General features: G+C 69.7%; 44 protein-coding genes and 1 pseudogene (1 of these 45 running past the window's edge). 27 read left to right on the forward strand and 18 right to left on the reverse strand.

The features are described from left to right. From KRR26_RS22710 to KRR26_RS22725, 4 genes and pseudogenes are all read right to left on the reverse strand, one after another. Window positions 1-752, reverse strand: a pseudogene (locus KRR26_RS22710) (hypothetical protein); the annotation flags it as partial. A 381-nt stretch (window positions 753-1,133) separates the two neighbouring features. Further along, window positions 1,134-1,586, reverse strand: a complete 453-nt coding sequence (locus KRR26_RS22715) for a PaaI family thioesterase (protein WP_120206647.1) — start codon at window positions 1,584-1,586, stop codon at window positions 1,134-1,136. 3 nt (window positions 1,587-1,589) lie between these two features. Then, complete coding sequence (locus KRR26_RS22720) at window positions 1,590-2,039, reverse strand: PaaI family thioesterase (RefSeq protein ID WP_120206648.1); 450 nt, start codon at window positions 2,037-2,039, stop codon at window positions 1,590-1,592. A gap of 90 nt (window positions 2,040-2,129) precedes the next feature. After that, entirely contained in the window at window positions 2,130-3,122 is a 993-nt protein-coding gene (locus KRR26_RS22725; protein WP_120206649.1) for a hypothetical protein, read from the reverse strand. A gap of 250 nt (window positions 3,123-3,372) precedes the next feature. On the opposite strand from KRR26_RS22725, the gene KRR26_RS22730 reads away from it, so the two are divergent. After that, window positions 3,373-6,753: an amidohydrolase family protein gene (locus KRR26_RS22730; protein WP_217080801.1), complete on the forward strand. Its 3,381-nt coding sequence runs from the start codon at window positions 3,373-3,375 to the stop codon at window positions 6,751-6,753. A 440-nt stretch (window positions 6,754-7,193) separates the two neighbouring features. Further along, window positions 7,194-8,684 carry a M20/M25/M40 family metallo-hydrolase gene (locus tag KRR26_RS22735; RefSeq protein ID WP_120206651.1) on the forward strand — a complete coding sequence of 497 codons (1,491 nt, stop codon included), beginning with the start codon at window positions 7,194-7,196 and terminating at the stop codon, window positions 8,682-8,684. Window positions 8,685-8,693: 9 nt separating this feature from the next. Here the strand turns inward: KRR26_RS22735 and KRR26_RS22740 are convergent, their stop codons facing one another. Together KRR26_RS22740 and KRR26_RS22745 are read right to left on the reverse strand one after the other, a co-directional pair. Continuing rightward, complete coding sequence (locus tag KRR26_RS22740; protein WP_217080802.1) at window positions 8,694-9,248, reverse strand: hypothetical protein; 555 nt, start codon at window positions 9,246-9,248, stop codon at window positions 8,694-8,696. A 312-nt stretch (window positions 9,249-9,560) separates the two neighbouring features. Further along, a complete protein-coding gene (locus KRR26_RS22745) occupies window positions 9,561-11,255 on the reverse strand; it encodes an MDR family MFS transporter (protein ID WP_236069046.1) in 1,695 nt (564 codons plus the stop codon). Between the two features lie 292 nt (window positions 11,256-11,547). On the opposite strand from KRR26_RS22745, the gene KRR26_RS22750 reads away from it, so the two are divergent. The 9 genes from KRR26_RS22750 (at window position 11,548) to yidD (ending at window position 21,509) form a co-directional block, all read left to right on the forward strand. Beyond that, window positions 11,548-13,515 carry a lysyl oxidase family protein gene (locus tag KRR26_RS22750; RefSeq protein ID WP_217080804.1) on the forward strand — a complete coding sequence of 656 codons (1,968 nt, stop codon included), beginning with the start codon at window positions 11,548-11,550 and terminating at the stop codon, window positions 13,513-13,515. A 201-nt stretch (window positions 13,516-13,716) separates the two neighbouring features. Next, complete coding sequence (locus KRR26_RS22755) at window positions 13,717-14,943, forward strand: ABC transporter permease (RefSeq protein ID WP_120206753.1); 1,227 nt, start codon at window positions 13,717-13,719, stop codon at window positions 14,941-14,943. 17 nt (window positions 14,944-14,960) lie between these two features. After that, window positions 14,961-16,181 (forward strand): ABC transporter permease, encoded by a 1,221-nt coding sequence (locus KRR26_RS22760; RefSeq protein ID WP_120206754.1) that lies wholly within the window; start codon window positions 14,961-14,963, stop codon window positions 16,179-16,181. 51 nt (window positions 16,182-16,232) lie between these two features. Further along, complete coding sequence (locus tag KRR26_RS22765; RefSeq protein ID WP_120206655.1) at window positions 16,233-16,919, forward strand: hypothetical protein; 687 nt, start codon at window positions 16,233-16,235, stop codon at window positions 16,917-16,919. Further along, window positions 16,912-17,970, forward strand: a complete 1,059-nt coding sequence (locus KRR26_RS22770; RefSeq protein WP_120206656.1) for a site-2 protease family protein — start codon at window positions 16,912-16,914, stop codon at window positions 17,968-17,970. Before KRR26_RS22765 ends, KRR26_RS22770 begins: the two co-directional genes overlap by 8 nt. Window positions 17,971-18,067: 97 nt before the next feature. After that, a complete protein-coding gene (locus tag KRR26_RS22775; protein ID WP_328707192.1) occupies window positions 18,068-20,029 on the forward strand; it encodes a DUF4091 domain-containing protein in 1,962 nt (653 codons plus the stop codon). A gap of 233 nt (window positions 20,030-20,262) precedes the next feature. Then, a complete protein-coding gene (locus KRR26_RS22780; RefSeq protein ID WP_120206657.1) occupies window positions 20,263-20,787 on the forward strand; it encodes a GNAT family N-acetyltransferase in 525 nt (174 codons plus the stop codon). Between the two features lie 132 nt (window positions 20,788-20,919). Then, window positions 20,920-21,153, forward strand: a complete 234-nt coding sequence (locus KRR26_RS22785; protein ID WP_158611493.1) for a DUF4177 domain-containing protein — start codon at window positions 20,920-20,922, stop codon at window positions 21,151-21,153. Between the two features lie 98 nt (window positions 21,154-21,251). After that, on the forward strand, window positions 21,252-21,509 hold the full coding sequence (yidD, locus tag KRR26_RS36975; protein ID WP_328707193.1) for a membrane protein insertion efficiency factor YidD: 258 nt from the start codon (window positions 21,252-21,254) through the stop codon (window positions 21,507-21,509). A gap of 23 nt (window positions 21,510-21,532) precedes the next feature. Here yidD and KRR26_RS22795 read toward each other — a convergent pair whose 3' ends face one another. Next, complete coding sequence (locus KRR26_RS22795; protein WP_217080807.1) at window positions 21,533-23,173, reverse strand: type VI secretion system contractile sheath domain-containing protein; 1,641 nt, start codon at window positions 23,171-23,173, stop codon at window positions 21,533-21,535. Window positions 23,174-23,364: 191 nt separating this feature from the next. On the opposite strand from KRR26_RS22795, the gene KRR26_RS22800 reads away from it, so the two are divergent. The 6 genes from KRR26_RS22800 (at window position 23,365) to KRR26_RS22825 (ending at window position 30,103) form a co-directional block, all read left to right on the forward strand. Continuing rightward, a complete protein-coding gene (locus tag KRR26_RS22800; RefSeq protein WP_120206661.1) occupies window positions 23,365-23,805 on the forward strand; it encodes a hypothetical protein in 441 nt (146 codons plus the stop codon). Between the two features lie 250 nt (window positions 23,806-24,055). Then, entirely contained in the window at window positions 24,056-25,540 is a 1,485-nt protein-coding gene (gene mmsA / locus KRR26_RS22805; protein ID WP_120206662.1) for a CoA-acylating methylmalonate-semialdehyde dehydrogenase, read from the forward strand. 67 nt (window positions 25,541-25,607) lie between these two features. Then, window positions 25,608-26,861, forward strand: a complete 1,254-nt coding sequence (locus KRR26_RS22810) for a GTP cyclohydrolase II (protein ID WP_217080808.1) — start codon at window positions 25,608-25,610, stop codon at window positions 26,859-26,861. Then, a complete protein-coding gene (locus tag KRR26_RS22815) occupies window positions 26,854-28,071 on the forward strand; it encodes a URC4/urg3 family protein (RefSeq protein ID WP_120206664.1) in 1,218 nt (405 codons plus the stop codon). Before KRR26_RS22810 ends, KRR26_RS22815 begins: the two co-directional genes overlap by 8 nt. A 20-nt stretch (window positions 28,072-28,091) precedes the next feature. Beyond that, window positions 28,092-28,727, forward strand: coding sequence for a uracil phosphoribosyltransferase (upp, locus tag KRR26_RS22820; RefSeq protein ID WP_120206665.1), 636 nt, complete (start codon window positions 28,092-28,094; stop codon window positions 28,725-28,727). Between the two features lie 47 nt (window positions 28,728-28,774). Beyond that, window positions 28,775-30,103, forward strand: coding sequence for a CapA family protein (locus KRR26_RS22825; protein ID WP_120206756.1), 1,329 nt, complete (start codon window positions 28,775-28,777; stop codon window positions 30,101-30,103). On the opposite strand, the gene yjjJ is transcribed toward KRR26_RS22825, so the two are convergent. Beyond that, the gene (gene yjjJ / locus KRR26_RS22830) at window positions 30,104-31,399 is read right to left on the reverse strand and encodes a type II toxin-antitoxin system HipA family toxin YjjJ (RefSeq protein ID WP_120206666.1); all 1,296 of its coding nucleotides are present in this window, start codon (window positions 31,397-31,399) and stop codon (window positions 30,104-30,106) included. 1,019 nt (window positions 31,400-32,418) lie between these two features. Here yjjJ and KRR26_RS22835 point away from each other — a divergent pair. The 5 genes from KRR26_RS22835 to KRR26_RS22855 all read left to right on the forward strand — a co-directional run bounded on the left by KRR26_RS22835 (window position 32,419) and on the right by KRR26_RS22855 (window position 40,525). Then, window positions 32,419-32,679, forward strand: a complete 261-nt coding sequence (locus KRR26_RS22835) for a TonB family protein (protein ID WP_217080809.1) — start codon at window positions 32,419-32,421, stop codon at window positions 32,677-32,679. 85 nt (window positions 32,680-32,764) lie between these two features. Further along, window positions 32,765-35,068 (forward strand): membrane dipeptidase, encoded by a 2,304-nt coding sequence (locus KRR26_RS22840; protein WP_217080810.1) that lies wholly within the window; start codon window positions 32,765-32,767, stop codon window positions 35,066-35,068. Window positions 35,069-35,188: 120 nt separating this feature from the next. Continuing rightward, a complete protein-coding gene (locus tag KRR26_RS22845; RefSeq protein ID WP_217080811.1) occupies window positions 35,189-37,441 on the forward strand; it encodes a putative metal-binding motif-containing protein in 2,253 nt (750 codons plus the stop codon). Between the two features lie 142 nt (window positions 37,442-37,583). Beyond that, entirely contained in the window at window positions 37,584-38,453 is an 870-nt protein-coding gene (locus KRR26_RS22850) for a hypothetical protein (RefSeq protein ID WP_217080813.1), read from the forward strand. Further along, window positions 38,450-40,525, forward strand: coding sequence for a putative metal-binding motif-containing protein (locus KRR26_RS22855; RefSeq protein WP_120206671.1), 2,076 nt, complete (start codon window positions 38,450-38,452; stop codon window positions 40,523-40,525). The genes KRR26_RS22850 and KRR26_RS22855 overlap by 4 nt, the downstream gene beginning before the upstream one ends. Window positions 40,526-40,567: 42 nt before the next feature. On the opposite strand, the gene KRR26_RS22860 is transcribed toward KRR26_RS22855, so the two are convergent. Further along, the gene (locus KRR26_RS22860) at window positions 40,568-41,860 is read right to left on the reverse strand and encodes an MFS transporter (RefSeq protein ID WP_236069048.1); all 1,293 of its coding nucleotides are present in this window, start codon (window positions 41,858-41,860) and stop codon (window positions 40,568-40,570) included. A 141-nt stretch (window positions 41,861-42,001) separates the two neighbouring features. Here KRR26_RS22860 and KRR26_RS22865 point away from each other — a divergent pair, with 141 nt between their 5' ends. After that, on the forward strand, window positions 42,002-42,433 hold the full coding sequence (locus KRR26_RS22865; RefSeq protein ID WP_233577027.1) for a winged helix-turn-helix transcriptional regulator: 432 nt from the start codon (window positions 42,002-42,004) through the stop codon (window positions 42,431-42,433). Window positions 42,434-42,462: 29 nt separating this feature from the next. Here the strand turns inward: KRR26_RS22865 and KRR26_RS22870 are convergent, their stop codons facing one another. Then, entirely contained in the window at window positions 42,463-43,752 is a 1,290-nt protein-coding gene (locus tag KRR26_RS22870; protein ID WP_217080816.1) for a chloride channel protein, read from the reverse strand. A gap of 195 nt (window positions 43,753-43,947) precedes the next feature. On the opposite strand from KRR26_RS22870, the gene KRR26_RS22875 reads away from it, so the two are divergent. Then, entirely contained in the window at window positions 43,948-45,033 is a 1,086-nt protein-coding gene (locus KRR26_RS22875; protein WP_120206675.1) for an SGNH/GDSL hydrolase family protein, read from the forward strand. Between the two features lie 67 nt (window positions 45,034-45,100). Here the strand turns inward: KRR26_RS22875 and KRR26_RS22880 are convergent, their stop codons facing one another. Beyond that, window positions 45,101-46,015, reverse strand: coding sequence for a hypothetical protein (locus KRR26_RS22880; RefSeq protein WP_236069050.1), 915 nt, complete (start codon window positions 46,013-46,015; stop codon window positions 45,101-45,103). Window positions 46,016-46,119: 104 nt separating this feature from the next. Here KRR26_RS22880 and KRR26_RS22885 point away from each other — a divergent pair, with 104 nt between their 5' ends. After that, window positions 46,120-46,761 carry a hypothetical protein gene (locus KRR26_RS22885; RefSeq protein ID WP_120206676.1) on the forward strand — a complete coding sequence of 214 codons (642 nt, stop codon included), beginning with the start codon at window positions 46,120-46,122 and terminating at the stop codon, window positions 46,759-46,761. A 53-nt stretch (window positions 46,762-46,814) separates the two neighbouring features. After that, entirely contained in the window at window positions 46,815-48,404 is a 1,590-nt protein-coding gene (lnt, locus tag KRR26_RS22890) for an apolipoprotein N-acyltransferase (protein ID WP_217080852.1), read from the forward strand. On the opposite strand, the gene KRR26_RS22895 is transcribed toward lnt, so the two are convergent. The 4 genes from KRR26_RS22895 to KRR26_RS22910 form a co-directional block, all read right to left on the reverse strand. Next, window positions 48,344-49,741 (reverse strand): serine hydrolase domain-containing protein, encoded by a 1,398-nt coding sequence (locus KRR26_RS22895; protein WP_120206677.1) that lies wholly within the window; start codon window positions 49,739-49,741, stop codon window positions 48,344-48,346. The two genes, lnt and KRR26_RS22895, sit on opposite strands and share 61 nt — an antisense overlap. 175 nt (window positions 49,742-49,916) lie before the next feature. Beyond that, window positions 49,917-50,807, reverse strand: coding sequence for a class I SAM-dependent methyltransferase (locus KRR26_RS22900; RefSeq protein WP_217080817.1), 891 nt, complete (start codon window positions 50,805-50,807; stop codon window positions 49,917-49,919). 158 nt (window positions 50,808-50,965) lie between these two features. Next, a complete protein-coding gene (locus tag KRR26_RS22905; RefSeq protein ID WP_217080818.1) occupies window positions 50,966-52,480 on the reverse strand; it encodes an ABC transporter substrate-binding protein in 1,515 nt (504 codons plus the stop codon). 189 nt (window positions 52,481-52,669) lie between these two features. Next, on the reverse strand, window positions 52,670-54,211 hold the full coding sequence (locus KRR26_RS22910; RefSeq protein ID WP_328707194.1) for a GMC family oxidoreductase: 1,542 nt from the start codon (window positions 54,209-54,211) through the stop codon (window positions 52,670-52,672). A gap of 136 nt (window positions 54,212-54,347) precedes the next feature. On the opposite strand from KRR26_RS22910, the gene KRR26_RS22915 reads away from it, so the two are divergent. Then, complete coding sequence (locus tag KRR26_RS22915; RefSeq protein ID WP_217080819.1) at window positions 54,348-55,244, forward strand: alpha/beta hydrolase; 897 nt, start codon at window positions 54,348-54,350, stop codon at window positions 55,242-55,244. A gap of 114 nt (window positions 55,245-55,358) precedes the next feature. Here KRR26_RS22915 and KRR26_RS22920 read toward each other — a convergent pair whose 3' ends face one another. From KRR26_RS22920 to KRR26_RS22930, 3 genes are all read right to left on the reverse strand, one after another. Further along, entirely contained in the window at window positions 55,359-56,564 is a 1,206-nt protein-coding gene (locus KRR26_RS22920; protein WP_217080820.1) for a multidrug effflux MFS transporter, read from the reverse strand. Further along, complete coding sequence (locus KRR26_RS22925) at window positions 56,561-57,172, reverse strand: TetR/AcrR family transcriptional regulator (protein WP_217080821.1); 612 nt, start codon at window positions 57,170-57,172, stop codon at window positions 56,561-56,563. The genes KRR26_RS22920 and KRR26_RS22925 overlap by 4 nt, the downstream gene beginning before the upstream one ends. Window positions 57,173-57,246: 74 nt before the next feature. Next, window positions 57,247-57,671, reverse strand: the 3' portion of a protein-coding gene (locus KRR26_RS22930) for a hypothetical protein (RefSeq protein ID WP_147422976.1). The gene runs 244 nt beyond the window's last position; 425 of the gene's 669 nt are visible here — the last part of the coding sequence; the start codon falls outside the window, past its right edge; it ends in the stop codon at window positions 57,247-57,249.

Raw genomic sequence — 57,671 nt, forward strand, 5'->3', positions numbered from 1 at the left:
TTGGGTGTGCGCGGTGCCGGCGTGGCGGCATGCGCGGCCGGCGAGCGACCCTGCGCGGGCACGAGCACGGGCGGCGCACCCGCGGCGCGCTGCGCCTCGCGACGGGGTGCCGCGGACTCCCCAGGCACGGCGCTCAGCGCGGGCAGGGCCCGAGGGCTCGGGAGCTGCTTGATGGGCGTGCGCACGCGCTGGGCCACGGGCGTGTTCATCGTCGCGGGGGACACGGGCGGCGTGCGGCGGATCGCCTCCAGGCTCACCGGCGCGATGGCGGGCGCCGAGGGCAGCGGGCGCGGCGCCTCGCGCGCGGCGTTCAGCACCTCCAGCGGCGGTGGGGCCGGCGGCGTCTCGACAATCTCCAGCGGCGCCAGCAGGCAGGTGAGCTGGTTGTAGCTGCCGTCGTCCTCCACCGGGTTCGCGTTCCGCCCGCCGGGGCTCAGCCGCTTGAGGTCCGACAGCAGGATGGGGTCTCGCGGATCCAACTCGAGCGCGGCCTTCAGCACCGCGCGCGCCTTGGACTCACAGCCGAGCGCCACCAGCAGCTCCGCCGCCTCGCGATACGACGCGATGGCCGGCTGACGGTCCCCCGCGCGACGGCACGCCTCCGCGTGGCGCACGCGCACCGTGGGATCCTTCGGAGCCAACTGGAGCAGATGCGCGTAGGTCTCCGCGCATTTCGAGAACCGGCCTCGCACATACAAGGCATGCGCCGCTTCCTTCAGCGCTCGCACCTTGACCAGCTCCCGCTCGCTCATTGGCTCGTCCTTTCCGGGTGGTGTGAGGACGCCGGAAAGCAGGGGACGTGCCGTGCAGGACGATTGCCGCGAAGGGTCCACCATTCAGCGCGCTCCCGGCACTCGGGGCACACGCGCATGTCGCCCGTTGATTGGGCGCCTCGCCCCCATGTCGCAAACCTCTGCGCGCGAGGGCCAGGCGCGACGCCTGCTCACCCTGTAGAAACAGTGATAGGTGCTGTAACAACGAAAGTCTTCACCCTGGCGCACGGGATGCGGAGCCGCGCCAGGGGGGCGCGGACGTTTCCAATGTCTTCCGGGAGTTCTCGTTTTGCCCCGCGAGTCCACCCGCCTCGGATTCTCAGAGGGCGGGAGGCGGTGCGTCGCGCGGGGCGGGCGGGCTCAGGGCTCGGCGAGCAGGAAGATGGCGTGCGCGCTGGCGATGGGGCGCGTGCGGTCATCCTGCCAGGCCTCCACGCGCACGTTGGCCACGCGGCGTCCCTGGCGCGTGATGAGCGCCTTGGCGAAGGTGTCCTGGGGTTTGCCCGAGCGCAGGAAGTCCACGGTGAGCGAGACGACCTTGGGGACGCGCTCGGCCTGGGCTTGGAGGAGCAGCTCGAAGATGGCGGCGGATTCCAGCAGCGCGCCGAGCGTGCCGCCGTGGAGCGCGGGCAAGAGGCTGTTGCCGATGAGGCGCGGGGCATAGGCCATGCGGCAGAGCATCTCGCCGGCCAGGTTCTCCACGCCGATGCCCATGAAGCGCGTGTAGGGGATGGCGTCGGTGAGGCGGCGGTACTCGCGCGTCTGGCGCACCTCGCGCACGAGGTCCGCGAGGGGGAGGGTGGGCGTGCTCATGGCCTATTCCTCCACCCGCATGAAGGTGCCCTGCGCGGAGGCCACCGGCTGATGGGGGTCTCCCTGGTGCACGAGCGCGCGCACGAAGGCGACCATGCGCGTGAGCTTGTAGCACTCGGCCCGAGCGGTCAGCTCGCGGCGGGGGAGGGCGGGGCGCAGGTAGTCGATGCGCAGGTCCAGCGTGACGACCGCGGAGAAGCCGCCAATGCGCGCGAGCACCGCCGCGCCGCTGGTCGCGTCGATGAGCGTCGTGACCGCGCCGCCCGCGAGCACGCCCGTTTCAGGGTTGCCCACGAGGACATCCGCGTACGGAAGCACCACGGTGGCGTGGGCGTCCCCCACGTCCACCAGCCGCAGGCCCAGGGCCAGGTTGTGGGGAACGGCGTCGCTGAAGAGCACGGACAACTGCTCGCGCCGTCCCTCTGGGTCCGAGGGAAGAGTGAAGTGAGACATGGACTCGCGATAACAGATTCGCGTCCATCCGGCGCGCGTCGATTGCCTGTGCGCGCCGTGAACGTGTGTCCGGCCCGACGGTGTGAGCGACTAAGCAGCCTTCTCCGACGCGCGCCGCAACCGCGCCCACGCGTGCGCGAGGGATTGCCCGATGGGCCCCATCACGCCGGCGTCGGACCAGTAGAACGGATGCACCAACGGGGTCCACGACACGAGCGGCCCGCCAACGCGAACGCTCACGTCCTTCACCTGCGCGCGGTAGGCGTCACTCAATGGCGCCAGCGGCCAGGCGAGGATGTCGTCGGCGTCGTGGAAGTTCACCCACTCGCCGCCGAGCCCCGGATGGTGCGTGGCGAGCGCGGTGTCCGGGACGGTGAGCGGCCGGTCCAGCGCCGCGTGCGCATAGCGCAGGCTCCACAGCGCCATGGGGTTGCCCAGGGTGAAGAGGCGGCTGAGCGTCTCGCCTCGCTCCAGCGGTGACGGGCCCTGGGCCTGGCGCACCGAGTCCTCGATGAGGTCGCGCCCCAGGCGCTGCTGCTGCAAGTCGTAGAAGTAGTTGCTCGCGATGACCGAGCCCAGGCTGTGCGCGATGACGCAGAGGGGCGCGGTGTCCCCGGCCTTCGCGCGCAGCCGGCCGAGCGCCTCGGCCACCTTCTGGTGGATGGACGTGTACACGTCGCGGTCCGCGGGGTTGAGCTGGTAGGCGATGGCGTCGCCGATGAAGTTCACGAGCAGCCAGCGCAGGCCCGGGTAGTGCGGCGTGCCCGGACCGCCCGCGGCGGGGCGCATGAGGTGGAAGGCGAGGGGGAGCAGCGCGGACTCGTGGCCTTGGTTGACGGCGTGAATGCCCTCGTGGAGGCGCCGCCAGTAGCCGTCCATGCGCTCGGGGTAGTTCGCGGCGAGGAGCCGTTGCTCGGCGCCCTCCAGACAGGCGGCCCAGTTGACGGTCTCGATGGCGAGCGCGTCCTCGGCGCGCGCGCCGGTGTGCTCCACGAACTGCTCCCGCAGGAGCCGCGTGGCGGTGTCATACAGGCCCGGGTCATCCACCTCCACGCCGTGGATGAAGAGGACGGCGAGCTTCATGGGCGAGCCCGCCCGGCGTCGTGCCGCGTCAGCATGTGTCTTCCCCCCGCCATGGAAGCAGGTGCTTCCGGAGTGGAGCGGCCCGCCACGCGTCCGTGACGGTCGCTGGCGCCCGCTTCATCGCGCGCGATACCTTACATGGCCCGGAAGAAGCCCGCCCGGGGGCCTGTTCATGCGCCCGCTTCACGGCCCCCCGCCTCCTTTCTGCTGACCTCCATCTGACACTCCGCCTTCGCGTCCAGGAGTCCCGGTGAAACGATTGACCTCCGCTTTTTGTCTGGCCTGGCTTGTCCCCGGCGCGCTGCTCGCCGCCTCGCCCCCACCCCAGGAGCAGCCGCCTCCCGCTCCCGACGTGAAGGAGTCCGCGCGAGCCGCCGCGCGCGCCACGGAGGTGGACGCGGGCGTGCCCCCGTTGGAGGCCAGCGCGAAGGGAGGTCCGGAGAAGGACGCATGGAAGGTGGATGCGCCGGGCTTCCCCGCCACCCAGGCCACCATCGACGTGCGCCAGGGCACGTGGATGAGCGTGGACGTCAGCCCCAGCGGAGACGAGCTGGTGTTCGACCTCTTGGGAGACCTCTACACGCTGCCCATGGCGGGCGGCGAGGCGCGGCCCCTGACGTCGGGCGTCGCGTGGGACATGCAGCCGCGCTACAGCCCGGACGGCAAGTCCATCGCCTTCACCAGCGACCGCGGCGGTGGCGACAACATCTGGGTGATGAACCGCGATGGCTCCAACGCGCGCGCGGTGACACACGAGACGTTCCGCCTGCTCAACAGCCCCACGTGGAGCCCGGACGGGCAGTTCATCGTGGCGCGCAAGCACTTCACCGGGCGCCGCTCGCTGGGCGCGGGTGAGATGTGGATGTACCACCGCTCCGGCGGCGACGGCGTGCAGCTCACCGAGCGCCCCACCGAGCAGAAGGACGTGGGAGAGCCCGCGTACTCGCGTCCGGACGGGCGCTACGTCTACTTCAGCCAGGACGTCACGCCGGGCAAGACCTTCGAATACAACAAGGACCCCAACGGGGAGATCTACGTCATCCAGCGGCTGGACCTGGAGACGAAGGAGATTGAACCGTTCGTCACCGGCCCGGGGGGCTCCATCCGGCCCACGCCGTCACCGGACGGCAAGCAGCTCGCGTTCGTGCGCCGCGTGCGCGGCCAGAGCGTCCTCTACGTCACCGACGTGGCCTCGGGCGCCGAGCGTCCGCTGTATGACCGGCTCGACCGCGACATGCAGGAGACGTGGGCCATCCACGGCGTCTATCCCGCCATGGCGTGGACGCCGGATGCGCGCGCCCTCGTCTTCTGGGCGGGCGGCGGACTGCACCGCATCGACGTGGCGTCGAAGCAGGTGACGGACATCCCCTTCCACGTGAAGGGCACGCGCACGCTCTTCTCCTCGCTGCGCTTCCCGCAGAAGGTGGCCCCCGAGCGCTTCTCCGTGAAGATGCTGCGCTGGGTGCAGGTGTCACCGGATGGCAAGAAGGTCGTGTACCAGGCGCTGGGCAAGCTGTACGTGAAGGACCTGCCCTCCGGCACGCCGCGCCGGCTGACGAAGCAGGAGGAGCACCTGGAGTTCTACCCGTCGTTCTCGCGCGACGGGCGCTCCATCGTCTACACGACGTGGGACGACGAGCAGCTCGGCGCCGTGCGCGTGGCGTCGGCCGCGGGCGGCGAGGGCCGCGTGGTGACGACGCACCCGGGCTACTACGTGGAGCCGGCCTTCAGCCCGGATGGCAAGGCCATCGTCTTCCGCGCCACGGGTGACGGCTACCTGATGCCGGGACAGTGGAGCCGCGAGACGGGCCTGTTCGTCCTGCCCACCACGGGCGGCCCGGCGCGCAAGCTGACCCGGGATGGCGAGCAGCCGCACTTCGGCGCGCGCTCGGACCGCGTCTACTTCCTGGAGGTGGAGGAGAAGGAGAAGGAGGACGTGCGCACGCTGAAGAGCATCGCGCTCGACGGCAGCCACGAGCGCAGCCACCTCAAGAGCGGCGGAGCGCTGGAGATGCGCGTGTCGCCGGACGAGCGCTGGGTGGCGTTCCGCGAGGACTACAACGCCTACGTCACGCCGTTCCCGCGCGGCGCGAAGGACGCGGCGGTGGGCCCGGACGCCAAGTCGCTGCCGGTGGCGAAGGTGAGCCGCGACGCGGGCGAGTACCTGCATTGGTCCGGAGACAGCCAGCGCCTGCACTGGTCGCTGGGGCCCCAGCTCTTCACGCGCGCGCTGAAGGACACCTTCTCCTTCGTGGAGGGCGCGCCGGAGAAGCTGCCGCCCGTGGCGGAGCAGGGCGTGGACATCTCCTTCCAGGCGAAGACGGACGTGCCCGAGGGCACGCTCGCGCTGGTGGGGGGCCGCGTCATCACCATGAAGGGCGACGAGGTGCTGGAGCAGGGCGTGGTGGTGGTGAAGGGCAACCGCATCGTGGCGGTGGGGCCGGTGGGGCAGGTGCAGGTGCCCGCGGACGCGAAGGTGGTGGACGTGAAGGGCAAGACGCTGATGCCCGGGCTCGTGGACGTGCACTGGCACGGCAGCATGGGCGTGTCCGGTCTGATGCCCGAGCAGAGCTGGGTGCACGCGGCCTCGCTGGCCTACGGCGTCACCACGCTGCATGACCCGTCCAACAACTCGGAGACCATCTTCTCCGCGAGCGAGATGGGCAAGGCGGGCCTGTTCACCGCGCCGCGCATCTTCTCCACTGGCACCATCCTCTATGGCGCGGCCGGCGCGGACTATCACGTGAACATCGAGACGCTGGACGACGCGCGCGCCCACCTGCGCCGCATGCAGGCCCTGGGGGCCTTCAGCGTGAAGAGCTACAACCAGCCCCGGCGCGATCAGCGGCAGAAGATTCTCCAGGCCGCGCGCGAGCTGAAGATGATGGTGGTGCCCGAGGGCGGCTCGCTGCTCCAGCACAACCTCACCATGGTGGTGGATGGCCACACGGGCGTGGAGCACTCGCTGCCCGTGGCGCGCCTCTACGACGACGTGCGCCAGCTCTGGAGCCAGAGCCAGGTGGGCTACACGCCGACGCTGGGCGTGGCCTACGGCGGCGTCATGGGTGAGAACTACTGGTACCAGAAGACGAACGTGTGGGAGGAGGAGCGGCTGTTGTCCTTCGTGCCCCGCCGCGTCGTGGACGCGCGCAGCCGCCGGCGCAACATGGTGCCGGACGATGAGTTCAACCACTTCTCCACCGCGCGGGGCGCGCGCGAGCTGAACGACGCGGGCGTGAGCGTGCAGCTCGGCGCCCACGGTCAGCGCGAGGGACTCGCGGCGCACTGGGAGCTGGCCATGTTGGGCCAAGGCGGGATGAAGCCCCTCCAGGCGCTGCGCGTGGGCACCCTCAACGGCGCGCGCTACCTGGGGTTGGATCAGGACCTCGGCTCGCTGGAGGTGGGCAAGCTGGCGGACCTCATCGTGATGGACCGCAACCCGCTGGAGGACCTGGGCAATACCAAGTCCGTGCGGCTCACCATGGTGAACGGGCGCTTGTTCGACGCGGCCACCCTGGACGAGGTGGGCACGCGCCAGCGCAAGCGCGCCCGGTTCTTCTTCGAGAAGGACGGCAACGACGGCTGGAGCCCCCGCGCCACCAGCCACGCCAACACCCACGTCTGCGATTGAGCCCCCGGGGCGCTTCGTTTCTGACGCGGCCCGCCGCGTCGGGCTCTGTCCGAGCTGGAAAGATTGAACAGTCTCGGAAGAACGGATTGCCCCAGGGTATGAATCGCACTTCACGCCTTGACGCTGGAAACGAACGCATTCAAGACTGGGTGCGCGTCTCCTGTTTCAGAAGGCGTGGGCAGAGGTGTTCGCGTCCCCCAACCGCGGCATCCCTGCTTCGAAGTCCCAGTTGAGCCCCGCGCGCCGCGTTCCCCCTCTCGGCGCGCGGTGGCCCCTGGGATTCCGGACCTCTCCGCTGCCCTCGTGACGGCTTCCACGCGCTGTCTTCGTGGACCGCTGCTCGGAGAGGAGGCGTGCGGCCCAGGGCCGGCTCGGGAATACCGCCGTGCTTGCGAGCGCGAAAACACGAGCGGAGAGTAACGGCCTCCCTGGAGGCACCTGTGTCCGCATCTCTCATTGTCCTGCCTGCTTCGCTGGCGCTTTCGCTGCTCACCTCGGCCACTCCCGCCGCGAAGCCCGAGGCGTCGGGGGTGAAGCCCGCGGCGACGTCCGTGAAGCTGACCGCCGCGCAACAGTCCGCCGCCGAGCGATTGGTGGGGGGCGCGCTCGCGGAGGGCCACGCCTACGCGCGGCTGGCCGAGCTGACGGATGGCGTGGGGCCGCGACTGTCCGGCAGCGAGGGCGCGGAGGCCGCGGTGGCCTGGGCCCTGCGCTCGTTCCAGGCGGACGGGGTGAAGGCGTGGAAGGAGCCGGTGAAGGTGCCGCACTGGGTGCGCGGCGAGGGCCATGGCGAGGTGCTCGCCTCCGAGCGCACGCGCGGCCATCCGCTGGAGCTGCTGGCGCTGGGCGGCAGCGCGCCCACGCCTCCCGAGGGACTGGTGGCGGAGGTGGTGGAGCTCCGCTCGCTGGAGGAGCTGGCCGCGCTGGGTGAGAAGGTGAAGGGCAAGATTGTCTTCGTGAACCACGACATGAGCGTGGCGGAGGAGTACGGCCACGCGGCCGGCCTGCGCGCGCGCGTCCCGGCGGAGGCGGCGAAGCTGGGCGCGGTGGGCATGCTCATCCGCTCGTTGTCCACCGCGTCGCTGCGCACGCCGCACACGGGGGCCACGCACTTCGAGGCCGGTGAGGCGCGCATTCCCGCGGCGGCGGTGTCCGTGGAGGACTCGATGCTGCTGCACCGGCTGCTGGCCGGTGGCGCCGTGAAGGTGAAGCTGACGCTGGGCTGCTCGGAGCTGCCGGACGCGGACTCGTCCAACGTGGTGGCCGAGGTGCGGGGCCGCGAGAAGCCGGACGAGGTGGTGGTGCTGGGCGCGCACCTGGACTCGTGGGACGTGGGCACTGGCGCGCATGACGACGGCGCGGGCGTCACCATGGTGATGGAGGCCGCGCGCCTCATCGCGAAGCTGCCGCAGGCGCCTCGACGCACGGTGCGCGTGGTGCTGTTCATGAACGAGGAGAACGGCCTGCGCGGCGGCAAGGCCTACGCGGAGGCGCACGCGAAGGAGCTGCCCAAGCACGTGGCCGCGCTGGAGATGGACTCGGGTGGCGGCCGTCCGCTGGGCATCGGCCTGCGCGCGGGTGACGGTGCGAAGGCGATGCTGCGGCCCTGGCTTGCTCCGCTCGAGGGGCTGGGCGCGGCCAGCTTCGTGGACGCCGAGGCGGGCGGCGCGGACATCAGCCCGCTCATCCCCGCGGGCGTGCCCATGGTGGGCGTGAAGGTGGACAGCAGCCGCTACTTCGACGTGCACCACTCCATGGCGGACACGCTGGACAAGGTGAACCCGCAGGACCTGGCGCGCACCACCGCCGCGGTGGCGTGGATGGCCTACGCGCTCGCCGAGTCCCCCACGCCGCTCGCGCGTCCCGAGGCCCCCGCCACTCCGCCGGCGCCGAGCGTGCCCGCGCCTTCCGCGAAGGCCTCGGGCACCTGAGCCCACGTCTCAGCGGCCGAGGACCGTGACGCGCCCGCCCGCGAAGACCCGCGGGCGGCCCCGCGGCGGGACGATGCGCACGCGCCCCTCGCCGAGCGCCATCAGGTCCGCCACGCCCGGCGCCACGCCCACGGCGTCGGGCTCGTTGGTGAAGGGCGGTCGCCCAGCGCGGCGATCTCCGTGGCCACGCCCTCCTTGAGCCACGCGAGGCGCTGCGCTGATCCACGTGGTAGAGCTGCTGGGTCGTCGCGTCCCACGCGAGCTGCTGGAGGGCGTGGTCGTTTGCAGGTCATCCCAGGAGCGGCTCCAGACGCCTGTCTCCAGGTTCGCCTCGACGAGCTCGCCGCCCCACGCTCCATGGCCCGTGCCGAACCGGAGCTGGCTGCCCACCGCGTGCAGGGCGAGCGCTCGCATCCGCACGGGGCGCTTCTGCTTCGTGGGCGGCGGAGTCTTGATGAGGCGCCTGGCCGCCACGTCCTCCACAGTCAGCTCGCGGAAGAGGACGGGGCCCACGTCCGTCGCCACGTGCTGCTGGATGGGGTCCTCGGCCACGCTGCCCACCACGGCTCATGACTTCTCCGCCGTCCCAGCGGAACACCTGCTTCAAGTCGCTGCCGTAGCGCGTGGTCGCGTCCGCGGTGAGCCGCACCATCTCGTGGGTGTTGAGCGCGCGGACGAACTCGTGGGCCTGCTCGAGGTCCGCGATGCGCCACGCGCGCACGGTGTCCAGGTCGAGGGGCTTCTCGTCGGCCTTCTCCTCCCCCCGCCTCGGAAGGCCCCACGACACGCAGCAGCACCAGCAGTCCGCGCATCGCGCCTCCTGTCTCATGGCCTCGACTCTCCGTGAGCGCACGGGGGGCGTGTTGCACCGAGGGGTCAGGGCTTGTGCGTCGCGGGCTCGCGCGTGCGTCGCAGGGGCTGCTCGGGCATGGCCAATGTGGCGAGGAGGGCCGCGAGCGCTACGAGGATGGCGCAGCGGTAGATGGCGCGGGTGGCCTGGGTGAAGGATTCCTTGCGCGCGCGCTGCACCTTGTCCACGGTGGCGAGCGCACGTTGCTCGTCGGCGTCCACGCGGGCGCGGTCCGCGGTGGGCCCGCGCCGGCCCTCGACGTGTCGGCGTTGCAGGGCATAGCCCTCATGCAGCCGCTGCTTCACGGCGTCGGCGGGGAAGGGCTGCTCGGGAGGCGCGGCCTGGGACACCGTGGCCTTCACGTCCGCGGGCGCACCGGCGATGGCGCTCTCGGTGCGCGTGCTCAGCTCGCCGCCCAACGTGCCCGCGAACACCGTGCCCAGCAGGGCCACGCCCACCGTCATCCCGAGCTGGCGGAAGAAGGTGGACGCGGAGGTGGCCACGCCAATGCGCTCCGGGGGCACCGCGTTCTGCACCGCCACGGTGTAGAGCGGAATGGAGGGACCGAGCCCGAGCCCCACCATCACCATCTTCACCGTCACCTCCACGGGCCCCGAGTCCGGGGTGAGCGTGAAGGCCATCACCGCGAAGCCCGCGAGCAGCAGCGCCAGCGAGCCCAGCAAGAGCGCCTTGTAGTGCCCCACCCGCGCCACCAGCTGTCCGGACAGCACGTTGCCCGCCATCACGCCGAGCGTCAGCGGGGTGATGGTGAGGCCGGCGCGGGTGGCGGACAGGCCCACCACGTTCACCATGAACAGGGGCAGGAAGACGACGGAGGCGAGGAACACCGCGCCCACCAGGAACACCGCGAGGTTGGCCGCGCTGAAGGTGCGCAGGCGGAAGAGGCTCGGGTCGAGCAGGGGCTCCGGGGCGCGCAGCTCGCGCCACGCGAAGAGGACCGTGCCCACCGCGGCCACGGCGAACATCGCGAGGATGGGCGGGGAACCCCAGGGGTAGCCGCCCGGCTCGTTCGTGTCCGCTCCCCGTCCCAGGCTGAGCGCGAGCAAGAGCGGCACCACCGCGAGCGCCAGCGCGCCCGCGCCCAGCCAGTCCAACCGCCCCCCCTGCACGCCCGGGGGCTTGAGCGCCGGCATGCGCAGGAAGATGAGCGTGAGGGCCACCGCGCCCACGGGCACGTTGATGAAGAAGACCCAGTGCCAGCTGAGTTGATCCGTGATGAAGCCGCCCACCAGCGGACCCACCACGCTGGACAGGCCGAACACCGCGCCGAAGAGGCCCTGGTACTTGCCGCGCTCGCGGGGGGGATAGAGGTCCGCCACCACCGCCAGCGCGGCGGTGAACAGCGCCGCGCTGCCGACGCCCTGCACCGCGCGGAAGAGCACGAGCGCCAGCGTCGTCTGCGACACGCCGCACAGGAAGCTGCCGACGAGGAAGATGCAGATGCCCATCACCAGCACCGCGCGCCGGCCCATCAGGTCCGACAGCTTGCCCCACACGGGCACCATCATCGTCGAGGCCACCAGATAGGACGTGGTGAGCCATGGGTAGAGCGCCGGGGGGATGTCCAGGTCCTGCTGGATGGCGGGCCCCGCGGTGGCCACGATGGTCTGGTCGAGCGCGGCGAGCAGCAGCCCCAGCAGCGCGCCCGCCATCGTGAAGGCCTTCTGGGCGCGGGTGAACTGCATCGGGGATGACGCCATGGCTCGCTCGGGCATGGCGCACACACGCGCCTCGCGACGAGAAGCTGGGGACGCCCCCCGGCTCAGTCCACTCCGCTTGCTCCGCCGGGTGTCCGCCGTGCGAAGGGGCGGGCGGCTGGGCGGGCTCGGCGGGCGGGGGAAGTGTTGATCAAATGAATGTCAGTTTTCACGCGTAACGCGGGTTGACGCTAAGGTTCAGCGCGATGGGCCCGCGGCACGGCGGGGCCGGCATCCGTGCACTCTTGTCGAAGGGAGGGGCGGGCTCTTGGCGCGGCGCGCTGGAGGCGTACCCATGTCCTGGTCGAGAGCACTGGCAGGAGTGTCGTTGTCGTGGTGGGCCCTGAGTCTGGGAGGCTGTTCGGACGAACCCGAGCCGAAGCCGCCTCCCGAAGAGGGGCCGGTGCTCTCGGATACGCCGGTCTGGGAGGTGGAGGGAGACCCCGCGCACGTCGGGGGGTGTTTCGGTCGCTCGGTCGCGGTGGGGGACTTGAACGGGGATGGGTTCAAGGACCTCATCGTCGTGTCGCCGCCGTGCTCCGCGGCGTCGCTCGATCCGGGCCGCATCTCCATCTTCGCGGGGCAGGCGTCGTACTTCTCCAAGACGCCGCTGACCACGGAGCTGACGTGGCGCAACACCAGCCCGCGCACCAGCGGCCGCAACGCCAGGGTGGCCCGAGTGGGCAACGTGAACGGAGATGCCTATCCGGATGTGCTCATCGCGGGCACCTACGGTGTCTCCGTGTATGCCGGCGGGCCGGACCTGTCGAAGGTGTTCGCCGAGCCCCTGTTCCGCATGCCGGGCAACGGCACCTTCGTGAGCGCGACGCTGGTGGACTTGAACGGGGACGGGCTGGATGACCTCGTCAACAGCAACCCCCTCGCGAATGGCGTGGAGGTCTTCCTCGCCACGCCCACCGCGACCGAGCCCTTCACATCCAGCCGGGTCTTGCCGAAGGCGCGGGGCGCGCGCAGGGCAGGGGACATCAACGGGGATGGGACACAGGACCTGCAGATGATGGACGTGCAGGGGCAATACGTCTTCTACCTGGGGTGCCGAGCGGGGAGCCCGCTGGTGTGTGATGGACCGCTCACGGCGCAGCCTGCATGGAGCGCGACGGCGGAGACGCTGGCGACGGCTCCGGACCTCGATGGAGACGGGCTCCCCGAGCTGGTGTCCGGCATGGGCGGCGGCAGCTACGATTTGCACCTCTCCACGTCGGCGTCCTCGTTGGATGGCGTCCTCGCGTCGGCCCCGGTGTGGTCGGTGATGGAGGACCCCGCCTTCAGCCTCCTGGACGGGACCATGAACCCCGTGGGGGACATGAACGGCGATGGCGCTCGCCACGACTTCACGCTGGACTCGGCAGGGCGCATCTACCTGTTCTCACCCGGGGCGACGGTGTCCTCGGACATGCACCCCATCTGGGCGTGGCCGCGCACGGACCACGTCGTGCCGGAGACCTTCCACGGGTTCCCGCGCTTCTCGCTGGCGCCGGTGGGGGACCTGAATGGCGATGGCTATGACGACCTGGTGGTGGGCTCGACGCAGTCGGTGGATGGCTCGTTCGCGCCGGGTCGGGTGATGCTCTTCGCGGGGGGCCGCGTGCCGGACCCCTCCGCGCCGCCGCCGCTGCTGTCGGGGGCGAAGCGTTGCGGAATCGTGTTGGACCCGGAGCACGGCAAGCCGGACCTCACCATCGATGGGGATGCGATTGCCCGCTCGCTGTACGTGAACCGTCGCTCCTTCGCGGCGGACTCATGCGAGGTGCGCGAGGGCTGCGTGCCCACCGGTGGCGAGCGGCGCCTGCTGCGCTTCAACGCCTCCATCGCGAACCTGGGCAATGCCGCCGCCATCGTGCCGTCGCCGGACGTTCGGCCAGACCTCTTCATCTGGGATGAGTGCCACCAGCACGACCACCTCGTCGGCTTCGCGGGCTACGAGCTGCGCAACGCGCAGGGCGGCCTCACGGCAGTGGGGCGCAAGCAGGGCTTCGCCCTGGCGGACATCACGCGCTACTGCTCGGAGGCGCCGCCCTTCCAGCTCTACGACCCGGGGACGGGCATCTCGCCGGGCTGGGCGGACATCTACACGTCCGACATCGCCTGCCAGTGGTTGGACATCACCGACACGCCGGACGGTGACTACACGCTGCGCGTGGGCGTGGACGAGAAGAACATCATCGACGAGGACGACCGTTACCCGAACGAGACCTTCATCAAGGTGCGCCTGAAGGGCGACACGGTGACGGTCCTCCCGTAGCGCGGCCGGGGCGCGGGGCCGCCTCGCCGAGAGCAGGCGGGAAGGCCCGGGTCCGAGTGCCCGGCCGTCGGGGGGAGTCTCCTCGGCGCCGGGAATATCGGCGCGCGTGCAATCACCTTCGGACCTGTGCGTAGAGTGCTGGCCGGCCTGCCCTCGGGTGTTTCGAGGGAGGTCGGTCGCGCTGAAAGTGAGGGTGTGCGCTTGGGTTTCCGGGTCGACGTGTACGAGGGCGGCCGGATCGCGCTGTCTTCCCTGCGCTCCAATCGCTTGAGGACGGTGCTGACCACGGTGGGCATTGGCGTGGGCGTGTGCACGCTGCTGGCCATCGTCGGCATCATCCAGGGGCTGAACAGCTCGTTCGCGCAGCAGCTCGGGAAGATTGGCGCCAACACGCTCCAGGTGTCGAAGTTCCCCTGGGTCATGGGCGGCGACTGGTGGGAGTACCGCAACCGCAAGGACCTGTCCGTGAAGCTGGTGCCGCCCATCATGGCGGCCTCGGAGCATGTGATTGCGGCGGCCCCCATCTTCTACACGCGGGGCGAGGCGAACTTCCTGGACCGGAAGCTGTCGGGCATCTCCGTGCTGGGCACCACGGCGGAGTACCTGGCCGCGGGCTCCTTCGAGATGGCCGGCGGCCGCTTCCTCACCGACGCGGACGTGGACAACCGGGCCGCGGTCGCGGTCATCGGCGCCGAGCTGGTGAAGGTCCTCTTCCCCAACTTCAGCCCGCTGGGTCACCGCATCCTCGTGGACGGTCACCCCTACCGCATCGTGGGGACGCTGGCCGCCATGGGCACGGTGCTGGGCGAGAACCAGGACCTGGTGGTGATGGTGCCGTACCGCACCTTCGTGAGCCACTTCGGCAACAAGCGCTCGCCCGCCATCGTCGTCGCGGTGGACAGCACGGACAACCTCCCCAAGGTGCAGGACGCGCTCACCTCCGCGCTGCGCCGCGAGCGCGCCACGCCGCCCGGCGTGCCGGATGACTTCGCGCTCAACCGGCCGGATCAGCTCGCCAACATGTACAAGCAGCTCACCCGCGCGCTCTACGGCGCCGCGACGGGCGTGGGCTTCATCACGCTGCTGGTGGGCGGCATTGGCATCATGAACATCATGCTCGTGTCGGTGCGCGAGCGGACGCGCGAGATTGGCGTCCGGCGCGCGCTGGGCGCGAAGAAGCGCACCATCGTGCTCCAGTTCCTCATGGAGGCGGCGAGTGTGTCCGCGGTGGGCGGCGCGCTCGGGACGGTGGTGGGCCTGGGGCTGGCGTACATCGTGTCGCTCATCAGCCCGCTGGCCGCGGCCGTGGAGCCGCTCACGGTGGCGTTCGGCGTGGGCTTCGCGGCGCTGGTGGGCCTGCTGTTCGGCATCTGGCCGGCGGCGCGAGCGGCGAACCTGGATCCGGTGGAAGCACTCCGCCACGAATAAGGAGACTCCGGATGTGGATGGCTTTGTGGGACACGGTGCGGTTGGCCTTCGGCACCTTCGTGGCGCACCCGATGCGCTCGTTCCTCACGCTGCTGGGCATCGTCATCGGCGTCACCACGGTGGTGTCGATGATGGCCCTCATCGAGGGGCTGAAGAACGAGGTGAATGACCGGCTCTCCGAGCTGGGCGCCAACTGCTTCCAGGTGCAGCGGCTGCCCTTCGGCGCCGGAAACCTGTCCGCCGCGGAGCTGGCGCGGCGGCCTCGCATCACCTACGGGGACCTGGACGCCATCCGCCTCCAGCCGTCCGTGCTGGTGGCGGCGGCCGAGGACTCGACGGGCGGCCAGAAGGTGTCCACGTCCATGCGCGAGACGCGCGCCAACGTGAGCGTGTGGGCGGGCACGCCGGAGTACTTCCAGACGAACTCGGTGACCCTGGCCACCGGGCGCATCTTCACCGAGACCGAGTCGATGGACGCGCGCCACGTGGCGGTGATTGGCGCGGACCTGGCGGACACGCTGTTCCCGGGCATGGACCCCCTGGGGCGCGAGATGCGCATCAAGGGGCGCACCTTCCAAGTCGTGGGCACGCTCAAGCGGCGCGGCGGCTTCATGGGCGGGGGCAGCCAGGACAACCAGGTGATGATGCCGCTGTCCGCGTACACGCCGCTGTTCGGCGTGCGCGAGCTGCGGGTGAGCATCCAGGCCCGCTCGGGCGAGGTGCACCAGCGGGCGCAGGACGAGGTATCCCTGCTCATGCGCCGGCGCCATGGCCTCAAGCCCATGGATGCGGATGACTTCTTCGTGTTCTCCAATGAGAGCACCACGCAGATGTTCAACAACATCTCGCAGGTCATCTCCGTGGCCAGCTTTGGCGTGTGCCTGCTGTCCCTCCTGGTGGGAGGCATTGGCATCCTCAACATCATGCTGGTGGCCGTGACGGAGCGGACGCGAGAGATTGGCATCCGCAAGGCGCTGGGCGCCAAGAAGCGCCGCATCCTCGGGCAGTTCGCGCTGGAGGCGGTGGTGCTGTCGCTGGTGGGAGGCTTCCTCGGCGTCGCGCTGGGTGTGGGCCTGTCGCAGTTGGCGCGCTGGGTCATCCAGCTCCCCACGGAGGTGCCCGCCTGGGCCGTGGCGGTGTCCCTGGCGATGAGCTGCGGCGTGGGGCTGAGCTTCGGCATCTACCCGGCGGCGAGGGCCGCCAAGCTGGACCCCGTGGAGGCCATGCGTACGGAATAGGAGGGAGCACTGCTAGGGTGATGGGACTGGCTTCCCGCTGCCAGCCCATTCATGACCGAACCTACCGCTCCTCCGCCTTCGTCCGCGGCGCCGCTCCAGTTCGAGCACGCCGAGTTCTCCGACCCCGTGGCTGCCCCGCAGTGCGCGGTGTGCAAGAAAGCCATTGCCGAGACCTACTTCGAGGTCACCGGCAACCTGCTGTGTCCGTCGTGTCGAGCGGAGCTGCTGGCGTCGCTGGAAGGTGGCTCGGCGGCGAGTCGCGCCTTCCGCGCCACGGGCTTGGGGGTGGGCGCGGCGATCGCCGGCGCGGTGCTGTACTACGTGGTGAACCTGACGGGCTACAACCTGGGCATCATCGCCGTCGCGGTGGGCTGGATGGTGGGCATGGCCGTGCGCCGCGGCTCGGATGGGCGCGGCGGGTGGTTCTACCAGACGCTCGCGGTGCTGCTGACGTACCTGTCCATCTGCGCCTCGCTGGCTCCGGACGTCTACGCGGGCGTGGTCTCGGAAGGGGCGCAGGGCGTGCTGGGCGTCCTCGTGACCATCGTCGTGTCACTGGGCGCGCCGGTCATCGTGGGCATGGAGGGCCCGCTGTCCCTGCTCATCTACGGCTTCGCGCTGTTCGAGGCGTGGCGGCGCAACAAGCGCCTGGAGGTGAAGGTGGACGGTCCCTTCCGGCTGTCCGCGCGCGCGCCCGCCTCGGCGTCCCCTCCCGCGGAGGCGTCGTCCGTTGGATGAAGCACTGGCGGTGGCCACTCGGTGTGAGGGGTGTGGCTCTGAACTGGGTCCTCGGCTGCTGACCTGTCCGTCGTGTCTGCGATTGGTGCACGCGCGGACGCTCCAGCGGCTCGCCGCGGAGGCAGAGGCCGCCACCGCGCGGCAAGCCCTGACGGAAGCGCTGGGGGCCTGGCGTCAGGCCTTGGACCTGCTGCCCGCGGGCACCAGCCAACACGCGCAGGTGATGGCGCGCGTGGAGGCGTTGAGCCGTCAGGTGGATGTCGCGGGGGCGGGCTCCTCGGCGGACTCGAAGTCCGCGCGCGCGGGCATGCCCAAGGCGCTGGCGGGGCTGGGCGCGTTCGGCGTGGCGCTGTGGAAGTTCAAGTTCGCGCTGCTGTTCCTGCTGGGCAAGGGGAAGCTGCTGCTGCTCGGGCTGACGCAGGCGAGCACGCTGTTCTCCATGCTCCTGGCCATGGGCGTGTACTGGACGGCGTGGGGTTGGGTGTTCGCGGTGGGGCTGGTGGCCTCCATCTACGTGCACGAGATGGGGCACGTGGCGGCGCTCCGGCGCTTCGGCATGCAGTCCAGCGCGCCCATGTTCATCCCGGGCCTGGGGGCGCTGGTGCGCCTGAAGCAGGCCCCGGTGGATGCGCGCGAGGATGCTCGGGTGGGGCTGGCGGGGCCCATCTGGGGCGGGGCCGCGGCGGTGCTCACCTTCGTCGCCGCGCTCGCCACGGGGTGGAAGAGCCTGGGTGCCATCGCGCACGCGGCGGCGTGGCTCAACGTGTTCAACCTGCTGCCGCTCTGGCAGCTCGATGGTGGGCGCGGGTTCCGGGCGCTGTCCCGGAAGGAGCGCTGGTGGGCCGTGGCCGCGGTGGGTGGCGCATGGTTCCTCACCCACGAGAGCTTGTTCGTGCTGCTGCTCGCCGGAGCGACCTTCCGCGCCCTGCTCACCCCCGCGCCCGAGGAGGGCGACACCCGGACCCTGGTGGAATACGTGGGGCTGGTGCTCGTGCTCGGCGCGGTGGGCTGGCTGGCGCAGGAGTGGACGGGCGCCGCGCTCGCGATGTGAGGCCGCTCGGCCGCCCCGCGTCCCATCGGCCAGGGGCGAGGTGGCCGCGCGGGGGAAGCGCGTGGCGGTGGGGGTCGTTGCTCCCTCCATGCGCTGTGTGAATCGACTCCTCGGTCTGGGCCTCGCGTCTGTGTTCCTCTCCGTCCCCGCGCTCGCGGCGGCACCGGCCGCGTGGGCGGAGAGCGCGATGGTGAAGGTGCGGTCTGGGGCCTCGGCGCAGGCTCGGTCCGAGCTGCGGCTGACCGCCGCGCGCAACGAGTTCGTCTCCTTCCAGGTGGCGCTGCACGGCGGCGACGCGGGCCTGCGAGGCGTGCGCGCGAGCCTGGCGTCGCTGGACGGCCCATCGCGCATCGCGGGCACGGACGTGACGCTCTACCGCGAGGCGTACGTCACCACGAAGCAGCCCTCGGTGAAGGGGGAGCCCGTGGGGGCGTGGCCGGATGGGCTGGTGCCGGACCGGGATGAGATTGCCGGCGAGGCGCGCAAGGCCTTCCCGTTCGACGTGCCCGCGGGCGAGGCGCGCGCGGTCTGGGTGGACGTGCGCGTGCCGGAGAACGCGCCCGCGGGGGACTACGTGGGCGAGGTGACGGTGACGGCGGATGGGGGCTTCACGTCGCGAGTCACCGTGCGGCTCGCGGTGGTGGACGCGGCCTTGCCGAGCACGCCCGCGCTGGCGTCGGCGTTTCTCTTGTGGCCGCCGCACGTGTGCAACGCGCACTTTGGCCGGACGGACTGCACGCCCGCGGAGCTGGAGCCGCTGCTGACCCGTTATCAGCGCATGGCGCTGGAGCACCGCATCACCCTGTCAGGGCCGTTCCCTCGGTCGCCGTGGGCGCCGGACTGGGCCGCCTTCGACGCGACGTGGGGGCCTTTCCTGGAGGGCACCGCGCCCACGCGACTGCCGGGCGCGAAGGCGACCACGCTGGAGTATGTGGGCCCGCTCACGGCCTCCGCGCTGGCGGACTTCACCGCGCATGTGCGGGCGCGCGGCTGGCTGGACCGCGCCTATGCGCAGGTGGGGGATGAGCCTCCCTACGGCGCGAGCTTCGAGGACGTGCGCGCGCACGCGGAGTTGGTGCGTCAGTCCGCGCCGGGATTGAGGACGCTGCTGACGACGAACTCCGCCGAGCTGGCCAATCACTCGCTGGAGGACCTGGTGGACGTGGCGGTGCCGCTGGTGAACCACCTGGATGGCACCGAGGCTCCGTACGTAGGGGACCAGCGCGGCACCTACGCGGGCTTCCTCGCGCGGCCGGGCCGGCAGGTGTGGGCGTATCAGAGTTGCATGAGCCACGGCTGTGCATATGGAACCAACGCGCCGGAGAACAAGCCGGGGGCCGGGTGGCCGTCGTACATGTTGGACCGCTCGGCGGCGAAGGCGCGGGCCATGGAGTGGGTGTCCTTCCTGGAGGGCGCCACGGGCGAGCTGTACTACCAGACGGTGGGCATGCTCCCGACGGCGTGGACGGACCAGTACCGCTTCAACGGCAACGGGGACGGGACGCTCTTCTACCCGGGCACGGTGGCCGCCATTGGCGGGAGCACGGCTGTGCCGGTGGCCTCCATCCGCTTGAAGCTCATCCGCCAGGGTGTGCAGGACTACGAGTGGCTGACCGCGGTGAGCCGCGCGGGAGACCCGGCCTTCGCGCGCAAGGTGGCGCGTGAGCTGATTCCCGCGGCGTCGCGCGTGCCGGATGATGGCGCCGCGTTCGACGCCGCGCGCCTGCGCCTCATCCAGCGCTATCAGGAGCTGACAGGCGCGAGCACGCCCACGCCGCCCGCGACAGGGGATGCGAACTCGGGCGGGACGCCGACGCCGGTGACGCCGCCCGCGACGGGCGGAACCGCGTCCGGAGGTTCGACGCCGACGCCCGCGCCGACGGGGACGGTGCCCTCGGCCGCGGTGGATGCGCCCTCGGGCGGATGCAGCGCGGGCGGTGGCGGTGGCACGGCGATGCTGGCGGGCCTCCTCGTGCTCGGAGCCTGGTGGAGCCGAGGTGCTCGGCGCGCGCGGGTGCGTGTCCCGGTGCGGATGTCCCCTCGGCGTCGTCGGGGGTGACGCGGCATGACGGGCGCGAGGTGTTCCCTGTCGCGCTCGGTCGTTCACCTCGCCATGGGCGGCAGCGGGAGGGACTCGTCGATATTCCCCCGAGGGCGTCGCAGGCGGCTGGGCATGAAGGGCGCCATGCCCTCATGTCGGCCTGGGTGCAAGCGAGCGGGGAGTCGAGCACGAAAGCCTCTGCGTGTCCGTGAGGGCGGTGCGCTCGCGGTGGGCGTGATAGAGGCGCGCTCATGGACCCTCATGTGCTGGACAAGGTGGTCATCCGCGAGGCTCGCCCCGAGGACGACGGCGTGGTGGGCGAGATGCTCGTCGAGGCCTTCATCACGCAGTACGCGAAGAAGCTCCCCGAGATTGTCTACACCGACGAGCGCAAGCGCGAGCTGCGCGACGTGGCCGCGCGCCGGAAGGTGGCGACGTTGCTCGTGGCCGAGAAGGACGGTGAGGTCATCGGCACGGTGGCCCTCTTCCCGCCCGGTGCGCCGGGCTCCGAGGCGTGGCTGCCCCGTTGCGCGGACCTGCGCGGCCTGGCCACCGCCGTGCGATTCCATGGCACCGGGTTGGCCAAGCCGCTGCTGGACGCGGCCGAGGCGCTCGCGCGCTCGTGGAACGTGGACGCCATCTGCCTTCACGTGCGCAAGGGCGCGGACGGCGTGGCCCGCATGTACATGCGCCGCGGCTTCGTGCGGGAGCCGGTGGGCGACATGGTGCTGCCGTCCGTGACGCTCGAGGCGTATCGCCTGTCCTTCAAGGGTTGAGCCCCGCGGTCGGGATACCTCCCCCCAGGTACAGACGGCGCCTGGGGGAGTCGAGAACATGAAGGCATGCCCAGCAATGAGCGCCCGCAGGCCTTCATGTCCAACTCAGCCACCCGCGCAGGAGCCGTCCCCATGTATGAGTATCACGTCGATGCGTTCGTCCCGCCCGCGCCCGGCTGTGGCGCCCAAGAGGGGGGCTGGAGCCCCAAGCGGTGCGGGGACTTCGCCAGGTTCCTCAATGGCTATGCCGCGCAGGGCTGGAAGCTGCACTCCAGCGAATACCGCGCGGTGACGTCGACGAAGGGGTGTGGCACCGCGACGGGCTCGTGGCTCGTCTGTGTCTTCGAGCGAGCCGTGGCGGGATGAGCCAGGACCCCGCCTCCTCCCGAGCCGAGCCACCGCCCTGGGAAGACATTCCCTGCTCCGCCCGGGCCCTGTCGTCTCGCCGCTCGCCGCAAGCGCCCGTGTCCACGCGACCCGCCGCCGCGCTCCTGCCGTGGTGGCTCAATCCCTTGTGCCTGTTCGCGATGGCCTGCGTGCTCATGTACCGCCGCGCCGTGCCGCATGCGTGGAAGCGCCGGTGCATCTACACGCCCACCTGCTCGATGTATGGCCTTCAAGCCCTGCGCATGTATGGCTTCTGGCGCGGCGCCTGGCGGACCTGGGCGCGCATCCAGCGCTGCAACGACACCCTGTTCCAGGGCGGTGTCGATGCGCCGTGAGCGCGCCCACTGTCCGACTCGACTCAGCGGCGCACGGGCAGGGCGAACGCGAGCTGGAAGCGCGTCCCCGCGTGCTCGGGCGGGACGGTGGCGGTGACCTGGATGGCGCGGCCGTCGCCCGTGGTGACGAGCTCGCCCCGGAGCTGACCCAACTCCGTGGCGCCGCGGAAGAGGAACACCTCGGCGGCCTGCGCGAAGATGGCGGAGACGTCCTCGCCGCTGGAGCCCGCGGGGAGCTGGTCGCGGACCCACTGCGCGAAGCGGACGATGCGCCCCGTGAGGAGCTGCGCGGGCAGCGGCACCGTGTAGCCCCCGCCGAACACCGTGGGCGCGGTGGCCAGCAGCACCGCGTCCGCGTTGCGCCCGCTGCCCAGGCCCAGGATGCCGCGCTCCTCCAGGCGCGCCTGCGCGCGGATGGGCAGCATGACCTCGGTGGGGATGAGCGTCCCCTTGTCGCGCCCCGCGGGCACCTCCCACGTGGTGGGCGCGCGCACGCCGCCGGGCTGCCCCAGGATGCGCGCGAAGGAGCCGGTGTCTCGGAAGCTCGCCGCCAGCAGCGAGGCCACCGCGAAGGCGGGGCTGGCGAACGCGACCCGCTTGAGTGTGCCCTTGCTCTCGCTGCCCACCACCGGGCGGTTGAGCGCGACGCACAGCCAGCGTCCGGACTCGTCCTGGCGCAGCTCCGGCCAGGACTCGGGCACCTCGTCGCGGGCCTCCTCCAACCCCGTGGTCAGCTCCGCCACGGGCAGGCCGAGCAGGCTCGGCGACACGGCCACCACCATGGGCACCTGCGCGTGCTCGCCCAGCAGAGCCATTCGCCCCAGCCGCGCGGCGTCATCGCAGGTGTCCGTGACGAAACACGCGTCGGGGCGCTCGAAGGGCTCGGCCGCGAGCGCTGCCTCCAGTGCCTCCGTCAAGTCACCGGCCCCCACGTCGAGCACCTCCACCGCCATGCCCGCGTCGGGCGGGCACTGGTCCAGGAGCCACTTGAGCCCGCGCCACGCGGACTCCATGCGCGCCACGGGCTCGGCGGCCAGCAGGTCCTTCGCGGTGAGGAGCACTGCCTCCTCGACGACGTCTCGCGCGGACTTCACCGCGGCCGACGACGACGTCGCGCTCGAGGCCGAGCCCTTGGGCTGGATGGCGCGCAGGAAGGCATCCACCGCGCGCGACGCGGCGGCGGGGCGATGCGGCTCGCCGGGGTTCAGCAGCGTCTCCACCAGCTCCGCGCCGGACGTGGTGGCGGGGCCCGTCGCGGGCGTCGGGTCCGGTGTCGTGCCCCGCAGCGCGGCGGCGACCGCCTCGGAGAGCCGGCCCGCGCCCACGATGGAGGCCACCCGCTCCGCGCCCGCCTCGGGGGACAGGCCCGCGCGGGACAGCTCGTCACGCAGGCCCTGGAGCGCGCGCAGCTCGGGCACCGCCGCGATGACCTCCGCGAGTTGGAAGGCGCGCAGCTTGTCGAAGGACAGCGTCACGGTGCGCGTGTCCTGCGCGCCCAGGCGGTCCACCACGGTGGCGCGCAGGCCGGACGCGGCGCGGCTCAGCTCGGTGGGGAAGGACTCGGAGGTGAGGTGGAAGCGCCGCCCCGTGGCGGGAGACGCGAACGCCCCCGCGACCAGCCACCGCACCCGCGCGTTCTCTGCACTCGCTCCGCTCTGACTCATCTCGGCTCCCCCCAACTGGAATAGGTGCCTCACGTTACCCCGAGCCAGAGACCTGCGTCGTCCGTGGGTGCAGGATTCCTTGGGAGGTGTGAATCCGAGAAAAGCCAAGGAGGCCCCGGACGGCCTCTCTTGCGACACTTCCGGGTGGGAAAGGTGCGCAGGGGATGCGGCCCCGGTAGCCTGGAAAGACCATGTCCATCCGCAAGGACTTCATCGAGCGCACCCTGGAGCAGTTCGTCGAGGCGCTCACCCGCCTCATCAAAGCCCGGCGGGAGCACCGGTTCAGTGACTCGCTCAAGGCCATCCGCGAGACGTCGCTGTCCACGCTGGGCATGGAGTACAGCACGCTCCTCATGGCGGACGCCGAGTCCACCTCACGGCTCCTGGGGACGCCCACGCGCGTGAAGATGCTCGCGATGCTCGTGCGCGAGGACGGCGAGCTGATGAAGGCGCAGGGCGACCCGCTCACCGCCGACTCGCGCTTCCTGCTGTCGCTGGAGCTGTACCTGGAGGCGATGACGCTCGGCCTCAATCCAGACACCGCGGACGCCACGGCCATCGCCGAGCTGCGTGTCATCGTGGACACCGCATCGCTCTCCGAGCGTCATCAGCGCATGCTCGTCCTCGCGTGATGCCGCCGCGCGGCAAGCCGGCAACGCAACGCATGCGTCGCATGGCCCCCTCGTCGCTTCGGCGTGGATGACGCGCCGCGCCTCTCGGAAGCCCCTCCCGCGAGGTCGTCTTTCCGACACCGGCCGACCCACGGCACACAGCGTTAGGCCCATTCGCTGACATCGCGTCCTTGGCCTGAGTTGCGGTGCTGTCCGTGAACTCGACTACGATGAATCGCACATCGTCACGCAACACCAGGGGGGTGCGCGCGTGTCCTTCGTCGAGTTTCCCGAGAGCATCATCACCTGTCGCAACCTGGTGGGAGGCGAGTGGCTGGAGCCGGTGGGCGCCATGTCGCTGGAGGTCCGCAGTCCCTATACGGGCGCCCTGATTGGCCGGGTGCCGCTGACCTCCGCGAGCGGCGTCGCGCAGGCGGTGGAGGCCGCGAAGCCCGGCGCGGCGCAGTGGCGGGCCACGTCGCTGCGCGAGCGCACCCAGCACCTCTTGCGCTTCCGCGCGCTGCTGGAGGCCCAGGCGGGTCGGCTGGCGCACCTGGCCGCGGCCGAGGCGGGCAAGACGGTGGCCGAGGCCCGCGCCGGAATCCTCAAGGGCCTGGAGGTATGTGATTTCGCGCTGTCGTTGCAGAACCTGGACAGCGGTGGGCACATGGAGGTCAGCCGGGGCGTCACGTGTGAGTTTCGCCGTGAGCCGTTGGGCATCGTGGCGGGCGTCACGCCTTTCAACTTCCCCGCCATGGTCCCGATGTGGCTGTTCCCCATCGCGGTGACGTTGGGCAATGCCTTCATCCTCAAGCCCTCGGAGAAGGTGCCGCTGACGGCGTGCGCGCTGGGCGAGTTGATGGTGGAGGCGGGCTATCCCGCGGGCGTGTTCTCCGTGGTGCACGGCGGACGCGAGGCGGTGGATGCGCTGGTGGTGCATCCGGACGTGCAGGCGCTGGCCTTCGTGGGCTCGTCCTCGGTGGCGCGGCACCTGTACTCAGAAGGGGGCAAGCGGGGGAAGCGCGTGCTCGCGTTGGGCAGCGCGAAGAACCACCTCATCGTCGTGCCGGACGCGGATCCATCACTGACGCCGCAGGCGGTGGTGGACTCGTTCACGGGCTGCGCCGGGCAGCGGTGCATGGCGGCGAGCGTGCTGCTCGCGGTGGGGGAGGTGCAGCCGCTGGTGGACGACATCGTCCAGCGCGCGGCGCGGTTGGAGCTGGGGCCGGGCATGGGCGCGCTCATCGACCGGGGCGCGGTGGACCGCTTGGAGACGGCCATCGCGCGGGCCAGGGAAGAGGGCGCGCGCGTGCTGTTGGACGGGCGAGGCAGGCGCCCCGCGGGTGAGGCCTGGGCGGGGGGCAACTGGCTGGGGCCCACGATCCTGGATGGGGTGTCGCCGGAGATGGAGGCCGCGCGGCGCGAGCTGTTCGGGCCGGTGCTGTCCATCATCCGCGTGCCCACGCTGTCCGCGGCGTTGGCCGTGGAGAACGCGTCTCCCTATGGGAACGCGGCGTCTGTCTTCACCACCAACGGCGCGGTGGCGCAGGCGGTGGTGGAGGGCGCGCGCGCGGGCATGGTGGGCGTGAACGTGGGCGTGCCGGTGCCGCGCGAGCCGTTCTCCTTTGGCGGCACGGGCGACTCGAAGTTCGGCCACGGCGACGTCACCGGACCCTCCAGCCTCGACTTCTGGACCCAGCTCAAGAAGGTGACGCGCAAGTGGACCGCGCGCACCGACGGCTCGTGGATGAGCTGACGCCGTCGCCTCCTCGTCGCGCTTCCTCGCACATTCGTGTCCCGCGCCCGAGAAGGAGGGCGCACCCATGGCCGACAAGAAGCCCGTGAATCACATCCGCCTCACCTCGCATCCGGACGGTGAAGCTCCGGGTGTGGCCATCCACTGGGGAGACCCCGAGCCCCTGCGTCGGGGGCCCGTGGTGGCCACGCTGGGTGACCCGTCGAAACGCAATGCCATCGGGACGCACTCGGGCGCGTATGCCATCTACCGCGCGCTGGCGGTCTCCGCGGGCAAGCTGCCGCCGGACCACCGCGCGGACCTGACGCACACGTCGCCCGCCGCTCAGATTGGTCCGCATCCCTCGTGGAGCGATGCCTCGCGCATCGTGTCGTTGGACCCGTGGGGCGCCATCGCGCCGCAGGTGTTCCGCGCGTTCCTGGAGCAGGACGTGGACTTCCGGCCCACCATCGCCGTCACGCGGGCGCACATCAACCTGCCCGAGGTGCGCGACGCCATCGCTGCGGGGCGCCTCAAGGCCGATGGCGACCTCGTGGCACCCAACGGCGACATCAAGGTGGTGAAGGCCGCGGTGGAGCCCGTCTGGTATCTGCCCGGCATCGCCAAGCGCTTCGAGCTGACGGAGAGCGCGCTGCGCCGCGGCCTCTTCGAGCACACGGGCGGCATGTTCCCGGAGCTGATTACGCGCCCGGACCTGCACGTGTTCCTGCCGCCCATCGGCGGCCTGTCGCTGTATGTCTTTGGAGACATCGAGTCGCTGGCGGACCGGGACGTGCCGCTGGCGGTGCGCGTGCATGACGAGTGCAACGGCTCGGATGTGTTCGGCAGCGACATCTGCACGTGCCGGCCCTACCTGGCGCACGGCATCGAGGAGTGCGTGCGCACCGCGCAGGGCGGAGGCGCGGGCCTCATCGTGTACCTGCGCAAGGAGGGGCGCGCGCTGGGCGAGGTGACCAAGTTCCTGGTCTACAACGCGCGCAAGCGACAGGAGGGCGGGGATCAGGCGGCCACGTACTTCCAGCGCACCGAGTGCGTCGCGGGCGTGCAGGACATGCGCTTCCAGGAGCTGATGCCGGACGTGCTGCACTGGCTGGGCATCACCCGCATCCACCGCTTCGTGTCGATGAGCGACATGAAGCACGACGCCATCACCCGCTCGGGCATCGAAATCCTGGAGCGCGTCCCCATCCCGGACGAGCTGATTCCAGCGGACGCCAAGGTGGAGATGGAGGCGAAGAAGGCCGCGGGCTACTTCACGCGCGGGCCCGTGGCGGATGCGGACGCGCTGACGCGGGTGAAGGGGCGTGACCTCGATGCTTGACGAGACGACGCCGCGTGCACGGCAGGACGTGTCCCCCACGGTGGCGTGGCTGCGCAGCCCCGCCGCCATCCGCGAGCGGTGCCACCAGATGCTGGACCTGGGGTTGGCGGGGCGCCTGCCGCACTTCCGCGTGGAGCCCTCGCGCTTGCCCGCGGTGGTGGACCGCGTGCTGGCGGTGACGCGCGAGGCCTACCCCACGCTGGACATCCCGGTGCACAGCCGCTGGCGGCACTTCGACGCGGGCGGGGTGCCTCGGCTCGCGGAGCTGGAGGCGCGGCTGTCCAAGCTGTCTCCCGAGGAGCGCGCCCGCGCGAAGCTGGACCTGGTGGTGGTGAGCGTGCTCCTGGACGCGGGCAGCGGGCCGGCGTGGCGCTACCGCGAGCAGGGCGGCGGCACGTATGTCCGCTCGGAGGGGTTGGCGGTGGCCAGCCTGCGCATGTTCATGGCGGGGCTGTTCTCGTCCGACCCGGACCGGCCCCTGCGCGCCGACGCCGAGGCGCTGGGACGGCTCACGCGCGAGTCGCTGGGCCAGGGCCTCCAGGTGACCGGGGACAATCCGCTCCACGGCTTGGAGGGCCGGCTGCACCTCTTGCACGGCGTGTCGCGCGCGCTGCCTCGGCCGGGGGCGATGTTCGACATGCTCGCGGCCCATCGCCGCAGCGTGCGCGCCGCGGAGGTGCTGGGCACGGTGCTGGAGGTGCTGGGCCCCATCTGGCCCGGGCGCGTGATGGTGGACGCGGTGAACCTGGGTGACGTGTGGCCGCACTCGTCCTTGGGGCCGGTGGAGAGCGCGGACGCGCTGGTGCCCTTCCACAAGCTGTCCCAATGGCTGGCGTACTCGCTGATGGAGCCCTTGAACGAGGCGGGCGTGGGCGTGACGGAGCTGGACGCGCTCACGGGGCTGCCCGAGTACCGCAACGGCGGCCTCTTCGTGGACCTGGGCGTGCTGGTGCCCTACGAGACGCGGCTCTTCACGGATGTCTTCGCCCCGGCGGACGAGCCCATCGTGGAGTGGCGCGCGTTGACGGTGGCGCTGCTGGACCGGGTGGCGGCGCTGGTGCGCGGCCGGCTGGGCTTGAGCGCGGAGGAGCTGCCGCTGGCGAAGGTTCTCCAGGGCGGGACGTGGACGGCGGGCCGCCAGGTGGCGGCGGAGAAGCGGGCAGGGGGCGTGCCTCCGATTCGCGTGGAGAGCGACGGGACCGTGTTCTGAAACCAAGTGAGGGAGGGCGCATGGCATTTCCGAACTGCACCGTGGTGGACCACCCGCTGGTGAAGCACAAGCTGACGTTGATGCGGCGCGCGGACACGAGCACCGCGTCCTTTCGCGCGCTGCTCCAGGAGATTTCGCTCCTCCTCGGCTACGAGGCGATGCGGGACCTGAAGCTGCGCGACGAAGAAATCCAGACGCCCATGGCGAAGACGCGGGCGCCGCTGCTGGATGGCAAGAAGCTGGTGCTGGTGCCCATCCTGCGCGCGGGCCAGGGCATCGTGGATGGGATGCTCCAACTCGTGCCGTCGGCGCGCATGGGGCACATCGGCCTGTACCGCGATCCGGAGACGCTCGACGCGGTGGAGTACTACTACAAGGTCCCGGCGAACCTGGCGGACCGCGATGTCATCGTCTGTGACCCGATGCTGGCCACGGGGAACTCGGCGGTGGCGGCGCTCCAGCGGGTGAAGCGCAGCCGCCCCGGCAGCCTGCGCTTCGTGTGTCTGTTGGCGTGTCCCGAGGGACTGACCAACCTGCGCGAGCACCACCCGGACGTGCATGTCTTCACCGCCGCCATCGACGAACGGTTGGATGAGCACGGCTACATCCTGCCGGGCCTGGGCGACGCGGGAGACCGCCTCTTCGGCACGAAGTAGGTGACGTGGATGCGAGCGGGGGCGAGGCCCGAGGCTAGAGTGTGTTCGTGACCTCGTCCGTGTTGTGGCTCGTGCCCCTGCTGTGCGCCGCGTCTCCTGTCCAGGTGGAGCTCGTCTTCGGCGGGGATGTGATTCCACACGGCGAGGTGAAGACCGTTGCCCAGGAGCACGCGCGCCTGGGCTCGGTTCCTCCCGAGGGCGGCGCCGCCCCCTCGCTCAACCACGGTGGGTGGGACCACCTCTTTGGCCCGGTGGCGGACGTGCTGCGCACCGCGGACGTGGGCGTCGTCAATCTGGAGACGCCCGTCACGGACAACCGCAAGGCCGTGACGCGGGAGCTGCTGTTCAACGCGCCCTCGGACCTGGTGCGCGCGTTGTCGAGCGCGGGCGTGAAGGTGGTGTCCACGGGCAACAACCACGCGAGGGACCAGCGGCCCGAGGGACTGGTGGAGACGCTCAAGCACCTGGACGCCACGGGCATCCAGCACACGGGCACGGGGACCACGCTCGCCGCCGCGTGGACGCCGGTGTTCCGCGACGTGGAGGGGGTGCGGCTGGGCTTCCTGTCCTTCACGCGGTGGCTGAATGGCTTCAGCAACCCGAAGGACGCGGAGGCCCCTCACGTGGCCTTCGTGCCCTACGCCGTGCACCGCCTGCACCGCGGGCTCACGCCGGAGGAGGCCACGGAGCAGGTGCGCGCGGCGGCGGCGAAGTGCGACGCGCTGTTCGTGATGGTGCACTGGGGCACCGAGTATGCGGACACGCCGCATCCCGAGGACCGGGCGCTGGGGCGCGCGCTGCTCGACGCAGGGGCGTTCGCCATCATCGGCCACCACCCGCACGTGCTCCAGCCGCTGGAGGCGTACACCACGGCCTCGGGGCGCAAGTCGTTCATCGCGTACTCGCTGGGCAATCTGGTGGCGAACCAGGGGCGCTTCTACAGCCACGCACCGGGCAAGGCGGGCAAGGAGGGGGACAAGCGCGACTCGATGCTCCTGCGCGTCTCCGTGGTCCGTCCCTCGGAAGGCGCCCCCGTGGCGCTGTCGGACGTGGAGGTCCTGCCGGTCTGGATTGAGAACAACGCGGTGGGGCGCAAGCGCGCCGAGGCGCGGAACATCCAACCCGTGCTCATCGACCGCGAGGTGGAGGCGGTGTCCGAGCGGCTGGCGCTGCTCGCCTCGCGCACGGAGACTCCGAGCAAGGACGCGCGCGCGGAGAAGGCGGAGCTGGAGCAGCGCCTGACTCAGTCGCGCTTCCGGCGCGAGCGCATCCTGCGCATGTTGCCCGAGGGCTTCGAGGTGGCGCTGCCTGGGCTGCGTCGCCGCCACGCCTCGGTGCAGGCGACGCCCGCGGCGACCGCGCAGTCGCGGCCCTGATCAACGCACGGGCACGCGGGCGAGCAGGAACTCCACGGCGTCGCGACTTCGAGCACAGCGCTCCTTGAACCCAGCGCTCAGCTCGGGCGTGCGCGTGAGCCGAGTCCAGTAGGCCAATGCCTGACGTCCCGCCTCGGCCCAGACATCGAGGGTGGCGGCGGAAGGGGGCAGCGGCTCGAAGTCGCGTTTGACGAGGCTCGCCCCCACGGGCGCGAAGACCATGGGCAACATGTCGTAGACGGGCGCGAGCCGGAATCGCCCCGGAGACTCCACGTGGAAGGAGAGATTGCCCGGGTGGCGGTCCGTGTTCCCGATGAGCTGACCGAAGGTGTCGAGCCAGCGCACGGCCCGCGCATCCGCGTCGCTCAAGCGCTGCGCGGCGACGAGCTGACGCGAGGCCTCGGTCCAGTCACGGCCCGGGCCGACATAGGCGTGCGTGAGCGCTCGCAGCGAGAGCAGCGGTCGCCGCCCACGGTCGCCCACGCGGTCGCAGCGCTCGACCTCGAGGAACCGGCGTCCGCCGATGTCCATCCAGCGTGAGCGGCTGGCGAGGTGGCCCGAGGCGCGAAGGGTCTCCAGCGCGAGGTGCTCGCAGATGAGCAGGTCTCGCCAACGGCTCGCGGCGCCGCCTCGGTCGGTGTCCGCGAACTTCACCAGCACATGCCGCCCATCCACGAACGCGGTGAACTTGGGCTGGGTGCCGCCCACCGCCGCGCCCGTCGAGACCCCGAGCGAGGAGCGCGCGAGCTCGGAGTAGCGCTCTGGATCCACCGGGAGCGGCGCGCTCGCCAGCCAGCGACTCAAGGACTCACCGCCGAGGATGAGCTGGCCCGTGCAGTCCTCGCCTCGCCGGGCCAGCGCGAGCAGGAGTTGATCCGCGGACCAATCGAGCGGGCGGGAGGGAAGCTCCAGGTCCGGGTGCCGCCGCGAGAAGTCCTGCCCGAGATAGCCCTGCGGCCCCATCTCGGCGACGAAGGGCGGGAGGCCCGCGAAGAACTCGCCGGTCCCGTCGGCGTGCTCGAACCAGTGCTGCCCGTTCGCGAGCAGATGCAGCTCACCGTGACGGTGGATGTGGCCCGCCTCGTCCACGCCGTGCACGGGCACCCGGGTGCCGAGCCCCGCGACCGAACGCGTGTGCGCGTAGCGCGTGGCCCGGCCCTTCCCCATGCGGCAGACGTGCGCGCCGGCCTTGGCGATGAGGCGCGAGAGCGTGGGCTGCGACACGGCGAGCCGCCGAGCCAGCTCACCGGCCTGGATGCGGGGCTGTTGGACCAGGAGCGAGAGAAGTTCGCTCACGACGTCACCTGCTGAATGGAGTCATGAATGGATTCGTGAATGGATTCTGGCCGGATTCTTGAGCCTAAGGCATCGAATTTTCTGGGGTGGATCAGAAGATTTGGACATGGATTTGGTCGACCGGGTAGCGCGCCGGGCGGGGAGCCAGGGCGGTGGCGGATCCGGGCGGTTCTGCACTACAGGTGAAGCCCATGACGTCGCAGGGGACCGCCAGCGAGCCTCGTCCTGGGGCGCAGTCCTCCGCGCCCGCGCGCTCAGGGCGGTGGCTCGCCTTTGTCGGGACGTCGGTGGGGCTCCATGGCGTGTTGGGCGCGTTGCTCGCGCTCGGGCCTTCGCGCGCGCCGCCGCGTCTGCACGACCGCGTGAACGAGCCGGTCGCGGTGGACATCGCCTGGAAGGGCGCGGGTGATGTTCGTTCGCCAGGGCTCGAGGCGGGAGCACACGGCGTGGCCGCGCAGCCCGATGCACCGGCTGCTCACGCCCAGGGGGGGCCGCTGAAGTCCAGCGAGCCCCGTGCGAAAGACGCCCCCGTCGAAGCGCTGGCGCCCCACCCACCGCGTGTCGCCAGCACCCGGTCAGAGCCCGCGAGGAAGCCCAGCGCATCCCACGCCCCCCTCGAACGGACCGCGCCGCCGAGCGCACGGCTCGCGCCGTCGCATCTCGTGCTCCCGCCGCCTGTGCCTGTGCCCTCGCGGACGCCAGAACCCGCGCGAGCCACAAGCGCACGGGCCGAGCCCGCGCCGGTTCCTGGCGCAACCGCTGAACCGTTGCGCGTCGCCAGCGCTCAGCCGCAACCCCTGCCTGCGTTGGGTTCGTCGCCTGCGTCACCCTCGGAATCGCCTCGCTCACCCAGTCCTGAGCTGGGGTTCGCGGCGGAGTCCGCACGGGCCGGAGCCGCGGCCAGCGCTGCGCGCGGTGGGGCCACTCCCTCGGGCGTGACAGGGCCGGGGACCTCCTCGGAGGGAGGGGACGGGCGGCTCGCCATTGTCGACTACACCCTTCGTCTCTCGCGGCGCGTGATGCGTGAGCAACACTATCCCGAGCCCGCGGTGCGGCTGGGAATGAGAGGCATTGCCCAGGTTCGGGTGACCGTGCGACGAGATGGCTCTCTCGCCGCGACGCCCCGGCTCTCGCAGTCCTCGGACTTCGAGCTGCTCGACGTCGAGGCCTTGCGCATGGTGAATGCTTGCGCGCCCTTCGAGCCGCTGCCTGCGTCCTGGCCCTACCTCGAAGCGGAGCTGGTCATCCCCGTGCGCTTCTTCCTCAAGACCGGGAATTGAGCGTCTGACCAAGATTTTCGCGTCCCCCAGCTTGCACTCAGAGTCCAGGCTGTCACTAAGTGGACCCCCCACCCCTGGAGGTCCCATGTTCTCTCGTCGTATCGGGCTGCCCCGTGCCGCATGGGCGGCGCTCGCCATGGCAGGAGCCCTGGCCTGCGCCCCTGTTGAAGAACTCCCCGAGCCAACCCCCGCGCCAGCGTCCGTGAAGCAGGGCCTCGGCGTGCCGGGCTTCGCGGAGCTGCACCACCACATGTTCGCGGAGGAGGCCTTCGGCGGAGGCTGGTTCCACGGCAGCTATACCGGTGCCCTCACCACGTGCGACGGAGGACTTCCGGAGAGTGACCACGCGCGCGTTCGAATGGACCTGAGCAACCTGCTCAATCTGTGTCCCAACTCGGGCGGGGTGGATCTGCGGGGCGTGCCCATCTTGTCGCAGCTCTTTGGCGTGGGCGGCGCGGTGGCCTCGGAGTTCCTTGGGAAGATTGAAGGCACGCAAGGCGACACCGGGCTGCACCTGGGCCGGCGCGTCCCGAACAGCGAGTGGCCGCGCTGGGACACCATCGCGCATCAACAGTCCTGGGAGGGCTGGTTGAAGCAGGCGCATCAAGGGGGCCTGTCGCTGGTGGTGGTCTCCGCCGTCAGCAATCAATTCCTCTGCGAAGCGCTGCCGCCGCAGAACCGCAAGCGGGGCTGTGACGAGATGGCGGACGTGGAGGTCCAGCTCCAACTGGCGCGTCAGTTCGACGCCGCGAATGATTGGGTGGAGATTGCCCTGTCGCCTGCGGATGCCCGGCGGATCATCTCGCAGGGCAAGCTGGCCATGGTGCTCTCCATCGAGACGAGCAAGCTGTTCGGCAGCAAGGACTGGCGCGCGGAGCTCGATCGCTTCCATGCGCTCGGTGTGCGCACGCTCCAGCCCGTGCACCAGTTGGACAACCGCTTCGGCGGCGCGGCGCTGCACAACGTCATCTTCCAGGCGGCGCAGTTCCTGGAGAACTGCCACATCGACACGGACTGCGGCGTCACCGCGGGCAACTTCACGTTGGGCTTCGACGTGGACGCGCAGTGCCGCAACGTGCGCGGACTCACGACGGAAGGCCAGCAGCTGGTGCAGGCGATGATGGACAAGGGGATGCTCATCGACCTGGCCCACCTGTCCGAGAAGGGCGTGAAGGACGCCTACTCGGTGGCGGAGCGGAACAACTACTACCCGCTCTTCATCAGCCACGGACACTTCCGCGAGGTGATGAACGGCAAGCTGGCGGAGAACGAGAAGACGACGCCGGCCTGGGTGGTGCAAATGCTGCGGCGCACGGGCGGCATGTTCGGCCTGCGCACGGCGCACGACGAGACGCGCACGTACACCAAGGCGAACATCGCCAATGACTGCCAGGGCTCCAGCCGCTCCTTCGCGCAGGCGTACGAGTTCGGCCGTCAGGGCCTCAAGGTGCCCATGGCCTTCGGCGCGGACTTCAACGGCTTCATCCAGCAGACGCGTCCGCGCTTCGGTCCGAACGGCGCGTGCTCGGCGGGCTTCCAGGCCGAGGCCGATGCCCAGGAGCACGCGCAGGAACAGCACGGCCCCGCGCGCCTGGGCACGCCCTTTGATGAGCAGGGACTGGCGCACGTGGGCCTGCTGCCCGACCTCTTGAAGGACCTGCGCAACCTGGGGGCGGACACGACCGGATTGAACAATTCCGCCGAGACTTTTATCCGCATGTGGGAGCGCACGAGCGCGGCGCGCGTGGGGATGGCGGACGCGGCGAACGACATGGACACGAGCGGCGTGGCTCCCTGGGTGGCGCCGGGCGAGCGTGAGAAGGCGTACCCCACGGTGTGCGGCAAGGCGTACGCGCCGGACTCAAAGGAGCTGGGGCAGGGCTGCCGCTTCGACGATGAGTGCGTCAGTGAACAGTGCACGTCGGTGCTGTGCGACACGTTCGACGGGCGCTGCGTGTGCAACGACGATGGAGACTGTGGCGCGGCGAGTTACTGCCAGGACGGGGTGCCGGGCAACCCGAGCGACAACGACTGCGTGCCGAGGAAGGCGGACTGGGCCTCGTGCAGTCGAGATGGGCAGTGCCTCTCCGGGGCGTGTGGCGGTTGCCTGAACGCGGTGGGTTGGTGCTACGCGCCGCGTTCGAAGGCGCTTGGGCAGACGTGCAAGTCGGACCGGGAGTGCACGACGGACCGGTGTAGCGCGGACTGCTACTTGAACCCCACGGGCGTGTGCCTCTGCAACAGCGATTCGCAATGTGGGGCGAACCAGTTCTGTGGGTGGGGGCTGAACTCGGGCAAGTGCGTGAACAAGCGCTCCCGGGGCGCGGCCTGTTCGAGCGACCGCGAGTGCCTGTCCGACCGGTGTCGCTGGTCGTTCACCTGCGCGTGAGAAGAAGAGGGGACAGGCAGGCGCCCGAGGTCGGGAGCGGTTTGCGAACTCGGGCGCGGCTGTCATGGCCCATGGGGTGAGCGGTGGGCGGAATGGGGTGATGCGCTAGACTGCCGCACCATGCGTCGCAAAGCCCTATTCCTGCTCCCGTTGTTGCTCCTGGCCTGCAACCGTGAACCGGCCGCGAACGAAGCCGCGATCGCCGTCAACGTCGCCTACGACACGTCCTTCAAGAAGGGCTGCTTCGTGGTGCGAGCGCGTGACGGCTTGGGCAAGGAGGCCCTGGCCCGGGTGAACGCGGCCGATCGATCGGACAGCTCGAAGCCCGTGACGGTGGCGGTCTACCGCAAGGCGGACTGGGGGCGTGACGTGGAGATCAACGTCACGGCGTTCGAGCTGAAGGACTGCACGGCCACGGCGGCGGGAATGCCCCTGGCGACGCCGGTGGACAGCTCCACGAAGTCGTTCGCGTTCAAGGACGCGGGCAAGCAGTCGTGGGACGTCGCGCTCATCACGCCGGACGCGGATGGGGACGGCTACGTGGCCATGCGTGACGGCGGCGGCGGCACGGACTGCGATGACTCACGCGCGGACACGTACCCAGGCGCGAAGGAACTCTGCGACGGGGTGGTGAACAACTGCGGCGGTCAGGTGGACGAGGGTCTGCCGAAGACGAAGTACTACCGGGACGAAGACGGGGATGGTTACGGCGATCAGAGTCAGATGAAGGAGCTGTGCTCCGCGCCCGCCGGCTACGTGGCGGAGACCGGGGGAGTCTTCGATTGCAATGACAAAGCGAAGGACATCCACCCGGGGGCGACGGAGATCTGCAACGAGATCGACGATAACTGCAACGGAGTCAAGGACGAGGGCCTGGACCAGGAGTGGTTCAGGGACGCTGACGGCGACGGGTTTGGAGACGCAACAGCCTGGCTCGTGAATTGTGCGAAGCCCGCGGGCTACGTGGCGAAGCGCAGCGAGGGAAGTGGATTCGACTGCAACGACTCCGATGCAGCCATCAACCCGCTCGCGACGGAGAAGTGCAACGGCGTCGATGACAACTGCACGGGTGGCATCGATGAGACGTTCCCGGACAAGGACAAGTCCTGCACCAACGATGTGTGCGTTGGCAAGTTGGTATGCAACGCGAACCAGGATGGGCTCATGTGCAACGCCCTCGCGCCGGTGACCTATCACCGTGACGCGGACGACGATGGGTCCGGTTCGTCGAATTCGGCAGATGCGCTGAAGGTGTGCCCGCCCAATGGAAAGCCGGCTGGGTATGTTACGAGTAGCGATGACTGCGACGACAAGGACCCGCACAATTTCCCTGGCAACCCGGAGATCTGCGACGACCGAGACAACAACTGCTCGGCCGGAACGAATGAAGAGGCCCGGCCCTCCGGTATCTGCGGGGACAAGGGGTGGGGTCAGGTCGCGGATGCTGTGCTGGCGGCGGGGACGACGTGGAACACGGTGGCGACTGCCCCCTCGGGCTATCCCGTGTGGATCGCTGGCGCGGGTGGCGCAATGGCTGTTCGTGAGACAGCCAGTTCGCAGTTCGTGAGCTGGAACGGGAAGTGCGGCAGCTTTGACTGGCGAGCTGCTTGGGTAAGGCCCGATGGAGCGATCTTCCTGGCGGGGGCCGGTGGAAACATCGCAGTCTTCAAACTGGGAGATTCAGCCTGTGCCAGCCTCTCCACCGCGGCAGCGACGGGAGGGACAACCTCGAATCATCCGCTCACAGGAATCATTGGCTTCATGAGCGGCGGCAACACACTGGTCTACGTGGTGAATGACGATGGCCAGGTCTACGAGTGGCGTGTCGGTCAGGCCTTGACGGCCAAACTCGATGTCAGTGGGCGCAAGTACCAGGACATCCACGGGTTCGACATGACGCACGTCCTGGTGGCTGGATACACGGGAAACTCTTCGAATCCCACTCCGGCGTTGTTCTCAACGGATGTCACCCAAACAACGCCTGGAACGACGTTGCACTCGTTCGCCAGTGCTCTGCCCAATAGCAACAAGGTGTTGTTCAACAAGGTTTGGGCTTGGGATGCGACCCATGCGTATGCCGTGGGGACACAGGGCGCGATTGTGAGATGGGACGGCGTGAGCACGTGGACGCCAGTGAACCCTGGCGGGCTCAATCTGGAGTTCAGCAGTGTGTGGGCGATGGACGACGCCTCTGTTTATTTGACAGACACGTCCGGAGTGATCCGTTGGCTGTCCCCGAGTGGTTGGAACACGCGGTACAATTCGGGCGGCGAGCTGCGGGACCTGGTGGTCGTACCGCGCACGGACGGCTCGAACATCTGGGATTACTGGGCGGTGGGTCCCAACAACCGCGTCATCCACTTCCCGGAATAGTTCCGGAAGTTCCTCCCGCCACGCATCCGTCGTGGCGGGAGTGCAGCCCCTGGGCCTTCAGTGACAAGGTTCAGTATTGAACGCCAGGAATGCTGCTCTGGCATGTCTGGATGGTTTTGAGTGTTCCCGATAGTGTCGGTCCATGGCACGAATCATGGACCGGGGGATTGCAGCGCTCCTCATCTGCGGGTTGATGGGGGTGCCGCGCTTGGCGCAGGCCACGGAGGCGTTGGACCGACAGCTTCGCGAAGCGGTCCGCCTCTACGAAGACCTGGAATATGAGCAGGCGTTGGGTTTGCTCAAGCGGGCCCACCAGTCCTCGCGAGGCGCCTCCGATGACACCGCGGTGTTCCTGCTCGAAGGCATCGTGTGTGCGGACTTGGGGCGCTGGGAGACTGCCCGCAGCGCATTCCGGTCCGCGCTGCTTCGGCAGCCCGAGGCCCGGCTTCCGCTGAAGGTCTCTCCGAAGGTGGAGCGCGAGTTCGAGGCGGAGCGAGTGAAGGCGCGCCAGGAACTCGCTCGTCGCACCGCAGCCACCCCCGCGAGCAAGACGGTCGCGACGTCCAAGCCTCTGTCCGTGGACGTGGAGAAGCCGCAGGTCGGGTCAGTAGCTCTCGTGGCTGAGGACCCGCTGCGAGCGGCCGCTCCGGCTGAGTCCGCTCCCGTGGCGTCCTCCGCACCTTCAGAGGTGCTCACCCTCAGGGGTGACACGACACGCAGTGGAGCCGCGAGCGGTCGTCGAGTCTCGACAGTGACGTGGTCGCTCTTGGGGGCGGGCGTGGTGGCGGGTGGGGTGGGTTCCGTCTTTGGCGTGTCGTCACGAGGTCATGTGGCGGATGCGCGCAAGGCGCAGTTTCAGGACGAGCTCATCCTTCATCACACTCAGGCAGAGAGCACCGCGCGGACAGCGAACATCCTCTTCGGGGTAGCAGGCGCCGTGGCAGTGGGGGCGGTGGTGACGTGGCTGCTGACTCCGAGCGAGTCAGTGGCCTCTGTGGAGGTGGCGCGATGAGCCGCCTGACACTCTGTGGACTGGGTTTGTTGTGGGGCGTGATGGCGTGCACGGTGCCGGGTTTGGACGAACTCCAGGGTGGGAGCGCACGCGCCTGCAATGCGCAGCATGTCTGTGCCAGTGGCTCCGTGTGCATTCAGGGAACCTGTCAGCCCTGCGACGGCGCAGTCGTTCAAGCGTATCCAGATGCAGACCGAGACGGTCACGGCGCGATGGGAAGGCCCGCGGAGGTGTTTTGTGGTCGTGCACCCGCAGGTTATGCGACGTCGAATGACGATTGTGACGACACGAACCCAAGTACCTATCCGGGCGCGAAGGAACTCTGCGATGGGCTGGTGAACAACTGTGGCGGCTTGGCGGATGAGGGCCTGCCGAAGACGAAGTACTACCGGGACGAAGACGGAGATGGTTACGGCGATCAGAGTCAGATGAAGGAGCTGTGTTCCGCGCCCGCCGGCTATGTGGCGGAGACTGGGGGAGGCTTCGATTGCAATGACAAAGCGAAGGACATCCACCCGGGGGCGACGGAGATCTGCAACGAGATCGACGACAACTGCAACGGAGTCAAGGACGAGGGCTTGATCCAGGAGTGGTTTCGAGACGCGGACGGTGACGGTTTTGGCGACGTGACGGCCCGAGCCGTGAACTGCGCGAAGCCCACTGGCTACGTGGCGAAGCGCGCGGAGGGGAATGGGTTCGACTGTAACGACAACAATGCGGGGATCAACCCTCTCGCGACCGAGAAGTGCAACGGCATTGATGACAACTGCACGGGTGGCATCGACGAGACGTTCCCGGACAAGGACAAGTCCTGCACCAACGACGTGTGTGGGGGGGCGTTGGTGTGCAACGCGAACCAGGATGGGCTCGTATGCAACGCCCCCCCGCCGGTGACTTATCACCGTGACTCGGACAGCGACGGGGTCGGTTCGGCGAATGCTGCGGATGCCCTGAAGGCGTGTCCATTCGGAGGGTATCCGGCTGGATACGTCCTGAGCAGCAACGACTGCGACGACAAGGACCCGCACAATTTCCCTGGCAACACGGAGATCTGCGACGACCGAGACAACAACTGCTCGGCCGGAACGAGTGAGGAGGCCCGGCCCTCCGGTATCTGCGGGGACAAGGGGTGGGGTCAGGTCGCGGATGCTGTGCTGGCGGCGGGGACGACGTGGAACACGGTGGCGACTGCGCCCTCGGGCTATCCCGTGTGGATCGCTGGCGCGGGTGGCGCAATGGCTGTTCGTGAGACAGCCAGTTCGCAGTTCGTGAGCTGGAATGGGAAGTGCGGCAGCTTTGACTGGCGAGCTGCTTGGGTAAGGCCCGATGGAGCGATCTTCCTGGCGGGGGCCGGTGGAAACATCGCAGTCTTCAAACTGGGAGATGCAGCCTGTTCAGGCCTCTCCACCACGATAGCGGAGGGGGCACAGCACTCGAACAATCCACTCAGTGGCATCATTGGTTTCGTCGAGAATGGTGTGACTACCGTCTATGTTGTGAATGATCAGGGGCATCTCTATCAATGGATTGTGGGGACCTCGCTCAAATACAAATCGGGGCGTGCGCCGAACTATCAGGACATTCACGGGCATGATGCGGCTCATCTTCTGCTGGTTGGATTCACGGGAAACCTTTCGATTCCTACCCCTGCGCTGCTGTCTGCCGATGGGAGCGTGGTAAACCCCGGGTCCACGCTACATGCGGTTGACTCGAATACACCGACCAAAACAATCATCAATAAGGTGTGGTCGTGGGATGCATCGCATGCCTACGCAGTAGGTACGAATGGAGCCATGTTGCGTTGGGATGGGGCTTCCTCATGGGCATTCGCTAATCCGGATCCCACGGTCAATTTTAGTCTCACGAGTGTGTGGGCATTGGATGAATCGACGGTCTACACGACAGATGTGCTGGGCGCAGTCCGTTGGTTGTCCCCGAATGGTTGGATCACACGGGTCAACGGTGGCGGCGAGCTGCGGGACCTGGTGGTCGTGCCGCGCACGGATGGCTCGAACATCTGGGACTACTGGGCGGTGGGTCCCAACAACCGCGTCATCCACTTCCCGGAGTGAGACGCGTCAGGGCGCGCGGAGTCTCCGCGCGCCCTGACGGATTCACGGTCCGCTCGTCTCGTAGCTGGAGGGCGTGGTCACTCGGACTGGACCACGCGTCTGTTTCGGGGGCGCGCGGGTGAAGGCCCAGAAGGTCAGGGCACCCGCGCTGAAGCTCGCGCCCAGCACGCAGACCCCGGTCCATCCCCAGTGCGCATACGCGAGCGTCGAGGCGATGGCGCCCGCCCCGCTCCCCACGGAATAGAAAAACATGTAGCCCGCGACGAGCCGACTGCGAGCCTCGGGGCGCACGCTGTAGAGCATGCTCTGGTTGGTGACGTGCACGGCTTGGATGGCGAGGTCCAAAAGAATGACTCCCACCACCAGGGCCCACAGGGAGTCGCCCAAGAGCCCGATGGGCAGCCACGACACCCACAAGAGCACCAAGGCGCTCCCCGTGGTCGCTTGTCCCAAGCCTCGGTCCGCGAGCTGTCCTGCTCGCACGGCCCCCAGCGCGCCCGCGGCTCCCACCAGTCCGAACAGGCCCACTTGGGTCGCTGAAAGCGAAAGCGGTGGCGCGCTGAGCGGAAGCACCAGGGACGTCCAGAAGGTGCTGAACGCCGCGAAGATGAGCATGGCGAGCACGCCACGAACGCGCAGCAGTCGCTCCTGCACGAACAGGTCGAACACCGAGCGAAGCAGCCGCGAATAGGACAGGGCCGCTTCCGCTGGCGCGTGCCGGGGCAGCACGCGGAACAGCGCCGCCGCCATCCCCACCGTGAGCAGCGCGGAGAGCAGATACACCGCGCGCCAGCCCGCGAGGTCCGCGACCACGCCCGACACCGTGCGCGCCACGAGGATGCCGAGCACCACGCCCCCCGTCACCGTGCCCACCACGGTTCCGCGCTGCTCGGCCGATGCCAGGGTCGCCGCGAAGGCCACGAGCACCTGGGTCACCACCGCGAGGAGCCCCACCACGGCCATGCCCAGGAGCAGCCCTCCCCGAGTGTGCGCGAACCCCACCAGGACCAGCGCGCCCACGGACAACAGGAGCTGTCCCATGATGAGTCGCCGGCGCTCCACGACATCTCCCAGCGGCACCACCAGGAGCAGCCCGAGCCCATAGCCCGCCTGAGTCACGGTGACGACGATGCCGATCGACGCCGCGGGAATGCCCAGCTCGACCGCCATCGCCTGGAGCAGCGGCTGGGCATAATAGACATTCGCCACGGACAGCCCGCATGCCACGGCGAACAACAGCACGACCGAGCGAGTCAGCGGAGGCGTGACTTCCTGCCCCGCCTGCGTCGCCAGTTCTCCGTCCGCCTCCTCGCCCCTCGCACCCCGCTGCTCCATCCGCATCCTCGTCACTCCGTCATGTGGTTTCGTTTTGAAACCAGCTCAGGGGTAGCGAGGCCGGTTTCAGGTTGCAACCAGATTTGGGGCCGCTAGGTTTGAGGGATGAAGCGGACTCGGTTGGAGGGAACGCCTTGCCCCGTGGCCCGGGCGCTGGATGCCGTGGGCGACGGTTGGTCCCTGCTCATCGTGCGCGATGCGTTCGATGGGCTTCGCCGGTTCGGTGAGTTCCAGAAGAGCCTCGGCCTGGCGAAGAACATCCTGGCGGCGCGGTTGCGCTTGCTGGTGGCGGAGGGCGTCCTGGAGCTGGCGCCCGCGTCGGATGGCAGCGCGTATCAGGAGTATGTGCTGACGCCGAAAGGCCGTGGGCTCTTCCACGTCGTGGTGGGGCTGCGCCAATGGGGCGAGGACCACTGCTTCGCGCCGGGAGAGGAGCGCTCCGTGCTGGTGGACCTCTCCGCCGAGCGGCCCGTGCGCAGGTTGCAACTGCCCGCGCAGGATGGACGGCTGCTGGGCCCGGACGACGCGGTCGTGAAGAAGGCCCCGGTGCGCAAGGCTCGCGCGAAGCGATAGGGCCCGCGAGCCTCACGTCCCCGCGTGACTCAGGGGCCCGGGGCGGCGGCGGGCTTCGCGGGCTCGCTGGGCAGCTCGCGCAGGGGCGTGAGTCGCTCCAGCAGCGGGCCGCCGTGCTTCAGCCTCGCGATGCGCTGCGCGGGATAGATGCCGCGGTGGCCCGTGAGCAGATACGCCACGACCGAGACGATGGCCACGTGGGGCAACACCGTGCTGCCCAAGAGCTCCACCGCCATGATGGACAGCGCGAGCGGGGTATTGGCCGCCGCGGCGAACAGCGCCGCCATCCCCACCGCCGCGCCCATCTCCACCGGCAGATGGAGCAGCCGCGCCAGCAGGTTCCCCAGCGCTGCGCCGATGAAGAACAGCGGCGTCACCTCCCCGCCCAGGAAGCCCGCGCCCAGCGTCACCACCGTGAACACCAGCTTCCACGCGAACGCGGACCCGGGCAGCGTCGGGTCCTGGAACGCGCGCACGATGCCCGGCACGCCCAACCCCAGATAGTCGTCCGTGCCCGCCAGCTTCCACAGGGCCACCACGCCCAGGCCGCCCAGCGCCATGCGCACCGGAAGCCACGGCACGCGCCGCTCCAGCAGCTTCTTCGTCCGGTGAGTGCCCTCGACGAACAACACCGCCACGCCCGCCACCGCCACCGCGAACACCAGCCACTTGCCCACCATGGGCCACGTGAGCGGCAGCGCCGAGGGGAGGGGGTAGGCCGTGTGGTGGATGCCCAGGCCGCGCGTCACCAGGTCGCCCACCACCGCCGCGACCAGCGCGGGCAGGAGCGCCTCGTAACCGAGCCGCCCCACGCACACCACCTCCAGCCCGAACACCGTCCCCGCGATGGGCGTGCCGAACACGGAGCCGAAGCCCCCCGCGATGCCCGCGGCCAACAGCTCGCGCCGCGTCTCCACCGTCACGCGCAGGCGATGCGCAATCGCATCCGCGAGGCTCGCGCCCATCTGCACCGCGGTGCCCTCGCGCCCCGCGCTGCCTCCGAACAGGTGCGTCAGCACCGTGCCCAGCAACACCATGGGCGCCATGCGCACCGGAATCTGCGCGTCACCCGCGTGCACCGTGTCGATGACCAGGTTGTTGCCGCCCCGGATGGCGTGGCCCCACTTCCCGTACAGCGCGCCCAGCACGAGCCCCGCCACGGGCAGCAGGTAGACCATCTCCTCGTGGCCTGTCCGCCACTCGGTGGCCTTCTCCAGCAAGAAGAGGAAGACCGCGGATGCGACGCCGCACACCCCGCCCACCACGCTGCCCAAGGCCAACCACTGCGCCAGCGCCCGCGCGCTCCGAGAGAGTTCCACGCGGCGCAGTGTAGGCGCTCCGCGTCTGAAACAATGCGTCATCCAGCGGCAGGCCGCGTCATCCGTGGAACACTGCGTCAAGAATTTCACGTTGAGTAGCTTTTGCGGGTTTCGGTGGTGATTCTCCAATCAACCCCCTGTAGCCTGCGCGCCCCTCACCCCACCCCCTCCGTCGGAAACGACAAGGAGCAGGTCATGTCTGTTCGGCGCAGCAGCTTGTCCCTCGCCGCCATGGTCGCGGCCGCCACCGTCAGCGGCAGCGCGATGGCGAGCACCATCAACCAGAACACCTCGTGGACCATCAACCGCTCGGCGTCGTCGACGTACCGCATCGTCGCGTACGGTGACTCCATCTACGCTGGCTATGAGGGTGGCCTCTTCGACGTGGCCCGTCGCGCGGCGCCGATGATTCAGGGTGAGTACGCCGCGAAGACGTGGGGCAGCAACGTGGAGGTGGTGCGCCGCACGAAGTCCGGCGCGAAGGCGGACGACATCTACAACAACAAGATTGTCTCCGAGAAGTCGTACATGCAGGCCACCAACACGCGCGCCGTCGTGTTCGAGATGTGTGGCAATGACTACCTCCAGGCGCGCAGCGCGTTCTCGGGGCAGTCCGGCACGTGTGACTACAGCGGCCTGGAGAGCGCGCTGTCCGCGTGTGCCTCGTACACGGAGAAGGCCATGCAGGCCATCAACCAGTACGCGACCACGGCCAAGGTGAAGATTGTCTCCAACATCTACTACCCGGGCTATGCGTCGGATGACACGCTGACGGGCTGCACCGACTCGGTCACCGGGCAGAAGGTGAACAAGCAGGCCAAGTTCCTGCCGCTGCTGGCGCGCAGCAACTGGCGCACGTGCAGCCTGGCCACGAAGTATGGCTTCAAGTGCTCGGACTCCTTCGCGGAGATGATGGGCGCGGAGTACGACTCGAACGGCGACGGCAAGGTGGACGTGGACGGCCTGCGCTACGTCGAGGGTGAGTCCGAGGCCGACTACGTGACGCGCATCACCACCACGCTGCGCTCCACCATCCGCGACTCGAACGGGCACCTGGCCAACGCCAGCACCAGCTACGACTACCTCCAGTCGGATGACACGCACCCGACCTACTCGGGCAGCACCATCAGCCTGAACTGGTTCTCGGGCACGGGCTCCGGCTCGGCCGCTCCGGCGTACACGGACGCGCAGATGTCCGGTGGCAAGAACCCGGTCTGGAACCAGTTCGGCCACGAGAAGATGGGCTGGTCGATGTCCACGTACAACCCGGCCACGCCGTGAGTTGACGTGTCGCGCTGGGGCCTCCGACTCCGCTCGCGGGGCGGGGGCCCTTCGCGTTTCTGGAGCCTCACATGAGGTAGAAGCGCACGAGGAGCAGCGCGGGCAGGCCGCCGTAGTACGCGAGCCGGCACAGCCACTCCGCCCCGCGCCGCGTGTTGCGCGCCCAGCGAGGACCCAGCCACGCCGCGCTGAACGACAACACCTCCGCCAGCGCGCGCCAGAAGCACGCATACAGCACGAGGCTCAGCGTCACGGGCACCCAGAAGCGCCCGAAGGTCTTCAGGTACGCCGTGAGCCCGTGCATCTGGTACTCGCCCAGCCAACCGCCGAACGCGATGTACTGGTGCGCGCGGAAGAAGACGCCCGTGATGAGGAGCGGCACGCCCACGTGCTTCAGCGCGAGCTGGTGCGGGCGGCGCAGCCACATCGCCTGTCGTGCCTGGGCATACCGGACCAGCGGATGCGTGCGCGCCGCGCCCAGGGGGCCGTGCGTCGAGAGGGCCTCGAGCAGCGGGGATGGATCCTGCGTCTCCAGGAAGCGGCCGAAGGTGCGCCCCGTGCGCAGGCGCAGCGTGAGGCCTGGACCGGGCAAGGGCACCCAGGCCGGGTGGACGCCGGCGAGGGCGTCGAAGGGAAGCTCGAAGCGCTCGCCGCCGCGCAGCGTGAGCACCAGCCGCGAGGGCTCCACGGCCACGCGGGCGCGCGTGAGCCCGCGCAGCACCGCGACCAGCGCGAGCGGCAACAGTCCTCCGAACACGAGCCCGCGGCCCACCGGGCCGGGCTGCACGGTCTGCGTGCCCGAGACGACGTCGCTCAAGAGCTGCGCGGTGAAGAAGAGGATGCTGCCCAGCGATACGCCCTGCGCGAGCATGGCCAGCCATCGCAGCGCGGTGGGGTAGGCATGGACCGCGAAGGTCGCGTGGGCGGACTCGGAGTCGATGACCTCGGGCGCGGCGGAGACGGGCACGGTGGACGCGTTCATGCGGCGCATTCAGGCGGGTGACGAGGCGCGGTCGACGGCCTCGGGTCGATTGCCTCAGGAGGAGGGGCTCCGTAGCATACGCAGCCCGGAGGTCCTCAGCGAACATGCGGTCGCCGTCTCCATCGCCTCAGCGCCGCATCGATTCCGACGGAGTCACCCACGTCGCGCCCGAGCGCTCCGGCAGTCGCGCGGCGCTCTGGATTGTCGGCGGTGGGCTCGTCTTCACCGTGGCATGTCTGGTGTTGAGCGGCTGGTTGATGTCCTCGACACCGGAGGTCGAGGCGTCACCGCCCATCGCGCAGGAGCCTCTTCCCGTCGAGCGGCTCCCCGAGCCCGCGCCCTACGTGGCGCGCGCGCAGGTGCCGCCGCCGTCTCGTCCCGCCCCGCAGGTCGCGGCCCCGGCGGTCGAGGCGCCCAGCGAGCCGCCCGCGCCCCAGGCCGCGCCGTACACGGGCCCCACGGGCATGGGGCTGTACCAGCGCGGCACCAAGCCGCTGAAGCGCGGCATCCTGGTGCCCGAGGGCTTCGAGCTGCCTCCGGGTTACATGCGCCACTACCAGGCCACGGATGACGGCGAGCGTGTGGCGCCCATCTTGATGTTCCACCCCGACTACAAGCCGCTCGACGCGAATGGACAGCCGCTCGCGTTGCCGGAGAACCGCGTGGTGCCCGTGGAGATGGCGCCGGCGGGCATGCCCATCCAGATGCTGGAGTTGCCAAAGGAAGAGGCGGGGAGCACTCCGTGAGGCTGCCGAGACGGGGGGCGCGGTCCTTCCTGGCCGTCCTGGCGACCACGGGGATGTTGTGGCTCGTCTCGCGCATGCAGGTCCCCTGGGTGGTCTTGGGCTGGGTGGCCCTGGTGCCGTGGCTTGGGGTGGTGGACTCGGCGCGCTCGGCCCGTGAGGCCTGGGGGCCGGCGCTGTGGCTGAGCCTGTGCTTCAACGCCGCCGTCTTCGGGTGGTTCCCGGAGGCCATCGCCGCGTATGCGCGCGCGCCCGCGTGGGTGTGCTGGGCCGTGTTCCTCGCGCTGTCTCCGCTGCTGGAGCCGCAATTCCTCGTCTTCGCGCTGGCGCGCCTGTGGACGCGTCGCGCGGTGGGCGAGGATTCGCGAGGCGCGTGGTTGCCGCCCGCGGTGGCTGGGTTCGCGTACCTGGGCTCCGAGTGGCTCGTGCCCAAGCTCTTCGCGGAGACGCTGGGCCATGGCTTCTATGCCTCCGAGTGGCTGCGTCAGGGCGCGGACGTGGCGGGCGCCCCGGGCCTCACGCTGGTGTTGCTCGTCGTCAACGAGTGCGTGCTGGCGGCGGTGAAGGGGTGGCGCGCGGGAGGCGCTCGGCGCGCGGTGCGGCCCGTGGCGGTGGCGCTCGCGGTGGGGCTCGGATGTCTGGCTTATGGCGCGGTGCGCTTGCGACAAGTGCGCGCGGCGGTGGCGCCGGGGCCCGGGCTGCGCGTGGGCGCGGTGCAGGCCAACATCACCCACTACGAGAAGCTCGCGGCGGAGCGCGGCACCTACGACGTGGTGCGGATGATCCTGGACACGCACTACGCGCTGTCGGACGCGCTGTTGCGGAGCGGTCCGGTGGACCTGCTCGTGTGGCCGGAGACGGTGTATCCGACCACGTTCGGCGTGCCGAAGAGCGAGGACGGCGCGGCGCTCGATGATGAGATTCGCGCCTTCGTCACGCGGTCCGGCGTGCCGCTCGTGTTCGGCACGTATGACCTGGAGGGCGAGCGCGAGTTCAACGCGGCCATGTTCCTGGGCCCGGATGGTCACGGCGGACTGACGCACACGGCCTATCGAAAGACGATGCTGTTCCCGCTGACGGAGTGGGTGCCCGAGTCCGTGGACTCGCCCACGCTGCGCGAGTGGTTGCCGTGGACTGGCTACTGGAAGCGGGGACCGGGGCCGCGCGTGGTGGCGCTCCCATTGCGCGAGGGGCGCGTGCTCAAGGTCGCGCCGCTCATCTGCTACGAGTCCATCTTCCCGGGCTACGTCGCGGAGGAGGTCCGACAGGGCGCGGAGCTGTTGCTGACGCTGTCGAACGACTCCTGGTTCAGCGGCACGCCCGCGCCTCGGCTGCACCTCATGCACGCGGCCTTCCGCAGCATCGAGACGCGGCGGCCCCAGGTGCGCGTGACGAACTCGGGCATCTCCGCGCTCATCGACCCCACGGGCGCGGTGCTCGCGGAGGTGGAGGACCAGCAGCGCGCGAGCCTGCCGCTGAGTGTTCCGACGACAGCGCCGCTGACGTCGCTGGCGCTGGCGTGGGGGGACTGGCTGGGCCCGGTGGCGCTGCTCCTGTCGCTGGTGCTGGGCGTGGGCGCGCGCGGTTACTTCTCGCGCAGCCGGATGGAAGCGATGCGGTCATCCGGGGTGAGCGTCACGATGTAGCGGTACGTCTTCGGACCGAACGCCACCATGTACGTGTACACGCGGTCATCGCCGACCGTGGTGCGCTCCGCGAGCACCAGCGGTCCCTCGGGAGGCAGGGGCTTCATGAAGGCCTGATAGGCCTTGGTGAGCTCCTGGAAGACGTTCGCGCGCGCATAGGCGAAGTCCTTCGCGTCGAGCGTCCCGGCCCGGACCTGTCCGAGCAGCGTGGTGAGCCTTGCGGTCACCTGGGGCTCATGGTCCTCGATGGGCGCGAGCCGTGACGGGCCGAGCGCGGGATTCACGATGGCGGCGATGCCCTCCGCGATGAGCCCGGAGTGCGCGTCGGCGGAGTTGGCCAGGACGATGATGGACAGCGAATCGCCGAGGTATCGCGCGAACGCGCTGGTGAAGCCCTGCCATGCGCCCGTGTGTTGATGGAGGGGCTGTCCGCCGCGCTCGGTCACCTGCCAACCAAAGCCATACGGATAGGTGGCGCCGCTCGCGAGCCGCACGGGCGTGAGGATCTCCTTCCAGCTCTCCGGCGTGAGGATGGCGTGTCGCTGCACGGCCGCGTCCCACGCCACCAGGTCCTGCACAGACACATAGAGCGAGCCGTCCGCCGTGGTGTTCAGTGAGGGCGCGACCCATTCCTGGTTCTTCACCACGCCGTTCACCATGCGATAGCCACTGGCGCGGTGCGGGATGACGTCGTCCTCGCTGATGCCTCGCGCCGTCGTCATCCCCGCGGGCTGGAAGACCCGGTCGCGGAGGACGTTGAGATACGACGTGCCCGCGACGCGGGTCACGATGATGCCGAGCAGGTCATAGCCGGTGTTGCTGTAGTTCCACCGCGTGCCGACGGGGAACTCGATGGGCAAGGTGTAGATGAAGCGCACCAGCTCCTCGTCCGTGAAGTCCTTGCGCGGGTCGAGCAGGCCCTCGAGGTCCGCGATGCCGGAGGTGTGCGTCAGCAGGTGGCGCACGGTGATGCCGTCCCAAGAGGCCGGCGCGTCCGGGAAGAACTTCTTCACCGAGTCGCTCAGCGCGAGCTTCCCCGCCTCGACCTGGAGCATCACCGCCATCGCGGTGAACTGCTTGCCCAGGGAGCCGGACTGGAAGAGCGTCCGGGGCTCCACGCGCGCGTCGTGCTCCAGGTTGGCGAAGCCATAGCCCTTCACGAGGAGGACCTTGCCGTGGCTCACCACGCCGATGCCGAGGCCGGGGATGTGCTGCCGCGCCAGCTCCGCGCGCACGAAGGAGTCAATGCGGTCCCGCACCGCGGGCGAGGGAGCTGCGGCTGCGCTCGCGAAGCCATACAGCGCGAACATCACGAACAGGGGACGGAGGCGGTGCATGGGGCTCCTGTCTCGCCGCCAGCCTTCAGGTGGCGGGGCTCCGTGCACCAGAGCACGGCGCGAGGGCCTTGGGCAGGGCGTTGGCTGTGAGGTGTGCACCACGCATCGCTGGGTCGCGACCCATGCGTCGGCCCAGACGTGAGGCGGCCTCGCGGCGCGGCCCGCGGGGGCCCGCTCAGGCGGCGGGCTGCGCTGGCGTGCGGGCCTCGGGCAGCGCGGGCGCGGCGGGCCGCTGCGCGATGACCTGGATCTCACGGCGCAGGTGCGTGACGCGGCAGACCTGGACCCAGGCCCACTGCAACGCGAAGCGGACGTACTCGTAGGGCGCGCGCAGCCCCTTCGCCAGCCGCCGGCGCAGGATGTCCTTGCCTGCCTTCACCGGGACCATGCCCGCGCGCGCGCACGCGTCCGCGAGGTTCTTCTCGTAGAAATAGACATGGTGCTGCCAGCCGCGGCGGTCCGGGCGGAAGGAGCGACCGCGCCGTGGCATGACGATGATTTTGTAATAGGCCGCGTCCGGAACGATGACGAAGGCCACGCCACCCGGGCGCAGCACGCGCTGGAGCTCACGCAGCCCGCTCATGGGCTGGTCCACGTGCTCCAGCGTGTGCTTGAGCGTGATGATGTCGAACGAGGCGTCCGGGAAGGGCAGCTGCGTCAGCGAGCCGTACTCGGCGCGGTACCCCCGCTCGCGGCACAGGTCCACCGTGAAGCGCGAGTAGTCCAGCCCCGTGGCGCTCAGGCCCAGCCGCTGCGCGGCCTCCAGCACGTAGCCCGCCGAGCACCCCACGTCGAGCAGGTCCTTCGCGTGCGGCGCGTACTCCAGACAGGCGAGCACCTGCCGCTCGCACTTGCGCACCCGGTGGTCCCAGCGGCCCAGGTACTTGGCGCGGTTGTGTTTGAAGTACTTCTCCTCGTAGCCATCTCCCAGCCCGGGGACCTGCTCGCGCTTGTAGATGAGGCCGCAGCCCGTGCACCGCCCGAAGGACAGCTCGCGGTAGGTGATGACCTCGCGAGACTCGGTGGCCTCGCAGACGGGGCAGGCGGCGTAGAAGGGGGTGCGCATGGGCGTCGGGCGTGCACTATCGGGTGTCGCCTCTGGAAGCGTCAAACACGCCGTTGCCCGCATGCTCCTCGGGCGAGCAACGGCGCAGGTTCGCTGCGGCGAGGTGCCTCGTGAGGAAGGGAGGGAGCGAGCCCCCTCCCTTCCTGGAACATCAACGGCTACGGGCTGAAGGTGCCGGTGAGCACGCTGGCGCGGGCTCGAGGCAGCGCGCGCTTGAACGGGCTCGTGGCCAGGTTCGAACCGGGCTGGTACCAGCTCTGAATCTCAGCGAAGTAGGTCTGTCCCGCCTGGAGCACATCCGGCGGCAGGTACACGCTTTGGAGATCCGTGTGGAGCACCGCCACGTTTGTTGCAGTGGTGGCACCATTGCTCGTGCCGAGCCGGTAGATGTTCACCACGTAGTTCGTGGCTGTGCCAATCAGCGGCTTCGACCAGCGCAGCGATGCATCGGTTCCCACGCCGGTGAGGTTCTGGAACGCGCCTCGCGTGTTCACCTGGGGCGACTGCACCGGCCCGATGAGGGGCTCCACGGGCGCGGCCGTGAAGGCGCTCGCCTCCTGCTCCACGCGGATCTCCACGTTCATGGAGTAAGGCGCCGCGCTTCCCAGCGCGTAGTCCTTCGTGAAGCCCGCGATGGCGAAGGCCATCTTCTGCCACGTCGACGGAAGCGGGTTGTTGTAGGCCATGGGCCCCGTGACGAGGTCGGTCTTCTGCGCATCCGGGTTGAGCGTCACGAGCAAGGGCGGCCCGCTGAGGGCCGACAGCGCGGAGCCCACCGCGGCAGGACGCGCGGACATCCAGATCTCGTTGTACGTACTGACCGCGTCAGGGTTCACCTGGGTGTGGAGGGCGTCGAAGGCGGAGCGTCTCCAATCCACCGAGAAGGTGCCCGTTGCCGAGGGCTGCGTGAAGGTCCCGTTGACGGTGACGGGCTGTCCCGCCACCTGCGTCACGTCCGCGAGCATCACCTTGTGCATTGCGCGGTAGGGCACGCCGTTGGCGGTGGTCTGCCAGCGCATCTGCGCCAGCGAGAGCTTATCCCCGAGGCTGGTGTCGAGCAGGACGGGGTTGCGCATGGTGGCGTAGTCGAAGGTCAGCCCGGACAAGGACGTGGCGCCCGAGAGCGGGCGTCCCGTCGTGGCGTTGCTGTCGGCGTATCCGTACGTGCCCGTGTTCAACGAATACATGTCCAGGAAGTCTCCCGACTGCCAGGGAGACAGGCCGGTGGCAGAGACCGTAACGGGCGTGGGGACCGAGACGAAGGTTCCGTCGCGGCCCCACTTGGTGGAGCCCAGGTCGAACGTCCGGTCGGTGCTCACCAGGTAGCGCGAGCCCAGCTTCAAGTAGATGCGGCCGGACGGGACGTTGGGCACCGAGATGGTTCCGTCCGCGGCGCCCGAGCCCGGATACGCCGTGAATGCTCCCGTGGTCGAGTCCCGCGTGTAGGCCAGCACCGAGGTTGTGGATTGATTGTATGGCTTTGTTTCAGTGCTCGAGAAGGCGACGAAGGAGACGGGGCTGGTACCGGTGACCTGCGTGACCAGGCCCTGGGGGGCCTGGGCGGTCGCGTCCGTTGCCACGGAGGGGGGCACGGCCTCGGTCTCGTCGAGGCCCGCGCAGCCGACCCCAGTCATTCCGGCCATCAGGCCGAGGGAAATCAATGACATCTTCATTGTGTGGGAATCCCTTTCGACGACACTCAGATGGGCGTCGTCAGGGAGATTCATATCGCGCCGGTCTGACATGTCTGGGCATGCTTCGACTCCACCTGGCCCTTGATACAACACATGAGACAGGTGGATCCGGCGGGCACTTCCGTGAGGCGGACCCCGTGACGGCGGGCGCTGTCCGCTCGGGTCTCGTCAGAGACGGCCGGCCTTCAGCTCGCGCACCACGTGCTCGCTGGCGCGCACCGTGAGCGCCATCATGGTCAACGTGGGGTTCTGCGCTCCCTGCGAGGGGAAGCACGCGCCGTCCATGACAAACAGGTTGGGCACGTCCCAGCTCTGGTTGTGAGCATTGAGGACAGACGTCTTCGCGTCCGTCCCCATTCGCGCCGTGCCCACCTCGTGGATGGCCATGCCCGGCTTGGACAACGTGCGCCCCACGCGCTCCACTGTGCAGCCCGCTTCCCCCAGCATCTCCAGGCAGGTGGCGACGGCGTCCTCGGCCATGCGCTTCTCGTTGTCCGAGTGCTGGCATTCGATATGCGCGGCGGGGATTCCCCAGCGGTCCTTCACGGTGGAGCTGAGCGTCACCCGGTTGTCCGCGCGCGGCAGCATCTCGCCGAAGGGGACGAGGTGGACTTGATCCGCGAAGGTGAACATCTGCACGCCGTAGCCGCGCGCGAAGTCTGACTCCTGCCGCGCGAGGTTGCGGAAGCGCGGGATGTACGCCCAGCTCTGCTCGGCTTGCTGCTCACCGGCTGACAACGCCAGGCGGGCCTCGGTGCCCAGCATGTATGTGTGGTCCATCAAGTTGCGGCCGAGCTGGCCCGACGAGTTGGCGAGTCCCTCGGGAAGCTCACGGCTGCGGGAGTGCAACAACAGCCGCGTGGACTCGATGGTGCCGGCGGCCAGCACCACCACGCGCGCGCGGACCTCCTCGGTGCGACCGGTGCGCGTGTCCGTGAAGATGACGCCGCTCGCCCGCCCGAGCTTCGGGTCATGCAACACCTGACTCACCACCGCGTGGGTGCGCAGCGTGAGGCGGCCCGTGCGCAGCGCGGCGGGGAGGGTGGAGGGCGCGGCGGCGGTCCTTCTCGCGATGACCCGGCGCTCGGGCCAGCGGCGCTCGATGCGAGCCTTCACGCGCTGCTCGCCCGCCGTGAGCGGAACAGGGGCGGCGTAGTGCGAGTCAGGGAGGGTGTCGAGGCCGTCCGCGTTGCCGCGAATGCCCATCCACCGCTCGACGACCTCGTAGTGTGGCGCGAGCTCCGTGAGGCTCAGGGGCCAGTCGGGTCCATGCCCGTCGCGGCTGCCCGCTTTGAAGTCATGATCCGACAGCCGATAGAACTGGCGGCCGTGGCTCGCCACCGAGGTTCGACCGCCGACCTGCCGAGCGCGAATCCAGGCGAAGGGCTGGGACTCGGGCGTGGTGTAGGGATTGTCGACATCGTCCACGAAGGCGTGGGGATGGAAGGGCCACGCGAAGGTGGTGGACTGAATGGGCTGCCTGCCGAGCCGCTTCGCGTCCGATTCGACGCGATAGCCCAGCTTCTGGCGGAGCCGATGCAGGACGCGCAGCACCTTGTCCTCGCGGGGGCCGCGCCCTGCCTCCAGCACGAGGACCCGGAGCCCCGCTTCGGTGAGTTGCTTCGCGGCCCAGCCGCCACATGCCCCCGACCCCACCACCACCGCATCGAACGTCGTCTTGGCCGCGCCCACGCAGGTCTCGTCCCTCACGCAGCGGGACGCTGCGAAGCTCGAAGTGACAGGCGAGCCTATGCGGCGCTGGCGCTTCCACCAAGGGAGGGCCTGGACGACCCCGGGCTTTCTGGGAGACTCGTGGCGCGCGGCAGGTGTCAGAGGGGGCGATAGAATGGCGAGGAAGTGGCGGGCGGTGCTGGGCAGTGCGCTGACGGTCGGCGTGCTGGGCGTGGGGGCCCTGTTCCTGCGCGCGATGTGGCGCTCCGAGCAGTATTTCCATTACCCGAGACCCGCCGCCGTGCGCCCGGAGGATCTGGCCGAAGCCGAGGACGTCCGGCTGCGGACCGAGGATGGACTCCAGCTGCGTGGTTGGTACCTCCCGTCGCGAAACCACGCGGCGGTGGTGCTGGCTCATGGGCTCTCGCAGACGCGCACGGACCTGCTGCCCGAGGCGCGGGTGCTGCGCGACGCGGGCTATGGCGTGTTGCTGTTCGACCTGCGCGCGCATGGGGAGAGCGAGGGCGCGTTCTCCACGTGGGGTGACCTGGAGCGGCGGGACATCCGCGCCGCGCTGGCCTACGTGCGAGGGCGTCCCGACGTGGAGCCAGCGCGAGTGGGCGCGCTGGGGTTCTCCATCGGTTCGGCGGCGGTGGCCGAGGTGGCCGCGCAGGACACAGGCGTGGCGGCGGTGGTGTTGCTGTCGCCGTTCAACACCTTGCGACTGGCCGCCGCGTATGACTTTCGCCGGTTCGGAGTGGTGACGGAGTCAGGGGCGCTGATGCCCTTCTGGCGGCGCGGCATTGCGCTGGACGAGGTGAGGACTCAAGCCGCGGTGGAGCGCATCCGTCCGCGCCCGCTCTTCATCGTCGCGGGGACTGAGGAGTCAGGTCAGCCATTGCTGGATGCGTTGTTCGCGCAGGTCGCGCCTTATGCCCAGACATGGCGAATCCAAGGCGCGTCGCATGGTGGATTCCAGGTCACCGAGCCGCAAGCGTATCCGCGCCGCCTGCGGGCGTTCTTCGACGCCGCGCTGCTGTCCCCGATACCGCCCGCCGAGGTCGCGCGGTAGCACCGCGATGCGGGAGCGGGAGCGAGATGCCGCGTCCCCTGCGCGGTGGAAGGGGCGCCGCGTGACGGGGTGTTTCAGCGGAGCGCCAGCGCCCCTTTGGGGCCATGCTGCCGTTCAGGGTGGGGCGGCGGCGGTTCCACGCCGCGCGAACGCGAGGGTGACACAGGCGAGCAGTCCCGCGGCGGCCACGGTGAAGGCCATGGGACGCGCGGTGCCTTCGTGACTCGCGCTCACCACGGTGGAGGCCCCGGCCGCCAGGGTGAACTGGAGCGCTCCGAGCACCGCGGAGGCCACGCCGGCCTGCTTCGCGTGATGCTCCAGCGCCATGGCCGTGGCATTGGGGACCACCGCGCCCAGGCTGGACACGAAGAGGAACAGCGAGACCGCGATGCCCCACACGCCGCCGACACCGGTGAGCGCGGCGGCCACGAGGAGCAGTCCCGCGCCCGCGGCGAAGCGAACGGCGAGTGACAACACGCGACTCGGTGACGCACGCGAGAGCAGCAAGTGATTGAGCTGCGAGGTCGCCACCAGCCCCGCGGCGTTGGTCCCGAAGAACCAGCCGAACTTCTCGGGAGGAATGCCGTGGAGCGTGATGAAGACAAACGGCGAGCCGCCGATGTATGCGAACATTCCCGCCTGCGCGAGCGCCACCGTGAGCGCATGACCGAGAAAGTCCGGCGCGCGCAGCAGCCCGAGCATGCGGGTGAAGGGCTGACTGGAGTCTCGCTGGGGTGGCGCGGTCTCCGGCAATGACAGGATGACCGCGAGCAAGGCCACGGCGCCCACGGTGGCGAGGCTCCAGAAGATGAACCGCCACCCGAAGGCATGCAGCACCCAGCCACCAAACAAGGGCGCGAGGATGGGGGCCACGCCCATGACGAGCACCAGCCGCGACATCATCCGAGCCGCCGCCGCGCCGGAGTGGAGATCCCTCACGATGGCGCGAGCCGTGACGATGCCCACCGACCCCCCGAGCGCCTGCGCGAAGCGCCACGCCGCGAGCACGTCGGCCGAGGGCGAGAGCGCGCAGCCCACCGACCCCAACACATAGAGGGCGAGCCCCAGATAGAGCGGACGCGTGCGCCCGAAGCGATCCGTGAGAGGTCCCGTCACGAGCTGCCCGAGCGCGAGGCCCGCGAAGAACGTCGCGAGGGTGCGCTCCACCGCGCCCGCGCTCGCGCCCAGGTCTTGAGCGATGGCCGGGAACGCGGGCAGGTACATGTCAATGGACAGCGGCGCGAAGGCCGTCAGCGCGCCCAGGAGGAGCACGAGCCCGGGGCCATGGGGCGGATGGCGTGTCTCGACGGCGGTGGTCATGTGGCTTTCCGTTTCAGGACGCGGGGCGCGCGGCGAACAGGGACGAGCAGGCGCACCAGCTCGCGCAGGATGGCTTCGTCATTGCCTGGGGCGTAGCGAGCGCCTCCCACGTGCGCGTTGAAGCAGCGAGCCTCGACCGTGCCGCAGAGCGCCTCGGCTACGCGTCTGGGATTATCCACGCGGGTGAGTCCGTCTCGTCGCGCGCGGGCGAGCCAGGACGTGAGGCGCCGACGCAGCGCGACGGGAGGCGGTGTCACGGCGTGCATCGCGCGCTCGACGCCGAGCGGGGAGCAGCGCAGCACGAAGAGGTTGGGGACGAGTCCCCGGAGGAAGTCGCGGTGGTGCATCAACGCGGCGACGAGCTGTTCCCCCAACTCGCCGGCCCGGGCCGGTTCACGCGCGAGCAGGGCCGCCGCCGAGGGCGGCTCGGGGCGGAGCGCCAGCAACATCAGCGCCTCCTTGGTGCCCACGCGGTGCAGCAGCGCCGCCTGTGAGATGCCGAGTCTTCGCGCGATGAGCTGCAACGGCGCGGACGGTCCCTTCTCCAGGAAGACCTCGCGGGCGGTAGCGCGAATCTGTTCGTCGAGGACGCGGCGGGGGCGGGGCATGGCCAGTTAGTTACTGGCCAGTAGGTAATGGTTTCCGCTGGGGCACGCAAGCCACGCGGAGGTGAACGGCTTGCTCAGTAGAACGCGAGTCCGAGCGTCAAGCTGGTGAGGAGTCCACCGTGTTGGAGCAGGTCGATGACGTCCTCGGTGAAGGCGTCGGGGCGACTGCCATCGCGCATCCGGTAGTTGTCCTCGCGGAGTCTCCAGGCCCAGCCCACTCGCGACGTGAGGAACAGCTTGGTGCCGAGCGCCGCCCGAAGGCCGCCACTCCCGATGGCTACGGGAGTCATCAGCAGCTCCGCGTAGTTCCGGTTCCCAGGATGCTCCTCGGAGTACGCCGCGGTGCCGAGGTTGAAGCTGCCGCCCGCCTCGAAGAATGGACTCGCGCCCACTTCACCAGGGGATACAGCCGAAGTGAGGGACTGAGTCGTGTGCCCCACGCTCTGGGTCGAGGCTTGCTGTGAGCCATCGAGGGCCTGCATGGACGTCGGATCCACGC

Origin of the sequence: Citreicoccus inhibens (genome assembly GCF_019039035.1) — a bacterium.
Lineage (GTDB): Bacteria > Myxococcota > Myxococcia > Myxococcales > Myxococcaceae > Citreicoccus > Citreicoccus inhibens.

Excerpts from the sequence above, each read along its gene's own strand:
- KRR26_RS22745 (WP_236069046.1), bottom strand. The coding sequence starts at position 11,255 with ATGGCGTCATCCCCGATGCAGTTCACCCGCGCCCAGAAGGCCTTCACG.
- KRR26_RS22840 (WP_217080810.1), top strand. The coding sequence starts at position 32,765 with ATGTTCTCTCGTCGTATCGGGCTGCCCCGTGCCGCATGGGCGGCGCTC.
- upp (WP_120206665.1), top strand. The coding sequence starts at position 28,092 with ATGGCATTTCCGAACTGCACCGTGGTGGACCACCCGCTGGTGAAGCAC.
- KRR26_RS22715 (WP_120206647.1), bottom strand. The coding sequence starts at position 1,586 with ATGAGCACGCCCACCCTCCCCCTCGCGGACCTCGTGCGCGAGGTGCGC.
- KRR26_RS22860 (WP_236069048.1), bottom strand. The coding sequence starts at position 41,860 with ATGGAGCAGCGGGGTGCGAGGGGCGAGGAGGCGGACGGAGAACTGGCG.
- KRR26_RS22920 (WP_217080820.1), bottom strand. The coding sequence starts at position 56,564 with ATGACCACCGCCGTCGAGACACGCCATCCGCCCCATGGCCCCGGGCTC.
- KRR26_RS22750 (WP_217080804.1), top strand. The coding sequence starts at position 11,548 with ATGTCCTGGTCGAGAGCACTGGCAGGAGTGTCGTTGTCGTGGTGGGCC.
- lnt (WP_217080852.1), top strand. The coding sequence starts at position 46,815 with ATGTTGTGGCTCGTCTCGCGCATGCAGGTCCCCTGGGTGGTCTTGGGC.
- KRR26_RS22895 (WP_120206677.1), bottom strand. The coding sequence starts at position 49,741 with ATGCACCGCCTCCGTCCCCTGTTCGTGATGTTCGCGCTGTATGGCTTC.
- KRR26_RS22835 (WP_217080809.1), top strand. The coding sequence starts at position 32,419 with ATGCGTGAGCAACACTATCCCGAGCCCGCGGTGCGGCTGGGAATGAGA.
- KRR26_RS22720 (WP_120206648.1), bottom strand. The coding sequence starts at position 2,039 with ATGTCTCACTTCACTCTTCCCTCGGACCCAGAGGGACGGCGCGAGCAG.
- KRR26_RS22845 (WP_217080811.1), top strand. The coding sequence starts at position 35,189 with ATGCGTCGCAAAGCCCTATTCCTGCTCCCGTTGTTGCTCCTGGCCTGC.
- KRR26_RS22815 (WP_120206664.1), top strand. The coding sequence starts at position 26,854 with ATGCTTGACGAGACGACGCCGCGTGCACGGCAGGACGTGTCCCCCACG.
- KRR26_RS22850 (WP_217080813.1), top strand. The coding sequence starts at position 37,584 with ATGGCACGAATCATGGACCGGGGGATTGCAGCGCTCCTCATCTGCGGG.
- KRR26_RS22780 (WP_120206657.1), top strand. The coding sequence starts at position 20,263 with ATGGACCCTCATGTGCTGGACAAGGTGGTCATCCGCGAGGCTCGCCCC.
- KRR26_RS22875 (WP_120206675.1), top strand. The coding sequence starts at position 43,948 with ATGTCTGTTCGGCGCAGCAGCTTGTCCCTCGCCGCCATGGTCGCGGCC.
- KRR26_RS22915 (WP_217080819.1), top strand. The coding sequence starts at position 54,348 with ATGGCGAGGAAGTGGCGGGCGGTGCTGGGCAGTGCGCTGACGGTCGGC.
- KRR26_RS22885 (WP_120206676.1), top strand. The coding sequence starts at position 46,120 with ATGCGGTCGCCGTCTCCATCGCCTCAGCGCCGCATCGATTCCGACGGA.
- KRR26_RS22880 (WP_236069050.1), bottom strand. The coding sequence starts at position 46,015 with ATGAACGCGTCCACCGTGCCCGTCTCCGCCGCGCCCGAGGTCATCGAC.
- KRR26_RS22795 (WP_217080807.1), bottom strand. The coding sequence starts at position 23,173 with ATGAGTCAGAGCGGAGCGAGTGCAGAGAACGCGCGGGTGCGGTGGCTG.
- KRR26_RS22765 (WP_120206655.1), top strand. The coding sequence starts at position 16,233 with ATGACCGAACCTACCGCTCCTCCGCCTTCGTCCGCGGCGCCGCTCCAG.
- KRR26_RS22810 (WP_217080808.1), top strand. The coding sequence starts at position 25,608 with ATGGCCGACAAGAAGCCCGTGAATCACATCCGCCTCACCTCGCATCCG.
- KRR26_RS22905 (WP_217080818.1), bottom strand. The coding sequence starts at position 52,480 with ATGAAGATGTCATTGATTTCCCTCGGCCTGATGGCCGGAATGACTGGG.
- KRR26_RS22725 (WP_120206649.1), bottom strand. The coding sequence starts at position 3,122 with ATGAAGCTCGCCGTCCTCTTCATCCACGGCGTGGAGGTGGATGACCCG.
- KRR26_RS22900 (WP_217080817.1), bottom strand. The coding sequence starts at position 50,807 with ATGCGCACCCCCTTCTACGCCGCCTGCCCCGTCTGCGAGGCCACCGAG.
- KRR26_RS22785 (WP_158611493.1), top strand. The coding sequence starts at position 20,920 with ATGTATGAGTATCACGTCGATGCGTTCGTCCCGCCCGCGCCCGGCTGT.
- KRR26_RS22925 (WP_217080821.1), bottom strand. The coding sequence starts at position 57,172 with ATGCCCCGCCCCCGCCGCGTCCTCGACGAACAGATTCGCGCTACCGCC.
- KRR26_RS22855 (WP_120206671.1), top strand. The coding sequence starts at position 38,450 with ATGAGCCGCCTGACACTCTGTGGACTGGGTTTGTTGTGGGGCGTGATG.
- KRR26_RS22800 (WP_120206661.1), top strand. The coding sequence starts at position 23,365 with ATGTCCATCCGCAAGGACTTCATCGAGCGCACCCTGGAGCAGTTCGTC.
- KRR26_RS22760 (WP_120206754.1), top strand. The coding sequence starts at position 14,961 with ATGGCTTTGTGGGACACGGTGCGGTTGGCCTTCGGCACCTTCGTGGCG.